The organism is Chachezhania antarctica, from assembly GCF_003646465.1.
GTDB classification, from domain to species: domain Bacteria; phylum Pseudomonadota; class Alphaproteobacteria; order Rhodobacterales; family Rhodobacteraceae; genus Chachezhania; species Chachezhania antarctica.
Genome location: NZ_QZEX01000008.1, coordinates 57,480 through 111,208, shown reverse-complemented (window position 1 = coordinate 111,208; position 53,729 = coordinate 57,480). Strand labels below are relative to the sequence as shown.

At 64.8% G+C, this 53,729-nt stretch carries 65 protein-coding genes, 1 tRNA gene and 1 pseudogene (2 of these 67 cut by a window edge); 29 read left to right on the top strand and 38 right to left on the bottom strand.

Annotated elements, in window-relative coordinates; genetic code table 11:
• The 5 genes from D4754_RS16500 to D4754_RS16480 form a co-directional block, all read left to right on the top strand.
• Positions 1-1,767: the 3' portion of a dipeptide/oligopeptide/nickel ABC transporter permease/ATP-binding protein gene (locus D4754_RS16500; protein ID WP_121065705.1), read on the top strand. It extends 99 nt beyond the left edge of the window; only the last 1,767 of its 1,866 coding nucleotides appear in the window; its start codon lies beyond the left edge, outside the window; the stop codon is at positions 1,765-1,767.
• Positions 1,767-2,723, top strand: a complete 957-nt coding sequence (locus tag D4754_RS16495) for an ABC transporter ATP-binding protein (protein ID WP_420837218.1) — start codon at positions 1,767-1,769, stop codon at positions 2,721-2,723. Before D4754_RS16500 ends, D4754_RS16495 begins: the two co-directional genes overlap by 1 nt.
• A gap of 25 nt (positions 2,724-2,748) precedes the next feature.
• Positions 2,749-3,456, top strand: a complete 708-nt coding sequence (locus D4754_RS16490; protein ID WP_240453918.1) for a FadR/GntR family transcriptional regulator — start codon at positions 2,749-2,751, stop codon at positions 3,454-3,456.
• Between the two features lie 159 nt (positions 3,457-3,615).
• Positions 3,616-5,106 carry a SulP family inorganic anion transporter gene (locus tag D4754_RS16485; protein WP_121065702.1) on the top strand — a complete coding sequence of 497 codons (1,491 nt, stop codon included), beginning with the start codon at positions 3,616-3,618 and terminating at the stop codon, positions 5,104-5,106.
• A gap of 16 nt (positions 5,107-5,122) precedes the next feature.
• A complete protein-coding gene (locus D4754_RS16480; RefSeq protein WP_121065699.1) occupies positions 5,123-5,977 on the top strand; it encodes a universal stress protein in 855 nt (284 codons plus the stop codon).
• An 8-nt stretch (positions 5,978-5,985) separates the two neighbouring features.
• Here the strand turns inward: D4754_RS16480 and D4754_RS16475 are convergent, their stop codons facing one another.
• On the bottom strand, positions 5,986-6,282 hold the full coding sequence (locus tag D4754_RS16475; protein WP_121065696.1) for a DUF2218 domain-containing protein: 297 nt from the start codon (positions 6,280-6,282) through the stop codon (positions 5,986-5,988).
• 453 nt (positions 6,283-6,735) lie between these two features.
• On the bottom strand, positions 6,736-7,455 hold the full coding sequence (locus D4754_RS16470) for a LysR substrate-binding domain-containing protein (RefSeq protein ID WP_240453917.1): 720 nt from the start codon (positions 7,453-7,455) through the stop codon (positions 6,736-6,738).
• A gap of 246 nt (positions 7,456-7,701) precedes the next feature.
• Here D4754_RS16470 and D4754_RS16465 point away from each other — a divergent pair, with 246 nt between their 5' ends.
• Positions 7,702-8,838, top strand: a complete 1,137-nt coding sequence (locus D4754_RS16465) for a TauD/TfdA family dioxygenase (RefSeq protein ID WP_121065693.1) — start codon at positions 7,702-7,704, stop codon at positions 8,836-8,838.
• A gap of 5 nt (positions 8,839-8,843) precedes the next feature.
• Positions 8,844-9,593 carry a class II aldolase/adducin family protein gene (locus D4754_RS16460; protein WP_420837217.1) on the top strand — a complete coding sequence of 250 codons (750 nt, stop codon included), beginning with the start codon at positions 8,844-8,846 and terminating at the stop codon, positions 9,591-9,593.
• 25 nt (positions 9,594-9,618) lie between these two features.
• Here D4754_RS16460 and D4754_RS16455 read toward each other — a convergent pair whose 3' ends face one another.
• Complete coding sequence (locus tag D4754_RS16455; RefSeq protein WP_121065687.1) at positions 9,619-10,155, bottom strand: MarR family winged helix-turn-helix transcriptional regulator; 537 nt, start codon at positions 10,153-10,155, stop codon at positions 9,619-9,621.
• Between the two features lie 89 nt (positions 10,156-10,244).
• Here D4754_RS16455 and D4754_RS16450 point away from each other — a divergent pair, with 89 nt between their 5' ends.
• The 3 genes from D4754_RS16450 (at position 10,245) to D4754_RS16440 (ending at position 12,505) form a co-directional block, all read left to right on the top strand.
• Positions 10,245-10,817 carry a cytochrome b gene (locus tag D4754_RS16450; protein WP_121065684.1) on the top strand — a complete coding sequence of 191 codons (573 nt, stop codon included), beginning with the start codon at positions 10,245-10,247 and terminating at the stop codon, positions 10,815-10,817.
• Positions 10,818-10,883: 66 nt separating this feature from the next.
• A complete protein-coding gene (locus D4754_RS16445; RefSeq protein WP_121065681.1) occupies positions 10,884-11,984 on the top strand; it encodes a DUF3500 domain-containing protein in 1,101 nt (366 codons plus the stop codon).
• A complete protein-coding gene (locus D4754_RS16440; protein ID WP_121065677.1) occupies positions 11,981-12,505 on the top strand; it encodes a hypothetical protein in 525 nt (174 codons plus the stop codon). Before D4754_RS16445 ends, D4754_RS16440 begins: the two co-directional genes overlap by 4 nt.
• A 238-nt stretch (positions 12,506-12,743) precedes the next feature.
• Here the strand turns inward: D4754_RS16440 and D4754_RS16435 are convergent.
• Together D4754_RS16435 and D4754_RS24580 are read right to left on the bottom strand one after the other, a co-directional pair.
• A pseudogene (locus tag D4754_RS16435) lies at positions 12,744-12,962 on the bottom strand (transposase); the annotation flags it as partial.
• Positions 12,956-13,090: an ATP-binding protein gene (locus tag D4754_RS24580; RefSeq protein ID WP_276208632.1), complete on the bottom strand. Its 135-nt coding sequence runs from the start codon at positions 13,088-13,090 to the stop codon at positions 12,956-12,958. The gene D4754_RS24580 and the pseudogene D4754_RS16435, both read right to left, overlap by 7 nt.
• A gap of 148 nt (positions 13,091-13,238) precedes the next feature.
• On the opposite strand from D4754_RS24580, the gene D4754_RS16430 reads away from it, so the two are divergent.
• Positions 13,239-14,270, top strand: a complete 1,032-nt coding sequence (locus tag D4754_RS16430; protein ID WP_121065674.1) for an SNF2-related protein — start codon at positions 13,239-13,241, stop codon at positions 14,268-14,270.
• Here D4754_RS16430 and D4754_RS16425 read toward each other — a convergent pair.
• The 15 genes from D4754_RS16425 to folK form a co-directional block, all read right to left on the bottom strand.
• Positions 14,219-14,548: a hypothetical protein gene (locus D4754_RS16425; RefSeq protein ID WP_163025945.1), complete on the bottom strand. Its 330-nt coding sequence runs from the start codon at positions 14,546-14,548 to the stop codon at positions 14,219-14,221. The genes D4754_RS16430 and D4754_RS16425 overlap by 52 nt on opposite strands.
• Positions 14,523-14,654: a hypothetical protein gene (locus tag D4754_RS24575; protein WP_276208631.1), complete on the bottom strand. Its 132-nt coding sequence runs from the start codon at positions 14,652-14,654 to the stop codon at positions 14,523-14,525. Before D4754_RS24575 ends, D4754_RS16425 begins: the two co-directional genes overlap by 26 nt.
• A 302-nt stretch (positions 14,655-14,956) precedes the next feature.
• Positions 14,957-15,032: transfer RNA gene (locus tag D4754_RS16420), tRNA-Thr, on the bottom strand.
• Between the two features lie 302 nt (positions 15,033-15,334).
• The gene (locus tag D4754_RS16415) at positions 15,335-15,664 is read right to left on the bottom strand and encodes a DUF1491 family protein (protein ID WP_121065668.1); all 330 of its coding nucleotides are present in this window, start codon (positions 15,662-15,664) and stop codon (positions 15,335-15,337) included.
• Positions 15,661-16,578: a GTPase Era gene (gene era / locus D4754_RS16410; protein ID WP_121065665.1), complete on the bottom strand. Its 918-nt coding sequence runs from the start codon at positions 16,576-16,578 to the stop codon at positions 15,661-15,663. The genes D4754_RS16415 and era overlap by 4 nt, the downstream gene beginning before the upstream one ends.
• On the bottom strand, positions 16,575-17,261 hold the full coding sequence (gene rnc, locus D4754_RS16405) for a ribonuclease III (RefSeq protein ID WP_121065662.1): 687 nt from the start codon (positions 17,259-17,261) through the stop codon (positions 16,575-16,577). Before rnc ends, era begins: the two co-directional genes overlap by 4 nt.
• Entirely contained in the window at positions 17,258-18,091 is an 834-nt protein-coding gene (gene lepB, locus D4754_RS16400) for a signal peptidase I (RefSeq protein ID WP_121065659.1), read from the bottom strand. The genes rnc and lepB overlap by 4 nt, the downstream gene beginning before the upstream one ends.
• A gap of 91 nt (positions 18,092-18,182) precedes the next feature.
• Positions 18,183-18,590 carry a holo-ACP synthase gene (gene acpS, locus D4754_RS16395; RefSeq protein WP_121065655.1) on the bottom strand — a complete coding sequence of 136 codons (408 nt, stop codon included), beginning with the start codon at positions 18,588-18,590 and terminating at the stop codon, positions 18,183-18,185.
• A gap of 10 nt (positions 18,591-18,600) precedes the next feature.
• Positions 18,601-19,044: a hypothetical protein gene (locus tag D4754_RS16390; protein WP_121065651.1), complete on the bottom strand. Its 444-nt coding sequence runs from the start codon at positions 19,042-19,044 to the stop codon at positions 18,601-18,603.
• Between the two features lie 113 nt (positions 19,045-19,157).
• Entirely contained in the window at positions 19,158-19,772 is a 615-nt protein-coding gene (locus D4754_RS16385; protein ID WP_121065648.1) for a LysE family translocator, read from the bottom strand.
• On the bottom strand, positions 19,769-20,527 hold the full coding sequence (locus tag D4754_RS16380; protein ID WP_121065645.1) for a pyridoxine 5'-phosphate synthase: 759 nt from the start codon (positions 20,525-20,527) through the stop codon (positions 19,769-19,771). Before D4754_RS16380 ends, D4754_RS16385 begins: the two co-directional genes overlap by 4 nt.
• Positions 20,524-21,126, bottom strand: coding sequence for a DUF2062 domain-containing protein (locus D4754_RS16375; protein ID WP_240453916.1), 603 nt, complete (start codon positions 21,124-21,126; stop codon positions 20,524-20,526). Before D4754_RS16375 ends, D4754_RS16380 begins: the two co-directional genes overlap by 4 nt.
• 67 nt (positions 21,127-21,193) lie before the next feature.
• On the bottom strand, positions 21,194-23,404 hold the full coding sequence (locus D4754_RS16370; RefSeq protein WP_420837216.1) for a RelA/SpoT family protein: 2,211 nt from the start codon (positions 23,402-23,404) through the stop codon (positions 21,194-21,196).
• Positions 23,405-23,418: 14 nt separating this feature from the next.
• Complete coding sequence (gene rpoZ / locus D4754_RS16365) at positions 23,419-23,772, bottom strand: DNA-directed RNA polymerase subunit omega (protein ID WP_121065639.1); 354 nt, start codon at positions 23,770-23,772, stop codon at positions 23,419-23,421.
• 220 nt (positions 23,773-23,992) lie between these two features.
• Complete coding sequence (gene folK, locus D4754_RS16360; RefSeq protein WP_121065636.1) at positions 23,993-24,562, bottom strand: 2-amino-4-hydroxy-6-hydroxymethyldihydropteridine diphosphokinase; 570 nt, start codon at positions 24,560-24,562, stop codon at positions 23,993-23,995.
• 135 nt (positions 24,563-24,697) lie between these two features.
• Between folK and D4754_RS16355 the strand changes: the two genes are divergently transcribed.
• From D4754_RS16355 to rnhA, 5 genes are all read left to right on the top strand, one after another.
• Positions 24,698-25,273, top strand: a complete 576-nt coding sequence (locus tag D4754_RS16355; RefSeq protein WP_121065633.1) for a LabA-like NYN domain-containing protein — start codon at positions 24,698-24,700, stop codon at positions 25,271-25,273.
• A 199-nt stretch (positions 25,274-25,472) separates the two neighbouring features.
• Positions 25,473-26,423, top strand: coding sequence for a 4-hydroxy-3-methylbut-2-enyl diphosphate reductase (ispH, locus tag D4754_RS16350; protein WP_121065630.1), 951 nt, complete (start codon positions 25,473-25,475; stop codon positions 26,421-26,423).
• 86 nt (positions 26,424-26,509) lie between these two features.
• Positions 26,510-27,145 (top strand): LysE family translocator, encoded by a 636-nt coding sequence (locus tag D4754_RS16345; RefSeq protein WP_121065628.1) that lies wholly within the window; start codon positions 26,510-26,512, stop codon positions 27,143-27,145.
• Positions 27,142-27,594: a DUF3429 domain-containing protein gene (locus tag D4754_RS16340; protein ID WP_121065625.1), complete on the top strand. Its 453-nt coding sequence runs from the start codon at positions 27,142-27,144 to the stop codon at positions 27,592-27,594. Before D4754_RS16345 ends, D4754_RS16340 begins: the two co-directional genes overlap by 4 nt.
• Before the next feature lie 151 nt (positions 27,595-27,745).
• Positions 27,746-28,198, top strand: coding sequence for a ribonuclease HI (rnhA, locus tag D4754_RS16335; protein ID WP_121065622.1), 453 nt, complete (start codon positions 27,746-27,748; stop codon positions 28,196-28,198).
• A 3-nt stretch (positions 28,199-28,201) separates the two neighbouring features.
• Here the strand turns inward: rnhA and D4754_RS16330 are convergent, their stop codons facing one another.
• The 6 genes from D4754_RS16330 to def (D4754_RS16305) are packed head-to-tail and all read right to left on the bottom strand — an operon-like array spanning position 28,202 to position 31,112.
• The gene (locus D4754_RS16330) at positions 28,202-28,444 is read right to left on the bottom strand and encodes a GlsB/YeaQ/YmgE family stress response membrane protein (protein WP_338031153.1); all 243 of its coding nucleotides are present in this window, start codon (positions 28,442-28,444) and stop codon (positions 28,202-28,204) included.
• 3 nt (positions 28,445-28,447) lie between these two features.
• Entirely contained in the window at positions 28,448-28,684 is a 237-nt protein-coding gene (locus D4754_RS16325) for a hypothetical protein (RefSeq protein WP_121065619.1), read from the bottom strand.
• 9 nt (positions 28,685-28,693) lie between these two features.
• Positions 28,694-29,599: a methionyl-tRNA formyltransferase gene (gene fmt / locus D4754_RS16320; protein ID WP_121065616.1), complete on the bottom strand. Its 906-nt coding sequence runs from the start codon at positions 29,597-29,599 to the stop codon at positions 28,694-28,696.
• Positions 29,599-30,096 carry a peptide deformylase gene (def, locus tag D4754_RS16315; protein ID WP_121065613.1) on the bottom strand — a complete coding sequence of 166 codons (498 nt, stop codon included), beginning with the start codon at positions 30,094-30,096 and terminating at the stop codon, positions 29,599-29,601. The genes fmt and def (D4754_RS16315) overlap by 1 nt, the downstream gene beginning before the upstream one ends.
• Positions 30,093-30,593 (bottom strand): peptide deformylase, encoded by a 501-nt coding sequence (gene def / locus D4754_RS16310; protein WP_121065610.1) that lies wholly within the window; start codon positions 30,591-30,593, stop codon positions 30,093-30,095. Before def (D4754_RS16310) ends, def (D4754_RS16315) begins: the two co-directional genes overlap by 4 nt.
• A complete protein-coding gene (def, locus tag D4754_RS16305; protein WP_121065607.1) occupies positions 30,594-31,112 on the bottom strand; it encodes a peptide deformylase in 519 nt (172 codons plus the stop codon). It lies immediately after the preceding gene.
• A gap of 131 nt (positions 31,113-31,243) precedes the next feature.
• Here def (D4754_RS16305) and D4754_RS16300 point away from each other — a divergent pair, with 131 nt between their 5' ends.
• Positions 31,244-32,419 (top strand): MalY/PatB family protein, encoded by a 1,176-nt coding sequence (locus D4754_RS16300; protein ID WP_121065604.1) that lies wholly within the window; start codon positions 31,244-31,246, stop codon positions 32,417-32,419.
• Between the two features lie 3 nt (positions 32,420-32,422).
• Here the strand turns inward: D4754_RS16300 and D4754_RS16295 are convergent, their stop codons facing one another.
• Entirely contained in the window at positions 32,423-32,770 is a 348-nt protein-coding gene (locus tag D4754_RS16295) for a hypothetical protein (protein WP_121065601.1), read from the bottom strand.
• A gap of 276 nt (positions 32,771-33,046) precedes the next feature.
• Between D4754_RS16295 and D4754_RS16290 the strand changes: the two genes are divergently transcribed.
• Positions 33,047-34,060, top strand: a complete 1,014-nt coding sequence (locus D4754_RS16290; RefSeq protein ID WP_121065598.1) for a glutathione S-transferase family protein — start codon at positions 33,047-33,049, stop codon at positions 34,058-34,060.
• Here D4754_RS16290 and D4754_RS16285 read toward each other — a convergent pair.
• The gene (locus tag D4754_RS16285) at positions 34,042-34,404 is read right to left on the bottom strand and encodes a response regulator transcription factor (RefSeq protein ID WP_121065595.1); all 363 of its coding nucleotides are present in this window, start codon (positions 34,402-34,404) and stop codon (positions 34,042-34,044) included. The two genes, D4754_RS16290 and D4754_RS16285, sit on opposite strands and share 19 nt — an antisense overlap.
• A 303-nt stretch (positions 34,405-34,707) precedes the next feature.
• Between D4754_RS16285 and D4754_RS16280 the strand changes: the two genes are divergently transcribed.
• The 6 genes from D4754_RS16280 to D4754_RS16255 all read left to right on the top strand — a co-directional run bounded on the left by D4754_RS16280 (position 34,708) and on the right by D4754_RS16255 (position 41,033).
• Positions 34,708-35,649: a threonine-phosphate decarboxylase gene (locus D4754_RS16280; RefSeq protein WP_121065592.1), complete on the top strand. Its 942-nt coding sequence runs from the start codon at positions 34,708-34,710 to the stop codon at positions 35,647-35,649.
• Positions 35,646-36,560 (top strand): adenosylcobinamide-phosphate synthase CbiB, encoded by a 915-nt coding sequence (gene cbiB, locus D4754_RS16275; RefSeq protein ID WP_121065589.1) that lies wholly within the window; start codon positions 35,646-35,648, stop codon positions 36,558-36,560. The genes D4754_RS16280 and cbiB overlap by 4 nt, the downstream gene beginning before the upstream one ends.
• Positions 36,561-36,609: 49 nt before the next feature.
• On the top strand, positions 36,610-37,788 hold the full coding sequence (locus D4754_RS16270) for a lytic murein transglycosylase (RefSeq protein ID WP_121065586.1): 1,179 nt from the start codon (positions 36,610-36,612) through the stop codon (positions 37,786-37,788).
• Positions 37,789-38,050: 262 nt separating this feature from the next.
• The gene (gene fahA / locus D4754_RS16265) at positions 38,051-39,307 is read left to right on the top strand and encodes a fumarylacetoacetase (protein ID WP_121065583.1); all 1,257 of its coding nucleotides are present in this window, start codon (positions 38,051-38,053) and stop codon (positions 39,305-39,307) included.
• 15 nt (positions 39,308-39,322) lie between these two features.
• Complete coding sequence (gene maiA, locus D4754_RS16260; protein WP_121065580.1) at positions 39,323-39,946, top strand: maleylacetoacetate isomerase; 624 nt, start codon at positions 39,323-39,325, stop codon at positions 39,944-39,946.
• 148 nt (positions 39,947-40,094) lie between these two features.
• Positions 40,095-41,033 carry a cyclase family protein gene (locus D4754_RS16255; RefSeq protein WP_121065577.1) on the top strand — a complete coding sequence of 313 codons (939 nt, stop codon included), beginning with the start codon at positions 40,095-40,097 and terminating at the stop codon, positions 41,031-41,033.
• A gap of 104 nt (positions 41,034-41,137) precedes the next feature.
• On the opposite strand, the gene D4754_RS16250 is transcribed toward D4754_RS16255, so the two are convergent.
• Positions 41,138-41,530: a RidA family protein gene (locus D4754_RS16250; RefSeq protein WP_121065940.1), complete on the bottom strand. Its 393-nt coding sequence runs from the start codon at positions 41,528-41,530 to the stop codon at positions 41,138-41,140.
• A gap of 142 nt (positions 41,531-41,672) precedes the next feature.
• On the opposite strand from D4754_RS16250, the gene D4754_RS16245 reads away from it, so the two are divergent.
• The 3 genes from D4754_RS16245 (at position 41,673) to D4754_RS16235 (ending at position 44,967) form a co-directional block, all read left to right on the top strand.
• A complete protein-coding gene (locus D4754_RS16245) occupies positions 41,673-42,371 on the top strand; it encodes a glutamine amidotransferase-related protein (RefSeq protein ID WP_121065573.1) in 699 nt (232 codons plus the stop codon).
• A 303-nt stretch (positions 42,372-42,674) separates the two neighbouring features.
• Complete coding sequence (locus tag D4754_RS16240; RefSeq protein WP_121065570.1) at positions 42,675-44,345, top strand: ABC transporter substrate-binding protein; 1,671 nt, start codon at positions 42,675-42,677, stop codon at positions 44,343-44,345.
• A gap of 130 nt (positions 44,346-44,475) precedes the next feature.
• Positions 44,476-44,967, top strand: coding sequence for a DUF2165 family protein (locus D4754_RS16235; protein WP_121065567.1), 492 nt, complete (start codon positions 44,476-44,478; stop codon positions 44,965-44,967).
• Positions 44,968-45,104: 137 nt separating this feature from the next.
• Here the strand turns inward: D4754_RS16235 and D4754_RS16230 are convergent, their stop codons facing one another.
• The gene (locus D4754_RS16230) at positions 45,105-45,839 is read right to left on the bottom strand and encodes a gamma-glutamylcyclotransferase (protein WP_121065564.1); all 735 of its coding nucleotides are present in this window, start codon (positions 45,837-45,839) and stop codon (positions 45,105-45,107) included.
• A gap of 142 nt (positions 45,840-45,981) precedes the next feature.
• Between D4754_RS16230 and D4754_RS16225 the strand changes: the two genes are divergently transcribed.
• The gene (locus D4754_RS16225) at positions 45,982-46,461 is read left to right on the top strand and encodes a VOC family protein (protein WP_121065561.1); all 480 of its coding nucleotides are present in this window, start codon (positions 45,982-45,984) and stop codon (positions 46,459-46,461) included.
• Positions 46,462-46,649: 188 nt separating this feature from the next.
• On the opposite strand, the gene rplT is transcribed toward D4754_RS16225, so the two are convergent.
• The 4 genes from rplT to pyk all read right to left on the bottom strand — a co-directional run bounded on the left by rplT (position 46,650) and on the right by pyk (position 49,207).
• Entirely contained in the window at positions 46,650-47,015 is a 366-nt protein-coding gene (gene rplT, locus D4754_RS16220) for a 50S ribosomal protein L20 (protein ID WP_121065558.1), read from the bottom strand.
• 15 nt (positions 47,016-47,030) lie between these two features.
• On the bottom strand, positions 47,031-47,231 hold the full coding sequence (rpmI, locus tag D4754_RS16215; protein WP_121065555.1) for a 50S ribosomal protein L35: 201 nt from the start codon (positions 47,229-47,231) through the stop codon (positions 47,031-47,033).
• 255 nt (positions 47,232-47,486) lie between these two features.
• Positions 47,487-47,759: a hypothetical protein gene (locus tag D4754_RS16210; RefSeq protein WP_121065552.1), complete on the bottom strand. Its 273-nt coding sequence runs from the start codon at positions 47,757-47,759 to the stop codon at positions 47,487-47,489.
• A complete protein-coding gene (gene pyk / locus D4754_RS16205; RefSeq protein ID WP_121065549.1) occupies positions 47,759-49,207 on the bottom strand; it encodes a pyruvate kinase in 1,449 nt (482 codons plus the stop codon). Before pyk ends, D4754_RS16210 begins: the two co-directional genes overlap by 1 nt.
• A 248-nt stretch (positions 49,208-49,455) precedes the next feature.
• On the opposite strand from pyk, the gene D4754_RS16200 reads away from it, so the two are divergent.
• Positions 49,456-49,788, top strand: coding sequence for a DUF1244 domain-containing protein (locus D4754_RS16200; protein WP_121065547.1), 333 nt, complete (start codon positions 49,456-49,458; stop codon positions 49,786-49,788).
• Positions 49,789-49,797: 9 nt separating this feature from the next.
• On the opposite strand, the gene D4754_RS16195 is transcribed toward D4754_RS16200, so the two are convergent.
• The 4 genes from D4754_RS16195 to dgcA all read right to left on the bottom strand — a co-directional run.
• Positions 49,798-50,757 (bottom strand): alpha/beta fold hydrolase, encoded by a 960-nt coding sequence (locus D4754_RS16195; protein ID WP_121065544.1) that lies wholly within the window; start codon positions 50,755-50,757, stop codon positions 49,798-49,800.
• A 75-nt stretch (positions 50,758-50,832) separates the two neighbouring features.
• Complete coding sequence (locus D4754_RS16190) at positions 50,833-52,095, bottom strand: NupC/NupG family nucleoside CNT transporter (RefSeq protein ID WP_121065541.1); 1,263 nt, start codon at positions 52,093-52,095, stop codon at positions 50,833-50,835.
• A 225-nt stretch (positions 52,096-52,320) separates the two neighbouring features.
• Positions 52,321-53,181 (bottom strand): D-amino-acid transaminase, encoded by an 861-nt coding sequence (locus D4754_RS16185; protein WP_121065538.1) that lies wholly within the window; start codon positions 53,179-53,181, stop codon positions 52,321-52,323.
• Positions 53,182-53,192: 11 nt separating this feature from the next.
• A protein-coding gene (gene dgcA / locus D4754_RS16180; protein ID WP_121065535.1) for an N-acetyl-D-Glu racemase DgcA crosses the window boundary here: on the bottom strand, positions 53,193-53,729 show its 3' portion. Its footprint extends 429 nt past the window's final position; only the last 537 of its 966 coding nucleotides appear in the window; its start codon lies off the right edge, out of view; the stop codon is at positions 53,193-53,195.

Genomic DNA, 53,729 nt, shown 5'->3' with positions numbered 1-53,729 from the left:
CTGCCCCTGCAAGATCCCTACACGACCGAGCTTGGCGCCCGTTTCAAGGGCCCGTTCGAGGACGGCCATATCCTTGGCACCGATCATCTGGGCCGGGATCAGCTGTCCCGCCTTCTGTGGGGCACGCAACTGTCGCTGATGGTGGGCTTCGCCGCCGCCCTGATGGCCGCGGCGATTGGCTCGACCATTGGCGTCATCGCCGGGTACTTCGGCGGACGGGTCGACAACGTCATCATGCGCGCCGTCGATATCGTGATGGCCTTTCCCTACATCCTACTGGCGCTGGCCATCGTCGCGGCCCTTGGCCCCGGCCTGCTGAATGCCCTGATCGCCATCGCCGCCGTCAACGTGCCGTTCTTCGCCCGGAACATCCGCGGGATCGTGGTGACGCTCGCGGGCCGCGAATTCGTCGATGCCGCGCGGCTTTCGGGGATGAGCAACACCCGCATAATCATCACGGAAATCGTCCCAAACGTGCTGCCTGTCATCGTCATCGCGATGTCGACGACCATCGGATGGATGATCCTTGAAACCGCCGGTCTGTCCTTCCTGGGTCTCGGCTCCCAACCGCCGCAGGCGGACCTGGGGTCGATGCTGGGCGAGGCACGGGCGGCGCTGATCACGCATCCGTTCACCTCGGTCGTGCCGGGGGTGATGATCTTCCTAATCGTGATGTCCATCAACCTGCTGGGCGACGGCGTCCGCGACGCGCTGGACCCACGCCTGAAATCGGGCGCGCTGTCGCGGCCCCTGCCCGTGACCACCGTGAAGCGCGACGGGCCCATCCCGGCGGAAACCGACGATCTGCTGGCGGTGCAGGACCTGCACACCCAGTTCCACGCCGGAAACCGCGTGTTCCGCGCCGTGGGCGGCGTCAGCCTGTCGGTCAGACCGGGCGAATGCCTTGGCGTGATCGGGGAGAGCGGCTCCGGCAAGTCCGTCACCGCCCTGTCGATCACGCGGCTGGTGGCCTCTCCCCCCGGTATCATCACCGGCGGCGCGGTGCGGTTCCAGGGCCGCGACATGATCGGCGCCTCCTATGAGGACCTGCGCCAGATCCGTGGCGACAAGGTGGCCTATATCTTCCAGGACCCGCTTTCCACGCTGCACCCGCTGTATCGCATCGGCGAACAACTGGCCGAGGCGATCCGCGTGCACCACAAGGTCGGCAAGGAGGACCTGCGCCAGCGGGCCATCGCTCTGTTGAAGGACGTGCGCATCCCCAATGCCGAAAGCCGGATCGACACCTATCCGCACGAAATGTCAGGCGGGATGCGCCAGCGCGTCGGCATCGCCATGGCGCTGGCCAACGAGCCCGAGGTCATCATCGCGGACGAGCCCACAACGGCGCTCGATGTGACGGTGCAGGCCCAGATCCTCGCCCTGCTGAACGATCTCAGGCAGGAAAAGGGGCTGGCCATCGTCTTCATCACCCATGATTTCGGCGTGGTGGCGCAGCTGTGTGACCGGGTGGCGGTGATGTATGCCGGGCGGATCGTGGAGACGGGGCCGACGGGCCAGATCCTCGACACACCGGCCCATCCCTATACCAAGCGCCTGATCGCCTGCGTGCCCGAACTGGGCCAGGGCAAGCGCGTGCTGGCGGCGATCCCGGGACTGCCCCCGGTGGTCGACGATCTGCCCCCCGGCTGCGCCTTCGCGCCCCGCTGCGACAAGGCGCAACCCGCGTGCAGCGAAAGGGATATCCCGCTGGCTGGCCAGGCCCCCCGCGCCGTCCGCTGCATCTACCCCGAGGAGGCCGTCTGATGGTCGCGCTTGATGTCGAGAACCTGTCGAAGACCTTCCCCCGCGCCCGCCCCCTGTTTGGCGCCGCGCCCCCGGGCGTGCGGGCCGTGCGGCCGATGTCCTTCGATGTCGAACATGGTGAAACGCTGGGCATCGTCGGCGAATCCGGTTGCGGCAAGTCCACGCTGGCGCGGATGCTGGTCGGGCTGCTGGCGCCTTCGGAAGGCGAAATCCAGATCGACGGGCAGAGCCCCGGCAAGGGGGACCCGGCGGAGTTCGGCAAGCTGATCCAGTACGTGTTTCAGGACCCCAACAGCTCGCTCAACCCCCGCAAGACGATCAAGCAGGTGATGGAGGCGCCGCTGAAGCATCTCTACCAGATGCCCAGTGCACAGCGCGACGACCGTATCCGCGAGATCTTTGCCACCGTCAGCTTGCGCGAAAGCTTCCTTGAACGGTATCCGCACGAATTTTCCGGCGGGCAGGCGCAGCGGATCGGGATCGCCCGCGCGCTGGCCGCAGATCCCCGGATCATCGTGCTGGACGAACCCGTCTCGGCGCTCGACGTGTCGGTGCAGGCGCAGGTGCTGAACCTGCTGGCGGATCTGAAAACGCGGCTGGGGCTGACCTACCTCTTCATCTCGCATGATCTGGCGGTGGTGGAGGCGGTGTCGGACCGGGTCATGGTGCTTTATTTCGGATCGGTCGTTGAAATCGGCCGGGCCGACAGTATCTTCGCCCATCCGCGCCACCCGTACACCAAGCTGCTGGCAGACAGCGCGCCGGTCGTGGGCCGCCCGCTGACGGCGCCGGAACAGAAGGGAACGGAACTGCCCGACCCGCTGGACCCGCCGCCGGGTTGCGCTTTTGCCGGGCGTTGCCCAAAAGCGACCGACATCTGCCGGACGGACGAGCCGGAATTGCGAGACATGGGAGAAGATCAGCGTGCCGCCTGCCATCACCCGATCGACCCGTGAAACGCGGCTAAGCCGACCGCAACGCGTGGCCGAAGAGATCAAGGACTGGGTGGTGGAACAGGGCCTGAGTGCCGGGGACCGCCTTCCGGGCGAGGCCGCGCTGATGTCGCGCTTCGGCATGGCCAAGGGCACCATTCGCGAGGCGATGCGCATCCTTGAAGCGCAAGGCCTGATCCGCACGCGCACCGGCCCAGGCGGCGGCAGCTTCGTGCACGAGGTCTCGTCGAAACGCGCGAAGGCGTTGCTGGGCAACTACTTCTACTTCAAGAACCTGACGATTGCCGACATCTACCAGCTGCGCCGCGCGCTGGAGCCGGAACTGGCCGCCACGCTTGCCGGCAAGGTGGACGCAAAGGCGCTGCGGGCGCTGGCCGGCCACATGGAGAGCTATGCCGCCCCGCCGGAAACACTGGAGGAAGAACGGCTCCACCACATCGCGTCGCTGAAGTTCCATTCGCTTCTGGCGGAACAGGCATCGAACCCGCTTCTGGGCTTCGTGATCGATTTCATGGCCGAGCTTCTGTCGGACATCACCGTCTATCGCCGCCTTTATGCCCCGCCGAACCTTGAGCTGTGGTCCGCCGGGCGCGACCACCAGCACCGCCTGCTGGCCGCGATCCGGGATGGCGACACAGACGCCGCCCGCGCCGTCATGGCCGACCACATGGAAGTGGCCCTGTCCCACATGCAGGGACAGGAAGCCGAACGGATGCGGCGGTTCATTTCCGAATAGGCCGACACCCCCTTCCCGCGACGCACCACCGCGCCCGCGCCATGGCCCGCATATTGGCTTTCTGCGCCGCAGCGTATAGAGCCGCAGGAAAGCCCGACCGACGGCGATGGCCGTGCCTGCAGCCACCGCGCGTCACCAGCGACACGAAACGAGAGCGTCATGATCACCTTAGATGCCTATCGCCGCCAATGGTTCAGCAACATACGCGGAGACGTGCTGTCAGGCATCGTCGTGGCACTGGCGCTGATCCCCGAGGCCATCGCCTTTTCCATCATCGCCGGGGTCGACCCGAAGGTGGGCCTCTACGCCAGCTTCTCGATCGCCGTGATCACGGCCTTCGTCGGCGGACGGCCCGGCATGATCTCGGCCGCGACGGCGGCAACGGCGGTTCTGATGATCACACTGGTGAAGGATCACGGTCTGCAATACCTGCTGGCGGCAACGGTTCTGGCCGGTCTTCTCCAGATCGGTGCCGGGATATTGAAGCTGGGCCAGCACATGCGCTTCGTGTCGAAATCGGTGATGACCGGCTTCGTCAACGCGCTGGCGATCCTTATTTTCCTTGCCCAGTTGCCCGAGCTCGACCCGTCGAGCGTGACGTGGATCACCTATCCCCTGGTCGCGGGCGCGCTGGCGATCATCTACCTGTTCCCGCGGCTGACGACGGCCATTCCGTCGCCGCTGGTCACCATCGTGGTGCTTACGGCGCTGGTCTGGTTCCTGAACCTTGACGTACGCACCGTGGGCGACATGGGCGAACTGCCGGCGACGCTGCCGGTCTTCCTGATCCCCGACATTCCGCTGAACCTCGACACGCTGATGATCATCCTGCCCTATTCGCTGGCCATCGCCGTGGTGGGGCTGCTGGAAAGCCTGATGACGCAGAACCTTGTCGACGACCTGACCGACACCACGTCGGACCGCAATCAGGAGTGCATCGGCCAGGGCGTCGCCAACACCGCCACCGCCTTCATCGGCGGGATGGCCGGCTGCGCCATGATCGGCCAGTCGATGATCAACGTGAAATCCGGCGGACGGGGGCGGATGTCGTCCTTCGTGGCCGGTGTCTTCCTTCTGATCCTTGTCGTGGGCCTGCAGGATATCGTCCGCGTGATCCCGATGCCCGCACTGGTGGCGGTGATGATCATGGTGTCGATCGGCACGTTCTCGTGGTCGTCCATCGGCAACCTGCGCACGCATCCCCGATCGTCCTCCATCGTGATGATCGCGACCGTCGTGACGGTGGTCTACACCCACAACCTGGCCATCGGCGTGCTGGTGGGTGTGCTGCTGTCGGGCATCTTCTTCGCCGCCAAGATCAGCCAGCTGTTCCGCGTGACATCCGACATCAGCGCCGATGGCCGCGTGCGGACCTATCGCGTGGAAGGGCAGCTGTTCTATGCCTCGGTCGAGGATTTCCAGAACGCCTTCGACTTCCGGGAGGCGCCGGAAAAGGTCATCCTCGACGTGTCCCGGGCGCATATCTGGGACATCTCGTCGGTGCAGGCCATCGACATGATGGTGCTGAAATTCCGCCGCGAAGGCGCCGAGGTCGAGATCGTGGGCATGAACCGGGCATCGGAAACGCTGGTCGATAGGCTTGCAATTCACGACAAACCGGGTGCCATGGACACGCTGAGCACGCACTGAGGGGGAGGCACGAGCCATGACCGACAAGATCATCGCGCTGGTGGACGGATCGAACTATTCGAAAAGCGTCTGCGAACACGCCGCATGGATCGCCACGCGCACCGGGTGCGGGGTGGAGCTTCTCCACATCCTCGGCCGTCGCGAGGGGGTCGAGAAGAAGGATTATTCCGGCTCGCTGGCCCTTGGCGCGCGCACGTCCCTGCTGAACGATCTCGCGGAGCTCGACGCACAGCGCGCCCAGCTTGTCACCCACCGCGGCCGCGCGATCCTCGAGGACGCGCAGAAGCTGGTGGAAGAGGCCGGGGCCGAGACCGTCACCACCCGCCTGCGCCATGGCGATATCGTGGATACCGTGACGGAGCAGGAAGCCGGTGCGGAATTCATCCTGATCGGAAAGCGCGGCGAGGCCGCGGATTTCGCGAAGGAGCATCTGGGCTCGAACCTCGAACGGGTCGTGCGCGCGTCGAAGAAACCGGTCTTCGCCGCCTCTCGCGCCTTCAAGCCGATCGACAAGGTGCTTGTCGCCTATGACGGCGGCACATCCTCGATGCGGGCGGTGGATCACATCGCGCGCTCCCCGCTTTATCGCGGGCTCGACGTGCACGTGGTGACCATCGGCACCGAGACGGACGAGGTCCGCCGGAGCCTGGAGAACGCCGGCGCAATGCTGAAAGCGGCCGGGATCGAGGCCACGACGGGCGTGATCGCCGGCAAGCCGGAAACCGCCCTGCCCGAATTCGTGGACCTGTCGGGTTATGACCTGCTGGTCATGGGCGCCTACGGGCACTCGCGGATCCGCACGCTGATCATCGGATCGACCACGACCGAGATGCTGCGCACCTGCAAGGTGCCCGTGGTGCTTGTCCGCTAGCCTCAGGCTCAGCGAACGGCGGCGTCCCGCCAGTCCATCGACGTGAATTCCTCGCGGAAGGCAAAGCGTTCGAGATGTCGGTCGATGACGCTCTTGGCCACCTCAAGCTCCTCTGCATCCTGCGCGACCACGTGGACCGAAAGCCCCGTCTCGTCGGCGTTCAGCGTTGCCGGGCCCGGCGTCAGCGCGCATTCTCCCGTGTGATCGTCGTACCTGACCTCGATCTTGTGCTCGAAGTGCTTGCAGAGCTGCTTGAGATATTTCGACCCGTTCGGGGTCTCGAACCGTCCGGTTGAAGAGAGCATGGGATAATTCCTGATCGTTTTAGTCATCATACGACAGGTGGCGTGGATCGGCGATCAAGTCAATCCGGACGGCCGAACATCGGCTGTGCGCCTTCCGCTCTGACCCCCGACGCTCATCCAACTGAAACCGGAGCCGGCGGGTTACTTTTGCCCGCTTGCGCGGAGGGAGCAATGGGCGATTGGCGGAACCTACCATTCGTTGCGTTCGTCACAGCGCCGCCGATGTGAGACACAGCGGGCTTTCATTCCGCGTCCCGTGCAAGTGTAGAATATTCATGCACGCGCTCGAGACTGCAGGATCCATATTCTCGGTCTGCTGCACTCGGTCACAGCAACGCAGAAATCCTGAGTAAGCGCAAAGTAGAACGACTTGGCCCTATCTGCTGTACGTGTGCTTGCCGGCTGCGTTCTTCCTCGCGCTCGGCTCCGGCCAGGTCATGCCGGGCAAGGTCATCACGCCACGGCGTTGCCGTTTCGATCGAAGTCTTCGCCGGCCTGGCTGACCCAGTCGAGAAAGCCGCTGACCAGCATATTCTGCGATCTGTTCCGCACCGCCGTCGCCCAGTAGGACGTTCCGAAGTCGTGGTCGCCATTCGGAAGCGCCGCGAGCCGGCTTTCGGCCAGCATGGCTTCGTGTATTGATCGCCAGCCAAGCATGATGCCATAGCCATCAAGTGCCGCTTGCGTCGCCTGGACATAGTTGTCGAAGGTCTGCCGTTGCCTGTCCGCCGCGCCGATGCCCTTCGCCTCGAGGTAGTCGCGCCATTCCGGCCAGTGGCTGGCCTTCGGCGTTGTCACATGAATCAGCGGGACCGACCGAAGCGTACCGAGCGCTCCTTCGAGCGTTGCGATCCGGTCTGGCCGGCCGACGGGGAACGCGCGCTCGTCGAAGAGCTTCACGGTTTCGCCGTCGTCCCAGGGCCTTGGTCCATAGCGCAGGGCGATGTCGATCCCGGCGGAAAAGGCGGGCATATCCGATGGCGGCGTCTGAACGCTGACCATTGCATCCGGGAAGCGCGCGTAGAATCCGGAAAGCCGCGGCATCAGCCAGTAGGTTGCCATCCCGATGGTGCAGGAAATCGTGACTTGGCGCTCGGCCGCACTGGCACTGGCACGGATATCCTCGATGGCGGAAGCTATCTGACCCAGTCCCGCTCGCGTTGCGCGTGCCAATCGATCCCCCGCCTCCGTCGGCCGGGCAGGCTTGGCGCTGCGGTCGAACAGGGATACGCCGATCTCCGCCTCCAGCGTCTTCAGCGCCTGGGTGCACGGTGTCGAACGTGGTCAGGAGGCGAAGCTGCGGCAGGCGCTCCATGTAAACTCCCAGCTTAACTTAGGGTCAGAGATATCCGCCTTTTTCCCAAGGTCCAAGAGGTTGATGGTCGAGCCGAATTCAACGACCTGCCACCGGAGCCTCCGATGAACGTGATGACCAAAACGACAGAAGCGGCAATTTCCTTGGGGGAGAAGGGCTTAACAGTGCCCATTTCGAACCGGAGTACCTATTTCAATTACTATTGGTTGCGGGACAACGACCCCACCAGCTTCAACGCCGACACGCGCGAGCGCAGCTTCGACATCTTCCACCTGGCAGAGGCCCCGGCGGCGAAGAGTGCCAGCGTCGAGGGTGATGCGCTCGTCATCGACTGGGCCAAAGAGGATCATATCACGCGGATGCCGCTGGCCTGGCTTGACGCCTATGCCGACGGGACGCGCCGCCCCGATCCTGCCGACCTGCCGCGCCGGCCGTGGTACGGCGACCACTATCCCGATGTGGCCCGCTTCACCCATACCCAGGTGACCTCGGATGCCGCCAAGCGACGCGAATGGCTCGAGGCGATGATCGTCGAAGGCGTGGCCGTCATTACTGACATGCCCGATAGCGACGAAGGCCTGACCGAACTGGCCCGGGTGATGGGACAGGTGAGGCCTACCTTCTTCGGCGATTATTTCGACGTGAAGACCCACATCAACCCGACGAACACTGCCTACACGGCCTCGGCGCTTGAGTTGCACACCGACACACCGGCCGAAGAACATGCCCCGGGCATCCAGCTTCTGCACATGCGTTCCAATACCGTGGAAGGGGGCCGAAATCTCTTTGGCGACGGCGTGGCGGCGGCCAATGATTTCCGTGAAATCGATCCCGAGGGTTTCCGCCTTCTGGCCGAGACCGACGTGCCGTTCTTCTGCGAGCATGACGATTACGATATGCGCTCGTGGCAGCGGATCATCGAACTGGACCAGCACGGCGAAGTGTCGGGCCTGACTTTCAGCCAGCACATGCTGGACATCATGGATCTGCCCCAGAAGTTCCTCGATCATTGGTATCCCGCCTTCTGCCGCTTTGGTAAGCGTCTTCAAGACGACAAGTACATCATGCGCTTCACCCTGCAGGCCGGCGAGTGCATCGTGTTCGACAATCACCGCATCGTACATGGCAGGGCGGGTTATACCGCTTCGAGCGGCGATCGCTACATCCGGGGTTGCTACACCGACCGCGCCGAAATGCGCTCCACCTACCGCGCCCTCGTGACCGAAGGACGGTTCAAGTGATGCACATGACCAATCGTCCCGAGCCCGTCACCAATCCTCCCGCTCTGCGGCAGGACCTCGCCGCGGCGTTCCGACTGTGCCACCGTTTCGGTTGGTCGGAATCCGTGGGCAACCATTTTAGCGCGGCCATCTCCGACGATGGTCGCCGCTTCCTGCTGAACCGCCGTTGGCAGCATTTCGCGACGATCAAACCAGGAGATCTGCTCGAACTGGACGTCGACGCGCCGCCGGACATGGACGGACCCGACGCGCCGGATCGGTCTGCCTGGGCCGTTCATGGCACGCTGCACCGCGAGGCGCCGCAGGCGCGTGTGGTGCTGCACTGTCATTCGCCCTACGCCACGGCGCTTGCGTGCCTCAAGAATCCGACCCTCCTTCCCATCGACAACAATACTGCGCGGTTCTTTGGGCGTGTGGGCTACGATCTGGAGTTTGGAGGCATCTCCGACAGCGAAGCGGAAGGTGCGCATCTGGTCAAGGCACTCGGTGACAAATCCGTTCTGGTCATGGGCAATCACGGAGTCACCATCACTGGCGAAAGCGTGGCGAATGCGTTCGAGGACCTCTACTTCTTCGAGAAGGCGGCACAGACCTTGATCCTGGCCCGTTCGACCGGGCAGCCGATTTCGATCCTGGACGATGCCATCGCCATGAACACTGCCGAAGGGTGGCGCGCCTACCGGGGCATGGGCGTGCGCCATTTCGATTACCTCAAATCGACGCTCGACCGGGAGGAGCCCGACTGGCGCGGATAGTATCGTGCCGCGCACGCGAGGCGGATCAGTCCGTCTCGTCCAGTCCGGCGACCTCGGCACTGAGCGCCAACGACACCAGCACGTCGGTTGGGCTGGCCCCTTCACCCAGAGCGTCGGCCATGGCGGTCATCATGGGGCGCTCGACGCGCTGCACGGCCGCCATCGCGCGCTCGACCAGGTCGGCGCCCAATGCGGTCAAGGCGACGGGCCGCGAGCGCCGGTCGCCGGTGCTGACCGGACGCGTGATCAGGTCGCGCTCCTCGAGCTTGCCAAGCACCTTCGTCAGCCCACCCGAGGAGATCAGCATCGCGTCATAAAGCGAAGAGGGCGTCAGACGGTGCGGCGGGGGCTGAGAGCGCAGCGCGCACAGCAGTTCGAACTCCGTCAGGCTCAGTTTGAATGGCCCCAGCCCCACATGCGCCGCACGCTCGAGCAATCGCGAAAGCCGTTGGACCGCTATGTTCACGCCCGCATGCTCCGCGGCCATGCCAGGCCAGTTCTCTCGCTGGAGCGCCAGCATCTCCGAGATCTTGTCTAAGGCATCCGTTTTCATGTCCGCCATGGTAGCGAGCAGAATTTATCTTGCAAGAAAGATATACAGCACCCATATATCTTTCCAGAAAGATAAAACTCTGTTAAGGATGCATACCAATGACCCTCACTTCCTCTCCGTCCCGCCGAAGAGCGCCCAGTTCCTACGGTTGCGTCTCCCGTTTCAACCATTGGCTCACTGCCACCCTGTTCATCGGCGCACTCGGCCTTGGCCTCGTCATGGCCTATGGTGGATTGCCGCGCGAAAGCGTCGGCGCGCTGATGGGCTGGCACAAGGCACTGGGCGTCGCGACCATCGCCTACGGCCTCTGGCGTGTCGGCTGGCGCATTGCGAAAGGCTTCCCGCCGCCCGCCTCGGAAACACACGCCTGGCAAATCGCCGCGTCGAAAGCGGTCCATGTTGGGCTGCTCGCCGCGATCCTCGCGATGCCGCTTTCGGGAATCCTGATGACCGTATCCGCGGGCCGAGCGCTGAGCATATGGGGCGTGACCCTGCTGCCATCGCTGGGCGAGATCGGCTGGCTCGAGACCGCCGCCGAAGCCGTTCACACGCAACTTCCCTTCGCGGTTTTGGCTATGCTGGCACTCCATATCGGAGCGGCGCTGAAGCACCATTTCATCGATCACGATGCCACGCTGGCCCGCATGACATCAGGCCGCATCCGCGCCTGATGCCTTGTTCTCATTGCGGACGGCACTCTGCCGCTCTACTTTCATACCGACATCCGGAAACCAGAAATGAACCGAAAACTGTATCTAACCGCTTCCGCCTTGGCCGGCGCACTGGCCATCTCGGCCGTGACCGCCAGCGCCCAGCCTATTGAACCACCCGCCGGCGAAACGGTCGCGCTGCCCCTGGCCGACGTGGCGGAGCTGGCATCTGCAAACGCCACCGCCGAGGCCATCGTGGCGGCCGCGCAGGATTTTCTGGACACGCTCGATGCGCACCAGCGAGAGTCGGTGATGTTCGCCTTCGACGACAACACCCAGCGCGCGCGCTGGTCGAACCTGCCAGACAGCCTTTCCCCGCGTGCGGGGTTGAGCCGAGAGGATATGAGCGAAGATCAACGCGCCGCTCTCGACTCTTTGTTGGCTCAGGTTCTGAGCGCCGACGGCGTCCGCAACGAGACATTGCAGCGCCACGCTGACGGCCAGCTGACCGACGGCGGCCCCATCGGCAACGGCGACACGCTCGAGTTTGGGGAAGACCTCTATTACGCATCGATCCTCGGGCAGCCCGAGACCAACGCGCCGTGGATGCTGCAATATGGCGGCCACCACCTCGCCATCAACGCGACCTTTGCAGGCGGCCAAGCTTCGTTTTCGCCCATGCTGACAGGCGGGCAGCCGTTGACCGTCGATTACGATGGCGAAACCGTCTACATCACTCGGGAGGAGGTCCAGGCGTCCCGGGATTTCCTCGCCACACTCGATGAGGACCAGCGCGCCTCCGCCATTGTGAGCGATCAGCCGGCCCAGCTCCTACTCGGCCCAGGAGCGCACGGGACCACCATCGCACCTGAAGGCATCTCGGGCGCGGACCTCTCCGATGCCCAGCAGGAGGCGCTTTTGGCCGTCATCGAGGCACGGATCGGCCAGCTCAACGACCGCGACGCCGGTGCCGTGATGGACAAAGTCCGCGAAACCTTGGACCAGACAACATTCGGGTGGTGGGGGCCTCAAGAGCCCTTCGGGGCCGCCTACCTTCGCGTGGTCGGCCCGACGATCGTGCTTGAATACTCCCCGCAGAGCATGGGGAGCGATGGGACCGAGCACACGCACAACATGTACCGTGACCCAACGAACGATTACGGCAGCGCGTGGGTCGGTGCCGAATGATGAGATGCCTCCTGATCACGGCAGCGCTTCTGCCGGGCCTCGCCGCCGCACATCCCCACGGGACCGTCGATCAGCAGCTCAACCTGTCGCTTGGTCGCGATAAGGCGGAACTGACCTGGACAATCGCGCCGCCTGCCGAGCAGGCCGGTCATATCCTCGCGCATCTTGATAGCGATGGAGACGGCATCGTGACGGTCCCGGAGACGGCAGCCTTCATGGACGCCCTTCTCGCCGCGACGAGGCTGACGGTGAACGGCGAAGCGGTTACCTTGGCGCAGGGCGACCTGACGGAGATGGCCCCCACGGGCTCCGCCGGATTGATCAAGCTGACCGCGATCGCGGACATGCCACAGTTCCCGACAACTCCGGCCGTCGTCTCGGTCGAGATAAGCTATACCGAGTTCGCGGAGGAATGGTTCATTCAGCCCTTCTATTTCGAAGACCTGTCCGAGGGCCCCAGTCCCCGGATCGAGCGGGCGCCCAACGCATTGAGCGTATCTCTCCCGCCGAAGACACGATGACCATTCGCGATGTCCAACTCGTCCGGGTGGCATGCCTGTCACGCGCCCGGGCGAATTGCCTGCTACAGAAAGGCCCGATGTACAGAAGATGGAATTCAGATAGCTGAAAGTCGGAATTGCTCGCGCGGATCGAGGCCATCCGGCCCAGCGTGATCCCTTTGCAGAGCATGGCCCGCGCGACCTGCTCCTGCAGCAGGAGGGCATCGCTTTCGCCGTAGGGTCAGGGCTCGTTCTCGCTTCATAGCCAGAACATGACGGTTGCGGCGAGGGCTATGGCGGAGAGGAAGACCTTCGGGTGCCTGTCGTATCGCGTTGTGACGCGTCGCCAGTCCTTCAGGCGGCCGAACATGATTTCGATCCGGTTGCGTCGTTTGTAGCGGCGCTTGTCGTGCTTGATGGGGTTGCCGCGAGACTTCCTTCCGGGGATGCAGGGCATGCTCCCCTTGTCTTTCAACGCTGTCCAGCGACATTCGGAACTGGCCTTCCTTTAGGTTGATACGTTTTTGGTTTGATGCGGCTGTCGCCCCGAACGGTGACGACGTGGCTGTAGTGGAGCAGGCGGTCAAGGATTGCGGTGGCGACCACGGCGTCGCCGAAGACGCTGCCCCGAGCTCGACGGGTGCTACAGCGGGGAAGGTCGCGGGCGCCGGTTCGACCTGGCGCGCTCCGCGGAGGCGCTCGGCAAGCGTCTCGACCCCGGGCAAATGTTGGGCAACGGCGCGGAGAGGCACCGATGCCCTACCAGAGCCGTGCCGCGGACCTGTTCCGGGCGACGGGGCGGCTCCTGCTTCTGGACGACGTGGGGCTCGGCAAGACTGTCTCGGCACTCGCCTCCATTTCGGACAGCTGGGGATTGCCCGCGGCCGTCGTCGTGCAGCCGCACCTGTCGGCGCAGTGGGTCGTTCAGTACATTGAGCGCTTCACGCATCTTCGCGCCGTCGAAATCAAGGACCGCAACGCCCGGGATCTTCCGGCTGCCGACATTTACGTCTTCCGGTATTCGAACATCGCGGCATGGGTCGACATGTTCGAACCGCTGGGCATCAAAACCGTCATATTCGACGAGGTCCAGGAGCTTCGCCACGGGCGGAACACGTCGAAAGGGGTCACCGCGCATTCGATCTGCGCCACAGTCGAGAACCGCCTCGGGCTCACCGCAACGCCGATCTACAATGACGGATCCGAGATCTGGAACGTGGTGGAAATCATCGCCCCAGGCGCGCTTGGAACATGGCATGAGTTCCTGACCAACTGGTGCGCCCCCCGAGCGCGCATACTGGGCGATCCTGGCCGACTCGATCAAGGCGCAAGCCGCGATGATGGCCGCAGGCTTCCTCGATACCGACGCGGCGTTCCTGCCGCACGTCGCCCTGCCGGATGGCCGGCGCGCGATCGACGCAATCACCGGCGGGGACAGGCCGATGCTGCCCCCGCCACCAAAGTCCACTTAGCCCGGGGGGGATCTACTATGTCAGACCAAGAAAAAATGGTGCGCGCGAAAGAGCGCTATGAACGTGCTGCTCATCGTGTCCAGACGGCGATTTGGGCCTTTCCTGAGCACGAGAACCGCACCCCGAAGCATCTTCGCATCGGTCTCGATATGTCGAAATCTGACATGGGCGGCCTCGCGCGACTGCTGATCGCCAAGGGCGTTTTCACCGAACTTGAATACATGGACGCAATGGCAGACGGCGCGGAGGGCGAGGCAGCGTCCTACGAAAACGAGCTGGCCGCGCGGTTCGGCATCAACATCACGACCGTCTGATCCGGCCAGGAGGCACCATGCAGGTCCTCGCCGGCGATGATCCGCAGAGCCTCGATTTCATCCGCTGTCGGCAGTCGAACACGTGGCGCCGAATCCTTCGGCCACTTCAGACCTTCCAAGGGATTGCGGGACAGAAGCCCCCATTCGAGCCGGGCCAACGTCAGGGCCGAACTGATCTGCACCACCTCGCGCCGCACCGATCCGGTTGTGATCTCCTGCAGCCGGCGGTCACGCCAGTCCGCGAAGTCTCCGTCAGATCCCCAAGGCAACGCTGCCAAGCCTGTCGCGCCTGATACGCTCCAGCCGGATGATCTCCGGCCGGGCGCCTTTCTTCTTCGACGACACCTCACGTCCGTACCGGTCCAACAGATCGTCGAACGACATGCGCGAATTGATCTCATCGGCATGATCGAGCTCATACTCGACGCGCGCCGCCTATCGCTTCGCTTCAGATTTGGAATCGCAGATTTTCGACTTTCGCTTGCCCGCGCGGTAGACTTGGTCGCGATACTTGCCGGTGTCGGTCTTCTGGATAGAGGCCATCGTGGGGAACGCCCCGGGGAGAATCTGGGGAACACTATGGCAAAACAGCGCCGAAAATGATGGGCACCTGTCACCGGATACCTAGAATATAACCGGGTTTGTCCTTATTCTACTGATATGGAGCGACAAATGACGAATTGGAATGGTGCCGGCAGGAGGACTTGAACCCCCGACCCCGAGATTACAAATCACGTGCTCTACCAGCTGAGCTATACCGGCAAACCCTGCACGCCACGGATCGTGGCCTGCATCTGGTGGGCGTCCCCGATGGCACCTGAAAGATGCCATGGCGAACGGGTGCAATCCCTAGCCGATCCGCAATCGGGGCGCAATCCGAGATCCCACAATGGCGCGGGATCGCGCAGGTTTTTCCTGTCCGGATCCGGGGGCTCTGCCCCCTAACCCCCGAGGTGTTTGAAGACCAAAGAAGTCCGGCGCGCGCGCGTCTTTCTTTCTTGGCAGAAATAGTCCGGGGGAGTCGCGCCGCAGGGCGCCGCGGGGACAGAGCCCCCGGCCCGGTCCTAGGACAGGCCCGGTTCGTCCAGAAGGTGGCGGCCCTTGCGGTCTTCCACCTCGATCACCCACAGATCGCGGTCGAATTCCCGCTGGCGGACGATGGAGGCGTCGACATCGCGTTCGTCACCGGCGGCGAGTTCGACCCACACCCGGTCTCCCGACGCAAGGTCGAAGCTGCGCTGGAAGGCCACGGCCTGACCGTCGAGCGTGTTGAGCTTCACCAGCACCGCACCGGCCGTGTCATCGCCGTGGGCCACGACGAAAGCCGGGATCTCCTGCAGGCGCAGCCGCGTCAGATAGGCCTGCACCCAAAATTCTGCCGTCAGTCGGCTCAAGAATTGCCGTCCTTGAAGTCGAGCCCCATCTGGTCGTAGCGCTCGGATTCCTCGAGCCAGTTGGGCCGCACCTTGACCTGCAGGAACAGGTGCACGCGGCGGCCCATTATCTCTTCCAGTTCCACCCGGGCGAGCTTGCCCACGGTCTTGATCGTCTCGCCCTTGTTGCCCAGCACGATGCCCTTGTGGCCGTCACGCATGACATAGACGATCTGGTCGATGCGGGCGGAGCCGTCCTTGCGTTCCTCCCAGGCTTCCGTCTCAACGGTCAGCTGGTAGGGCAGTTCCTGGTGGAGCCGGAGCGTCAGCTTCTCGCGCGTGATCTCGGCCGCGATCATGCGCATGGGAAGGTCGGCGATCTGGTCTTCGGGATAAAGCCAAGGGCCCTCGGGCAGCGTTCCTGCCAGCCATGCGCGCAGGTCGGCCACGCCGTAGCCCTTCTCGGCCGAGATCATGAAGGTCTCGGCGAAATCGAAGGCCGCGTTCAGTTCTTTCGTCAGGCCCAGCAGTGTCGGCGCCTCGACCCGGTCGATCTTGTTGATCGCCAGCGCAACGGGGCGGTGCGATCCGATCTCGGCCAGGGTCTTCAGAATGCGCTTCACGCCTTCGGTAACGCCGCGATGCGCTTCGATCATCAGGACGACCACGTCGGCATCCGATGCCCCGCCCCAGGCCGCGGCGACCATCGCACGGTCGAGCCTGCGGCGCGGCTGGAACAGGCCCGGCGTGTCGACGAAAACGATCTGCGCCTGCCCTTCCATCGCGACGCCCCGGATCCGGGCGCGGGTGGTCTGCACCTTGTGGGTGACGATGGAGACCTTGCTGCCCACCATGGCGTTCAGCAGCGTGGACTTGCCCGCGTTGGGCTCTCCGATCAGGGCGACGAAGCCGGCCCGTGTGGTAGCTTCGGTCATGTGCGTCCCTCCACGCGGGAGAGCAGAGCCCTCGCCGCCTCCTGTTCCGCCTGACGCTTGGTCGAGGCACTGGCTTCGGCAGCTTCGCCGTCTTCGAGACGCACCGCAATCGTGAACACGGGTGCATGGTCCGGCCCCGAGCGGGCCGTTTCGGTGTAACTTGGCGGTTTCTCGCCCCGCGCCTGCGCCCATTCCTGCAGCGCCGTCTTTGGATCGCGGGCATCTTCCGCCACGTTCGACACGCGATCGCCCCAGAGCCGCAGGATCATGTCCTTGGCGACATCGAGCCCCGCGTCCTCGTAGACGGCGGCGATCACCGCCTCCATCGCGTCGCCCAGCAGCGCCTGCTTGCGGCGCCCCCCGGACAGCATTTCCGACCGGCCCAGTTTCAGCACCGCGCCCAGGTCGATCTCGCGCGCGACTTCGGCGCAGGCTTCCTTGCGGACCAGCGCGTTGAAGCGCGGGGCCAGCTGGCCTTCGGCCGCGCCGGTGTCCTGCTCCAGCAGGGTTTCGGCCATCACGAGGCCCAGAACCCGGTCGCCCAGGAATTCCAGCCGCTGGTTGTCACCCCGCGCAGGCGTCGAGGCCGAGCCATGGGTGAGCGCGCGGAGCAGAAGCTCCGGACGGTCGAAATGATGCCCGATCCGTGCCTCGAAGGCCTTCACATCCGCCGAGATCTTCAATCGATCCTCTTGAAGTACCGATCCGACCGCCAGGTCCAGAAGAACAGGATAGACCGGCCCGCGGACGAGAACATGATCCGGTCGGCCCGCCCGACGAGGTTTTCATAGGGCACGAACCCGACCCCGCCCGAGATCTGCCGGAAGCGGCTGTCCGAGGAGTTGTCGCGGTTGTCGCCCATGAAGAAGAAATGGCCATCGGGCACAAGGAAGACCGGCGTGTTGTCCGAGGATTGCGGGCCGATTTCCAGGATCTCGTGGTCCACACCATTGGGCAGGGTTTCGATGAATTCCTGCTTGATGCAATCGCCGCCCGGAGGCACCGGCGCGTTCGAACAGCGCGGCGGGATGCCTTGCGGACCCTGCGGTTCGTTCACCTCGACATAGTCGCCCACGGGCTCCAGCTCGACCGGGGTGCCGTTGATCTGGAGCACACCGTCGATCACCTGCACCCGGTCGCCCGGTAGCCCGATCAGCCGCTTGATGAAATCGCGGCCCGACACGGGATGGCGGAAGACGACGACATCGCCGCGCTCGGGCTCGCCCCCGAACAGGCGGGTGTTGTCGCCCTGCAGGAAGCCGCACATGTCCTCGGCATCGACGGAAAGTCCGACGAAGGGGATCGTGACCGACGGGCACGACGCATAGGAGTAGCCGTAGGCCATCTTGTTGACGAACAGGAAATCGCCGATCAGCAGCGTGGGCTTCATCGAACCCGACGGGATCCAGAACGGCTGAAACAGGAAGGTCCGGAATATCCCCGCGATCAGAAGCGCATAGACGATGGTCTTGACCGTTTCCCAAATGGGATTGCGGGGGGCTTCTTCGTCCATCTGGGTCTCCGGGTCTGTCCAGCGTCGGGCCAGGACCGGCCCACGCCCGTACATGCGGGGGGGCGGGTTGGGTGTCAAGCCGTGGAGGGCGTCAACCGCCCGTCAAGGGACGCGCTTCGATCACCACGAAGGCCTGCGCCCAGGGGTGATCGTCGGTCAGGGTGACGTGGATGATGGCCTCGTGCCCCGCGGGCGTCATTTCCGCCAGGCGTTCGGCGGCCCAGCCGGTCACGTGCATCACAGGTTGCCCGGTGCGCAGGTTCGTGACCGCCATGTCCTTCCAGGCGATCCCCATGCGCAGGCCGGTGCCCAAGGCCTTGGAACACGCCTCCTTCGCGGCCCACCGCTTGGCGTAGGTTCCGGCGGTATCGTGCCGCCGTTCCGCCTTGCGCTGTTCGATATCGGTAAACACACGGTTGCGGAACCGGTCGCCAAACCGGTCGAGCGTGCCCTGAATGCGTTCGATATTGGCAAGGTCGGTGCCGATGCCAAGGATCATCGCCGGCCCGTCACTTGACCGTCACTTCCCCGGTGGACTGATTCACCAGAAGCTCCAGCGTCTCGGCCGTTTCCGACCCGCTGCCGTCGACATAGCGCTTCACCTTGAACGGGATCGTCAGACCGGTGGCCGCGTCATAGGTCGTCTTGCCGCCGAAACCGACCGACATCCAGCCTTCGGGGCCGATCCTGTCCGACACCAGCGTGCACAGCGAATACCCGTCCGTATCGGGGTGGATCACCGCGATATGCGCGGCGCAGCACGCGGGTTCGCCGCCGGTGTTCATCAGCACCACCCGGATCTGACCCTTGGCGTAGGTGCGCGTGTTGTTGCCCAGAGGCTCGGCAATCGCGCCCACCGATCCGGCGGCGCTGTCGGCGCATTGCGAAAGGCTGGCGGAAAGGGCGGGCGTCGCAAGAACACCGGCGGCGAGAATGGCTGCAAGAAGGCGCATGACGGGCATCCCTGTTTGGTTGCGTCCGGGCACGGGGCCCAGAGACGCGTGTCATGTCCTTCTACCGCGTCCGCACCGGCCTGAGAAGGCAGCGTGTCGCCCGGCAGCAGCGCCTAGCGGGTAATCACCGATCGTAGCAGCCCAAGGCCCAGCCCCGCGTAAAGCACCGCCACCGCGCCGTCGATCCAGGCCCGGAACCGGGTGTGCAGAGCCTGCGCCGGGGCGGTCGAGAACAGAACCGCCCAGCCCAGATAGTTCGCCAAGCCGATCAGCGCACACAGGCCGGTTGCCCCGAAAACCGCGCCCGGTCCCTGATCCGGGCCCAGCCCGACGGACAGGGCGGCCAGCCATGCAAGGACCGCCTTGGGATTGGACAGGTTCAGAAGCAGCCCCCGCCGGAACGCACGACCGGCCGCGACCGGAGCGGACGCCTTGGCCGCGGGACGGGCCGCGGACCTGGCCGAAAGCCATGCCAGGTAGAGCAGGCAGGACGCGCCCGCAATCTTCATCACGATCAGCGCGGATTGCGAAGCCGCCAGCAGCGCCCCCAGCCCGGTGGCCGCGCACAGCCCCCACAGGGCCAGCCCCAGCGACAGGCCGAACGCGAATCGCAACCCGGCCGCGCGCCCGTGCGCCATGGCGGTGGCCGCACAGGCAAGGTTGGCCGGACCGGGCGAAACCGCGACGATGAAGAACGCCGCCGCGATAGCCGCGAACTGACCGATCATGAGCGTGCACCCTCCATGAGGCGGCGCATTTCGGCGATGGCGGGGGCAAGGCCCATGAAGATCGCCTCGCCTATCAGGAAATGGCCGATGTTGAGTTCCCGCACCTCGGGCATGGCGGCGACCGGTGCGACGGTGTCGTAGGTCAGGCCGTGGCCGGCGTGGACCTCGAGCCCCAGCGCATGGGCATGGGCCGCCATGTCGCGAAGCGCGGCCAGTTCGCGGTCACGGTCGTCGACGCGGCCTTCGGCATGGGCATCGCAATAGGCGCCGGTATGAAGCTCGATCACCTCGGCCCCGGTCCGGTGGGCCGCGTCGATCTGGCGGCGGTCGGCGGCGATGAAGATCGACACCCGGCAACCCGCCTTGCGCAGGGGGGCGATGAAATGGGCCAGGCGGTTTTCGTCGCGCGCGACGTCGAGCCCGCCTTCGGTCGTCCGTTCCTCGCGCCGTTCGGGCACGATGCAAACGGCATGGGGCCTGTGACGCAGCGCGATGGCCTGCATCTCGTCGGTCGCGGCCATCTCGAAATTCAACGGCACGGTCAGCGCTGCGGCCAGCCCGTCGATATCGGCGTCGGAAATATGGCGTCGGTCTTCCCGCAGATGGGCGGTGATCCCGTCGGCGCCGGCCTCTTCCGCCATCTTCGCGGCGCGCAGAGGGTCCGGCGTGGCGCCGCCGCGCGCGTTCCGAACGGTGGCCACGTGGTCGATGTTCACGCCCAGCCGCAAACGCTGCGTATCGCTCGATGTCGTCATACTTGTTCCTTGCCACGATCCCCGCGCCGGCCCAACCCGCCGGGACCGGCGACCGATCCGATGGCGGCCCGCGCCTTGATCGCGTCGAATTTCGACCGGATGATCATCCGCCGGCGGTTCTGGTAGGCCCGCACCAGCGGTTCGGTGCAGAAATAGGCCAGTACACCGAAGAACAGGCCGGGAAGGATTCCGCCCACGAGGTAGGGCAGGAACACCTCGTGATAGAACTCGAGGAAACCGTGCCAGTCATACGTCCCGCCGGAAAACAGCGCCCAGATGTTTTCCTTCAGATCGTGCCACGCATCGACGAAGGAATGCATGAACGTGCGCTGCGCTTCCTTGTCGAACTTGGTGCCCATCAGAAGATGGCCCAGCTTCATGCACAGGAAACCGATGAACGGGAAGGTGATCGGGTTGCCCACGAAGGTCGCCGCAAGCCCGGCAAACACGTTGCCGCCCACGATCCGCGCAAGGATGAACGCCACCAGGAAATGCATGCCGTAGAACGGCGTGAAGGTCGCCATGACGCCCACCGCGATGCCGCGGGCGATCCTGTCGGAACTGTCGGGCAGGCGGCGCACCCGGTACTGCATGTACATGACCGCACGCTTCCAGCCACCGCGCGGGTACACGGCCTCACTCAGCCTTTGCGTAAACGTACGCTGCTCACGGCGTCTGAACACCAGCCTTTGCCCTCATCTTCCGGGACGGTTCCCCAGGTCCCGGTACGCCTGGCGATACACCACGAAGCCGGGCGATTGCCGCAACTTCGCTTTCAGCTTCCAGCATCACCATGAGTGAGTGCAGTTGCTCGATATCGCCGAGATCGACCCTAACAAGCAAACGGTAAAAATCCGGCTTCCTGTCGACAAACTCGAGGTCCGAGATATTCGCCTTCTTTTCGCCGATCAACGTGCAAATACGTCCCAGTACCCCGGCGTCATTCCCGATTGTCATGTCGAGCGTCACGCCATAGGCGGCTTCGTGCGTACCGGAATGCCAATGCAGGTCGACCCAGCGTTCGGGCTGGTCGTCGTAGTCGATCAGGGTGTCGCAGTTGATCGCATGCACGATCACCCCCTGCCCGCGCGAGGTGATGCCCACGATCCGTTCCCCCGGCAGGGGTTCGCAGCAGGCGGCCCGGGTAAAGCTTTGTCCCTGCTCCAGCCCGATCACGGCCCGGCGGTAGGGGACGACCTCTCCCTGCTTCTTCTGCAGCTCCGGGTAGACGGCCTGCACAAGGTCGCGCGCCGTGATCTCGGCCATGCCCAGATTGGCCAGCACATCGTCGCCGTTTTCAAGGCCAAGGTTTCGCGCCGCGGTATCCAGCACCTTGTCGGTCGATTTCCGGCCCACATGTTCGAACGCCGCCCGCGCCAGTTCGCGGCCCAGCTTGATGAACCGTTCACGGTCGGCCTCGCGCAACGCGCGCCGGATCGCGGCGCGGGCCCGGCCCGTCTGCACGATATCGACCCAGGTCGCCTGCGGCTCCTGGCCTTCGGCGGTTATGATCTCGATCGACTGGCCGTTCTTCAGCCGCGTCCACAGGGGCACCCGCACGCCATCGACCCGCGCCGATACGCAGCGGCTGCCGATGCGGGTGTGGATCGCGTAGCCGAAATCGATGGGCGTGGCCCCCTTGGGCAGCTTGATCACGTCGCCCTTGGGCGTGAAGCAGAACACCTGGTCGGAATACATTTCCAGCTTCACGGCATCGAGGAATTCCTCGTGGTTCTCCTCGCTCTCGAACGTGTCCTGAAGCGTGGCGATCCATTCGGTGGGGGCGACGGCGAACTTGTTCTCGTACCGGATCCCGTCGCGATAGGACCAGTGCGCCGCAACGCCCCGTTCGGCCACGTCGTGCATTTCGCTGGTGCGGATCTGCACTTCCACGCGCTTGCCATCGCGGCCCGACACGGTGGTGTGGATCGACCGGTAGCCGTTCGACTTGGGCTGGCTGATGTAATCCTTGAACCGCCCCGGCACGGCGCGCCAGCGCTGGTGGATGGCGCCAAGCGCGCGGTAGCAATCCTCTTCATCCGCCGCGATCACGCGGAAACCATAGATGTCGGACAGGCGCGAGAAGCCCTGCTTCTTCTCCTCCATCTTCCGCCAGATGGAATAGGGTTTCTTGGCGCGGCCATAGACCTCGGCCTGCAGCCCGGCCTTGCGCACGACCGTGCGCATGTCCTTCATGATCCGCTCGATCACGTCGCCGGTTTCGCGCTGCAGCTTGATGAACCGCACCATGATCGATTTGCGCGCTTCGGGGTTCAGGACGCGGAAGGCAAGGTCTTCCAGTTCTTCCCGCATCCATTGCATGCCCATGCGGCCGGCCAGCGGCGCATAGATATCCATCGTCTCGCGCGCCTTCTGGTGCTGCTTGTCGCGGCGCATGCTTTCGATGGTGCGCATGTTGTGCAGCCGGTCCGACATCTTGACGACGATGACGCGCACGTCCTTCGTCATCGCCATGAACAGCTTGCGGAAGTTCTCGGCCTGCTTGGTCTCGAGGCTGGACAGCTGCAGGTTTGTCAGTTTGGTGACACCGTCCACCAGCATCGCGACCTCGGTACCGAAGCGTTCCGAAATTTCGGAATAGGACGCCTTGGTGTCCTCGATCGTGTCGTGCAGCAGCGCGGTGATGATCGTGTCGTCGTCAAGCCGCTGCTCGGCCAGGATCCGGGCGACGGCGACGGGATGGCAGAAATACGGCTCGCCCGACTGGCGGAATTGGCCATCGTGCATCGCCACGCCATAGGCATAGGCCGCCCGAAGACGGTCGCCGTTGGATTTCGGGTTGTAGCTGGCGACCAGGGCCACCAGCTCTTCAACGTCGGGAATGGGGATCGCGCCGGGCGCGTTCTGGCCAGGCATGGGTCAAGAGGGCCTCAGCCCTGACCCTGCGCCTCCATCAGAGCGCGCAGGAGCTTTTCTTCCGACATGTCGTCTTCTGCCGGCTTGTCGCTCTCGGCGCCCATCAGGACAGCCATGGAATCCTCTTCCGGTTCGTCGATCTCGTTCTGGCTCTGATTGCTTTCAATCAGGCGTTCACGCAGCAGATCGGCGCTCTGGGTTTCCTCGGCGATCTCGCGGAGCGAGACAACGGGGTTCTTGTCGTTGTCGCGATCGACCGTAACTTCCGACCCGGCCGCGATCTCGCGCGCACGGTGCGCGGCGAGCATCACCAGTTCGAACCGGTTCGGAACTTTATCGACGCAATCTTCGACCGTCACGCGAGCCATGGCGCACTCCAATTGATATGGCTTTGCAGGAGACAGACCTTCTACCTGCGAATCTCCCGCTTGACAAGCGGCCCCTTCATTGTTCCTCGAACCCGCCCGCTGCGACGCGCTCGAAGCAGAGCGCCGGTCCGCGCCCGTGGCGGCAAGGCGGATGCGGAACGCATCCGCCGGCGGGTGGGCGGGCGGGCCGCCGCGGGCGCGGACCGGCGCGTCCGGCGGTCTACAGCGCCACCACCTCCAGGCGGTCGGCCGCGGGCAACGCCGCCAGCATCTCGGCGGCGCTCCGGCCAAGCACGGGATGCACCCAGCCCGCGGCGATATCCGCCATCGGCACCAGCACGAAGGCCCGGTCCTGCAACCGCGGATGCGGCAAAACCATCCGGTCCGGCGTCCGTGTCTTCTGTGCTTCCAGATCCAGCGCCATCCAGTCGGCCAGCACCGTCCGGTCCGGCGCCACGAGATCGCCAGCCGTCAACAGGTCCAGATCCAGTTTCCGCGCGGCCCAGCGTTCCTTGCGCTCCCGACCGAACTCCGCCTCGATCCGGTGCAGCGCGGCCAGAACATCCTGGGGCCCCATCACCGACCGGACCTCCGCCACCGCGTTGACGAAATCCGGGCCTTCACCAATTGGAAAGCACGGCGTGCGATAGAATCGGCTCAAAGCCGCCAGTTCCAGCCCGGCGCCGGCAAGGGCTTGCACAGACGCGGCCAGTGTTTCGGCCGGATTTCCCGCCTGGCTCTCCAGATTCGCGCCAAGCGCCACTAAGTACTTCGTCCGGGGTTCGGTCATATCTGTCCTCTTCCCCGAAACGCTATTCCCTTGCGACGGGGGAAACACGCTCTACGTTGTATATACAGTTCCGCCATCAAAGCCACTCACGCGAATATCCCCTTGGCGGAACGCATTTGTCGGAAGGATAATTTGATGTTCTACAAGGACGAACGGCTTGCGCTGTTCATCGATGGGTCGAATCTCTACGCTGCCGCCAAGGCGCTGGGGTTCGACATCGACTACAAGCTTCTGCGGCAGGAATTCATGCGCCGCGGCAAGCTCCTGCGTGCCTTCTACTACACGGCCCTGCTCGAAAATGACGAATATTCCCCGATCAGGCCGTTGGTCGACTGGTTGCATTACAACGGGTTCACCATGGTGACGAAGCCCGCGAAAGAGTACACAGACAGCATGGGCCGCCGGAAGGTGAAGGGCAACATGGATATCGAACTGACCGTCGATGCCATGGAACTCGCTCCCCGTGTCGATCACATCGTGCTCTTCTCGGGCGATGGCGATTTCCGTCCGCTGGTCGAAAGCCTCCAGCGCCAGGGCGTGCGCGTGTCGGTCGTGTCCACGATCCGCAGCCAGCCGCCCATGATCTCGGACGATCTGCGTCGGCAGGCCGATAATTTCATTGAGCTCGACGACCTGAAGGACGTGATCGGCCGCCCGCCCCGGGAGCAACCCCAGGACGAACAGGCGCCCCGCGCCGCCGCCGCACGCTAAGGCCGGAACGCCCTTGCGGGAGCCAACCGTGGCCCCCGCAAGCCCCCGCGCAGGCGGGTCGACCTGCCCTGCCTCTGGACGTTGCGGCCCTCACCGCCTAGATGAAGGGTGACCGTTCCCGTTCCGGGCCGGTCAGGGCGGACCCCGCCCGCGCTGCCCGGACAGCCCGGCCCGACGCCACCGGAAAGGCCCGCGCCCGATGACCAAACCGCCCCTCACGCTCCATCTCGCCGCGCCCCGCGGTTTCTGCGCCGGTGTGGACCGCGCCATCAAGATCGTGGAAATGGCGCTCCAGAAATGGGGCGCGCCCGTCTATGTCCGTCACGAGATCGTGCACAACAAGTACGTGGTCGATGGCCTGACCGCCAAGGGCGCCGTCTTTGTCGAGGAGCTGGACGAAGCCCCCGACGACCGGCCGGTGATCTTCTCGGCCCACGGCGTGCCCAAATCCATCCCGGCCGAAGCCGCCCGGCGCGAGATGATCTATGTCGATGCCACCTGCCCGCTTGTCTCCAAGGTTCATATCGAGGCCCAGCGTCACGCGGAAAACGGGCTCCAGATGATCATGATCGGCCATGACGGCCATCCGGAGACCATAGGCACCATGGGCCAGCTCCCCGAAGGAGAGGTCCTGCTGGTGGAAACCGTCGACGACGTGGCCAAGGTCGAGGTCCGCGATCCGTCGAAGCTCGCCTATGTCACCCAGACCACCCTGTCGGTCGACGACACGGCAGGCATCGTCGCGGCCCTTCTGGAGCGGTTCCCGCAGATCATCGGCCCCCACAAGGAAGACATCTGCTACGCCACGACCAACCGGCAGGCCGCGGTGAAGGCGATCGCCCCCAAGGTCGACGCGATCCTCGTGGTCGGCGCACCCAATTCCTCGAACTCCCGCCGCCTTGTGGAAGTCGGCGCGCGGGCGGGCTGCGCCTATTCCCAGTTGGTCCAACGCGCCGGCGACATCGACTGGCGCGCACTCGAAGGCGTGCGCAGCATCGGTGTCACTGCCGGCGCCTCGGCCCCCGAAACGCTGGTGGAGGAGGTTATCGACGCCTTCCGTGCCCGACACGACGTGACGGTCGAACTGGTGGAAACCGCCGTGGAAAACGTCGAATTCAAGGTCCCCCGGGTCCTGCGCACCGCAGAGTGACGGCCCGAACACGCGTGCCCCGCGACTTGCCAGCAATGCGCTGACATGGCAGGAAAAATCAGGCCAGTGAATTCGGGGAGGCGTTTATGCCCGCAGATACGGTACTTTGGGTCGAGTTTCTTGCCACAGCGTTGATCGTTTGCGTGGCGCCGGGGATCGGTGTCATCTACACGTTGTCGACGACGCTGGGCGGGGGTCTCAGGCGCGGGCTCTGGGCCGCACTTGGCTGCACGCTGGTGACGGCGGTGCACCTGACCGCGGCACTGGCGGGGCTGGCGGCGCTGCTCCATGCCTCGGCCGTGCTCTTCCAGATCGTAAAATATGCCGGTGCGCTGGTGCTTCTGTGGATGGCCTGGACAACGCTCCGCGGCAGCGGATCGCTCAATGTCTCGGCGGACGAGACCGCACGGCAGGTCACCCCCGGCACGCTGGTCTGGCGCGGTATCCTCTTGAACCTCTTGAACCCCAAGCTGCCGTTGTTTTTCCTGGCCTTCCTGCCCCAGTTCATCCCGGCCGGCATCGCGCAGCCGTCGCTTGTGATGGCGCAGCTGGGCCTTGCCTTCGTGGCGATGACGGGCCTCGTGATGGCGGGCTACGCGATCCTTGCCGGCGCCGCGCGCAAGTGGGTGATCGAACGGACCTCGGTCATGACATGGCTGCGCCGCGCCTTCGCCGCCTCCTTCGCGGCGCTGGCCGCCCGGCTGGCCCTTGAACGCGCATGACCCGCATGCCGCCCATCGTCGCGATCCTGAGCTACATCGCGCTGATCCCCTTCCTCTGGGGGGCGGCGAGCTACCTGCTCGACCCGCTGGCGCGGTTCGGATCGAACCTCCTGGGACCTCGCTTCGTCGGGCCCTATGTCCAGCTTTTCTATGGCGCGGTGCTGCTGTCGTTCCAGTCGGGCGTGCTCTGGTCCTTTTGCCTGAAACAGCGCGAAGGCGTGCCGGGGATCGCCTATGTCATCGCGATGATCCCCGCGCTCTGGGCCTTCCTGATGACGGGGAACGGGCCGGTCAGCGCGTCGCTCAACCTGCTGATCGGCTTTGCCGGACTGCTGGTGCTCGACATCGCCTTCACCGCCTGGGACCTCGCGCCGCGCTGGTGGATGCGCCTGCGCCTGCCGGTGGTCCTGATCACCTGCGCCTGTCTTGCGGTGTCGGCCTTCCTGTGAAATTGACCACGCGCGCCCTGACGCCGGAGCGCGCCCGCGCCGGCAAGGTCGGAAACCGCAGGTTTCCGGCCGGGGGCTGGGCGGGCGGGCCGGCGCGGGCGCGATCCGGCCGCAACGCTGCCGTGCCATTCACGAACCGGGACCGACGACAATGACCGCACTCTATGCCTTCACCGATGGCGCCTGTTCCGGCAATCCCGGTCCCGGGGGCTGGGGCGCCCTGCTTCAGGCGAAGGACGGCGACACCGTCGTCAAGGAACGCACCCTGAACGGCGGAGAGGCCCAGACCACCAACAACCGCATGGAGCTTCTGGCCGCCATCGCGGCGCTCGAAGCGCTCGAACGTCCCTCCACCATCACCGTCGTGACCGACAGCGCCTACGTGAAGAACGGCGTCACCGGCTGGATCCACGGCTGGAAGCGGAATGGCTGGAAGACGGCGGCGAAGAAGCCGGTGAAGAACGTCGAACTCTGGCAGCGGCTGGACGAGGCGCAGGCCCGCCACAAGGTCACGTGGCAATGGGTCAAGGGCCATGCCGGCCACCCCGAAAACGAACGCGCCGACGAACTGGCGCGGGCGGGCATGAAGCCGTTCAAGAGCTGACGCTCAGGTCCTTCCGGCGATCATCTGCCATAGCCAGATCAGCAGCACCGCGCCCAGAACGGCGCCGATGATCCCGGCAAATATGCCCAAAGCCGCGAGAACCAGCCGCAGCAGGAACCCGCCCACCAGCGCGCCGCCGATGCCGATAGCAATTGTCGCCACCGGACCGGTCTCGAGATCCAGCAGACGCGTCGCGACATAACCCGCCACGCCGCCCACGATGATCCACCACAAAAGCCACATCATGGCCTACCTCCTCCAATGGGTCGGAACGATAACAAGCGCGCCCACCGACGAGATCAGCGCGTTCAGCCCGGGCGACCCGAAACCGATACCGAACATCACCCGCAGGAAGAAGAACAGGAACGCGCCGCCGATACAGATAATGATCGACGGGATGATTCCATTATGGGTGAAGCCGGTCTTTTCCGCGGCATAGCCCACGATCCCGGCGATCACGACCGTGCCCATCAAGGTGAAGTACATACCGGCCCCTTACAGACGCGTGCCCGCAGGCACCGGATGGCCGCGGAGAAACACATCCCTATCCTGCGCAGCCTTGCCCGACCGCTGCAAGCGCGTCAGTTCCACCGCCCCGCTTCCGCACGCGACGGTGAGAGCATCGTCCAGAACCTCGCCCGGCGCGCCTTCGCCCCGGCCCGGTCGCGCGCCCAGCACCTTCACACGGTCGCCCGCGATCTCGGTCCAGGCGCCGGGAAAGGGTGACAGGCCGCGGATCTGGCGGTCGATCTCTTCCGCGGGCCGGGTCCAGTCGATCCGGGCCTCGGCCTTGTCGATCTTCGCGGCATAGGTCACGCCGTCCTCCGGCTGCGGCTCGGCCACCAGCTGGGGCAACTGCGCCAGCGCTTCAATGATCGCCTTCGCGCCCAACGCCGACAGACGGTCGTGCAGTTCCGCGGTCGTCTCCTCGGCCCCGATCTCGACCTTCCGGCGCTGCAGCACCGGCCCGGTATCGAGGCCCGCTTCCATCTGCATGATGCAGATGCCGGTTTCGGCATCTCCCGCCATGATCGCCCGATGGATCGGCGCGGCGCCGCGCCAGCGTGGCAGCAGGCTGGCGTGAATGTTCAGGCACCCCTGCGCCGGCGCATCGAGCACCGCCTGCGGCAGCAGCAGCCCATAGGCCACCACGACAGCGACGTCCGCCTTCAACGCGGCAAACTCTGCCTGTTCCTCCGTCCCTTTCAGCGACACCGGGTGACGCACCTCCAGCCCCAGCGCTTCGGCCTTCGCCTGCACCGGGGACGGGCGGGGTTTCTTCCCCCGCCCTGCGGGCCGGGGCGGCTGGCAATAGACGGCGGCGATCTCGTGACCGGCACCCTCCAGCGCCTCCAGCACGGGGACCGAGAAATCGGGCGTGCCCATGAACACGACGCGCATCAGACGCCACCTTTCCGTGCCTTCTTAAGCAGCATGTTCCGCTTCAGCTTCGACAGGTTGTCGAAATACATCCTGCCGTTCAGGTGATCGATCTGGTGCTGCACGCTTGTCGCCTCGATCCCGATGAAATCGCGCCGGTTCACGGTGCCCGTCTCGTCAAGATAGCGAACCGTCACCGCGCGTGGCCGTTCGATCTTGGCGGACACACCGGGCAGGTTCGGGCTGGCTTCCTCGTGCGGGCGAAGCTCGATCGAGGCATGCAGGATCTCGGGGTTGGCCAGCCGAACGGCCCGGCCCCTCTCCTGCGATCCGTCGACGACGGCCAGTCGCAGCATCACGCCGATCTGCGGGGCGGCAAGGCCCACGCCGGGCATCGCTTCCATCGTGTCGATCATGTCGTCCCAGATCGCGCGGATCTCGTCCGTGATCTCCTCGACCTTCTCGGCGGGCGTGCGCAGACGCTTGTCGGGCCACGGGATGCAGGTGCGTACGGTCATCCGCGGGACGCGGTGTAGGCTTGTTCCGCCGCCATGCGCGCAGAGGGCGGGATGCGGTCGAAGATCACGATGCCGTCGAGGTGGTCATGTTCGTGCTGGGCGCAGACCGCATCGAAGCCGGTCAGGCGTTCAGCGTGATCGCGGCCTTCGGTGTCGGTCCACGTCATGTCGATCCATTCGGACCGGGGAACGGACATGTCGACACCCGGGATCGACAGGCAGGCTTCGGTTCCTTCCGCGACGCTGTCCGACCGGTCGACGATCCGCGGGTTCACGCAGATGACGGGCGACCGCTCGCCCTCCTTCCACGTCGTGTCCATCACGAAGATCCGCAGCATCTGCCCCACCTGCGGCCCGGCCAGCCCGCGCCCGGGGGCGACGTACATCGTGTCCAGCATGTCCTGCGCCAGCCCGGCCAGCGCAACCGGATCCGGGACCCTTGCACAGGGCCGCGTCAGGCGCGGATCGGGCCACTTGAGGATGTCCAGCAGGGCCATTCAGTCGCGCGCCTTTTCCCGCTTCAGCTTGACCATCCGGCGGGTGATCATCTGGCGTTTCATGGGCTTCAGGTAATCGATGAACAGCTTGCCGTTCAGGTGGTCGATCTCGTGCTGCACACAGGTGGCCCAGAGGCCGGAAAAGACCTCCTGCTGCGTATTGCCGTCCCGGTCGATCCACGTGACCTCGGCCTCGGCCGGGCGGGTCACTTCGGCGTATTGATCGGGGATCGACAGGCAGCCTTCCTCGTAGACGCTGGTCTCGTCCGATTGCGCCACGATTTCGGGGTTGAACATGATCAGGGGGCGCGGTTCGGCGCCTTCTTCCTTCACGCAATCCAGCACGATCAGCCGGTCCAGCACGCCGATCTGCGGCGCGGCCAGCCCGATACCGGGGGCGTCATACATGGTTTCCAGCATGTCATCGGCCAGCGCGCGCCGTTCATCCGACAAATCGGATACGGCGGCTGCCACCTTTTTCAGGCGCGGATCGGGATGGATCAGGATCGGGCGTTTCATGGCAGGGGATTTAGGACATCCCTCGCCCCGCTGCAATCGCCCGGAGGACGCGGGGGAATTACGCACGCGATATTGCAGCCGCCGGCAAACTCCCTAACGTGGCGCCGGATGGACCAACCGGAGCGCCCTTCATGACCCATGACTTCGACGAACTCTTCGACCGCCGCGGCACCTACAGCTCGAAATGGGACCGCATGGAGACGTTCTGCGGGGTCTCGCCCGATGATGGCCTGCCGATGTGGGTCGCCGACACCGATTTCCGCCCGCCCAAGGTGGTGCGCGACCGGCTGGAGGAAATGGCCCGCGAAGGCCAGTTCGGCTATTCCTGCATCGATGACGATTACAAGGCCGCGATCTGTTGGTGGATGGAACACCGTCACGGCTGGACGGTCGATCCGGAATGGATCTTCACCACCACGGGAATCGTCAACGCCGTGGGCCTGTGCATGGACGCCTTCACCAAGCCGGGCGACGGGATCGTGACCTTCAACCCGGTCTACCACGCCTTCGCCAAGGTCATCGGCAACGCGAAGCGCCGTGTCGTCGAATGCCCGCTGGTCAACGACAATGGCCGCTACACGATGGATTTCGACGCCTATGACGCGATCCTCGACGGCTCGGAAACCATGCTGATCCTGTGTTCGCCCCACAATCCTGGCGGGCGCGTCTGGACGCGGGAGGAACTGGAAAGCGTCGTGGCCTTCGCGAAGAAACACGACCTTCTGATCGTGTCGGACGAGATTCACCACGATCTGGTCTTTCCCGGGCAGAAACACGTTCCCATGGCCCTGATCGAAGAGGCGCAGGACCGGCTGGTGATGCTGTCGGCACCGTCGAAGACGTTCAACCTTGCCGGCCTGCATACCGGCAACACGATCATCCCCGACCCGGCCCTGCGCGAACGCTTCGCCGAACGGATGGGCGCGATCTACATCGCCGGCAACTCGGCCGGACAGATGGCGGCGATGACGGCCTATTCGCCCGAAGGCGCGGCATGGGTCGATGCGCAGATGGCGTACCTGGACACCAACCGGAAGATCTTCGATGCGGGCGTGAACGCGATCCCGGGCGTGGCGTCGATGGCACTGGAAGGCACGTACCTGGCCTGGGTCGATTTCACGGGCACCGGCATGACGCAGGAGGAAGTTTTGGCCCGCGTGCAGGAAGACGCGAAGATCGCCGTGAACCAGGGCCCGGCCTTCGGACTGGGCGGCGAGAAGTTCCTGCGCTTCAACCTGGGCACCCAGAAGGCGCGCGTAGAAGAGGCGGTCACCCGCCTGCAACGTGCCTTCGCCGATCTGCAGTAGGCCCTATTCCGGCAGCAGCGCCACTGGCGCGCCCGGATCGCGATAGAAGTCCAGCGGCGCATCCTTCGCGGGCGCCGTCGACAGCTTGTATTCGTAACGGACGATGCCATCGTCTTCCGATGACAAGACGATCAGCGCATGGCGCAGGTGGTTCGTGCCATCGTACAGATCGACCAGCCCGCGCAGCGGCGGGACGGTGGCGGCATCGACGGAAAACCCGTCTTCCCACATCTTCAGCACCGGATAGGCGGGTTCGCCCACGCCGACACGGAGCCGGCTGGATTTCCTGAGCGCGGCTTTCCGGGCCGCTTCCAGCCCTTCCTGCACTTCCCGGGACATGTAGGTCGTCATTTCAGCAATCCCCGAAGGCCGATTCCGGACCGGCCCGAATTTCCAATCGTTAACTAATGATCCTACCGCAACCATGTTAAGATCAAGCGACGAAATCATGGATGGGTCACAAGATAGTGGCACCGTTGCATCCGTGGCGCGACCCGCCGGGGGATCCGGCGGTCCTGTTCCATCCCGGGGTGTGCATGACCGCAGAGTCCTTGCGCAAGCGCGACCCCTTCGCAGCAAGGGTCCGGGGGCTTAGCTTGGTCACAACCACAGGATTGGAGAGCCCCGATGGGACAGATTGTAGACGGTGAATGGCAGGTCGAGACGCTGGAAAAACTTTCCTCGGGCGGTTCCTTCGAACGGGAGGAATCCAACTTCCGGAACTGGGTCACCGCCGATGGAAGCGCCGGCCCCTCGGGCGACGGCGGCTTCAAGGCCGAATCGGGGCGGTATCACCTGTACGTCAGCTACGCCTGCCCCTGGGCGCACCGGACTTTGATCTTCCGCGCTCTGAAAGGCCTTGAAGACCTGATCCCCGTCTCGGTCGTGCATCCCGAGATGCTGGACAAGGGGTGGAGCTTCTCGACCGACTTTCCCGGCGCCACGGGCGATCCGCTGCTGGGCAAGGACTACCTGCACGAGGTCTATATCGAGGCCGAGCCCAACGTGACGGCCCGCGCCGTGGTGCCCGTGTTGTGGGACAAGCAGAAGGGCACCATCGTCTCCAACGAAAGCTCGGAGATCATACGGATGTTCAACTCGGCCTTCGACGGGCTGACGGGCAACACCGACGATTACTGGCCAGAAGAACTGCACGACGAGATCGCGCCGGTGAACGACCGGATCTACAACACGCTGAACAACGGCGTCTACAAGTCGGGTTTTGCCACCACGCAGGAGGCCTATGACGAGGCAGTCCATCCGCTCTTCGACACGCTGGACTGGCTGGAGGAACGGCTGGGCGCGCATCGTTACCTGATGGGCGACCGCATCACCGAAGCCGACTGGCGCTTGTTCGTGACGCTGATCCGGTTCGACCCGGTTTATCACACGCACTTCAAGTGCAATCGCCGGCGGATCGTGGATTACCCGAACCTCTTGGCCTATACGCGCGAACTGTACCAGTGGCCGGGCGTGTCGGACACGGTCCATCTGGACCATATCGTACGCCACTATCACTACAGCCACGAGAGCATTAACCCGCACCGCATCATCCCGATCAACCCTGTGATCGACTATGATGAGCCGCACGGCCGCGACCGGATGTTCGGTCAGGATTTACGTCAGGCCGCGCCGGCGTAATGTTCGACCATCGCCGCCAGGTCTCCTGGCGGCGTTTCCGACCGCACGAAGGCGCAGGCGTTCGAACAATGGGCGAAGATCGACCCGTCCGAGAAGAAGCTGGTATTGGTGACGAAGATGACCTTTGCCGCAGGCCTGCGGTAGCTTGCAAAGTCGGCCACGGCCAAGGCGCTGCCTTCATCCAGCACAAGGTCGACGACAAGGATCTCGAAATCCGACCGGCACAGGGCCATAGTCGCTTCTTCCTGACTATGGACCAAGGTCACATCCGCGTTCTGCCGCTGCAGGTGGCGGCTCCAGACCCGTCCCAGGTCCTCGTTACTCTCGACTATGAGAACTTTCATCAGAGTGCGATCCCAGATTCGCCCTTAGGTAGAAGAAGTTCAGGCGTCAAAACTATAGCAGTTGCAAGGCAGTCAGAAAACGAAAAGCTCATTCGTTATGGTACAAACCAGCGATAGTTTCAACGTGAAGTAACCGCTGGTGTCCTTCATGCTTGTGTCCCTCTCCGGTTAACAAAGCCTTAAATAATCATACCGGATGCATCAATTAATCGGTTTGTTAACGATGACGCTGGCGCATAAGGGTAGAGTTGCCCTTGTTTCCGAGGGTTTTGCTCAATTTTTACGCAAATCGAGAACGTCAGAATGTTAACCAAACAGGACCACGGCGGAGGACTCGATGCGGCCATCGCGACCTTCGGCGGGGCGCGCGATGGCTGGCTGGACCTGTCCACCGGAATCAATCCAACGCCTTATCCGATAGGCGCTTTTTCGCCACGCAACTGGAACGAGCTTCCAGACCACGCCGCGCAACAGTCCCTTGTCGCCGCCGCGCGCCGATTCTGGCAGGTCCCTGATGGCGCCGCGATTCTTGCCGCACCGGGCCTGTCGAGCGTGATCGCCCGCCTACCGGCCCTGTCCCGATCCGCAGGCCGGGTCCGGATTCCGGCCCCCACCTACAACGAACACGCCGCCGCGTTCGACGCCCACGGGTGGGAAGTCGTTCAGGACGCACCGGCCGACGCCTGCGTTCTTGTCCACCCCAACAATCCGGACGGCAGGCTCTGGGACCCGTCCGATGCGGACGCACCGTTTCAGGTGATCGATGAAAGCTTCTGCGACACCTGCCCCGACCGTAGCCTGGTCGCGCTGGCCGACCGCCCCGGCACCGTGGTGCTGAAGAGCTTCGGCAAGTTCTGGGGGCTTGCCGGCCTGCGCCTGGGCTTCGCCATCTCCCGGCCCGATACCATCGAACGGCTGGCCACGATGCTGGGGCCATGGCCCGTCTCCGGCCCCGCGCTGGCCGTCGGGACGCGCGCCCTTTCGGATCCCGGCTGGGCCGTCCGCACCCGCGCGCAATTGCAACAGGACAGCGCCCGACTGGACCGAATTGTCACCGCACGGGGCGCCGAGATCGTGGGCCGCACCGATCTTTTCCGCCTGTACGAGGTCGACGACGCGCAGGCGTGGCAGGACCGGCTTGCCCGGCATCACATCTGGTCGCGGATCTTTCCCTATTCCGGCACCTGGCTGCGCCTTGGCCTGCCCCCCGCCGACGCATGGGACCGGCTGGAGGCCGCCCTGTGACCCACGCCGCGGCCCTTGTCGTGGCGCTTCTGCTGGACGCCGGGATGGGCGGGCGGGCCCTCTCGTGGGGTCGTCTGCCGCATCCGGTAGTGGCGATGGGCAACGGGGTCGCGTGGCTCGACCAGCGGCTGAACAACGGGCGCCGCGCCAACGGGGTGGCGGCGGTGCTGATCCTTGTCGCCGTGGCCGGCACGGTCGGGGCCGTGCTGGGCCTTGTCCATCCGGTCGTCGATATCGTCGTGGCCACCGTCTTCCTTGCCCAGCGGTCGCTGGTCGATCACGTTCGCGCCGTGGCAACCGGTCTGCAGTCCGGTCTGGCCGAAGGGCGGGATGCCGTCGCCATGATCGTCTCCCGCGATACCGCGCAGATGGCGCGCCCGGCCATCGCCCGCAGCGCCATCGAAAGCGCGGCCGAAAACCTGTCGGACGGCGTGATCGCGCCCGCCTTCTGGTTTCTGGTGGCCGGCCTGCCGGGGATCCTGATCTACAAGGCGGTCAACACCGCCGACAGCATGATCGGCTACCGGACCGAAAAGTACGAATCCTTCGGCTGGGCCGCCGCGCGGCTTGACGATCTTCTGAACCTGATCCCCGCGCGCCTGACCGCCCTGATGATCGCGGCCGTCACCGGCTCGCTGCGCGCATGGCCCGCCATCGCACACGATGCCCGCCAGCACAGGTCGCCCAATGCGGGCTGGCCCGAAGCCGCGATGGCCCGCGCCCTTGGCGTCGCCCTGGCCGGGCCGCGCAGCTATGACGGAGAGATGCGCGATCTGGCCTGGGTCAACGGTGCGGGTCGACGCGAAACCGGGGCCTATGACATCAGGGCCGCCATCGGCGTGCTCTGGCAGACGTGGGCGCTGGCCACGGGGCTTACCCTTGCAATCGCCGTGCTCGCATGGCTCACCTAGGTCCAGCAGGCGGCTTCCGGGCCGTCGCCCCAAACCGACAGGACCCCAGATGCGCCTTCTTGCCAATCTCGCCGCCTCCCTCGTCCTCGCCTCCGCGCTTCCCGGAATTGCCATTGCCCAGTGCGGCGGTGACTTCGGCAGTTTCGTGTCCGGCCTGAAGGCCGAAGCGCGGCAGAAGGGCTACGACGCCGGCACCGTCGATGCCTTCTTCCAGTCCGTCCGGCGCGATCCCAAGGTGATCAACGCCGACCGCGCGCAGGGCGTGTTCCAGAAGCCCTTCGTCGAATTCTCGCGCCGCCTGATCAGCCAGAACCGGATCAACAGGGGCCAGCAGATGTCGCGCCAGTACGACAGCACCTTCGACCGGATCGAACAGACCTACGGCGTGCCGCGCGGCGTGCTTCTCGCCTTCTGGGCGTTCGAGACCGACTACGGCGCGTTCCAGGGGGATTTCAACACGCTGAACGCGCTGGTCACCCTGTCCCACGATTGCCGCCGGCCCGAACTGTTCCGCCCGCAGATCTTTTCGGCGCTGGAGCTTTACACACACGGCGATTTCTCCCCCACCGGCACGACCGGCGCCTGGGCGGGGGAGGTCGGCATGGTCCAGATGCTGCCCGGCGACATCATCGAATACGGCATCGACGGCGATGGCGACGGCCACGTGAACCTGAAGGGCTCGGCCCCCGATGCGCTGCTGTCCGGCGGCAACATGCTGCACGGGATGGGCTGGCAGCCGGGCCAGCCGTGGCTGCAGGAGGTCACGGTGCCCGCCAATCTCGACTGGTCGCTGACCGGCACCGGCAAGAAGCGGGCCGTGTCCGATTGGGCGGCCATGGGCGTGCAACCGCGCTCCGGCAGCCTCGACACGGGGCTTCTGGCGTCCCTCTTGCTCCCGCAGGGCCGCGGCGGACCGGCCTTCCTCGCCTATCCGAATTTCGACGTCTATTTCGAATGGAACCAGAGCTACGTCTACGTCCTGACCGCCGCTTACTTCGCGACGCGCCTGTCCGGTGCGCCGGTCTATGACGCGGGCACCAACGATCCCGGCCTGTCGGACAGCCAGATGAGGGCACTGCAACAGAAGCTGGTCGCGCGGGGCTATGACGTCGGCAAGGTCGACGGCATCCTTGGCGCCAATACCCGCGACGCGGTCCAGCAGGTACAGCAACAGCTGGGACTGCCCGCCGATGCGTGGCCCACAACCGACCTTCTCAACCGCCTCTGACGGTCACGCCCTGTGCGCCGGATCGCGCCCGGTCCGTACGGTGGTGCCCGCAGGGTACCGCCGGGTTGGACGGGCGGGCCGGACCGGGCGCGATCCGGCCCCGACGCGTTTGGCCGCTCCCATAAATCTCACCGCAGAAATCCGTCAAAACCATTGCAATTGCGATGATCTCCCGCTCTACAGTAACGCAGCATCGCGTCCGGCTGTTATCGAAAGCCCGCGCGCCACCTGTTGATCCGCCACGACCATCAAAGGATTTGCCATGCCGCTGACCAAAAGCTGGGTTACCGCCGCCAACGACCCCGATGGCCCCTTCCCGCTCGACAACCTGCCCTATGGTGTCTTTTCCACCGATACGCTCGACCCGCGCCCCGGAGTCGCCATCGGGGATCAGATCCTCGACATGGCAACCGCCGAATCCACCGGCCTGGTCCAGCTGACCGAACTGCCGCTTTTCGATGCGCCCTACTGGAACGAGCTGATGGAGGAAGGCCCCGCCGTCTGGGCCGCGTTGCGCGACCGGCTGACATCGCTGCTGAAGGACGGCGCGCCCGAGCGCGCGAAGGTAGAACCGCTGCTGGTGCCCATGGCCGAGGCAGAACTGCACATGCCTTTCATGGTCTGCGAATACACCGATTTCTATGCTGGCCGGCACCACGCCACCAATGTCGGCACCATCTTCCGCGGCGCCGATAACGCGCTGCCGCCGAACTGGCTTCACATTCCCATCGGCTACAATGGCCGCGCGTCCACCGTCGTGGTCAGCGGCACCGACATCACCCGCCCTCTTGGCCAGACCAAGGCGCCCGATGCCGAAAGCCCGTCCTTCGGTCCCTGCCGCAGGCTCGACATCGAGCTGGAGCTGGGCGCCATCGTCGGGACCGGAAACGAGATGGGAGAGCCCATCACGCTCGACCAGGCCGACGCGATGATCTTCGGCTACGTGCTGCTGAACGACTGGTCGGCGCGCGACATACAGGCGTGGGAATACCAGCCGCTGGGGCCGTTCCAGGCCAAGGCGTTCGCCACGTCGATCTCCCCTTGGATCGTGACGAAAGCCGCGCTGGAGCCCTTCCGCGTGAACGCCCCCGAACGGCTGAAGCCCCTCCTGCCCTACCTGCAGGACACCGGGCCGATGTGCTACAACATTGCGCTGGAGGTCGAGATGGCCCCGCCGGACGGCGAGGCCCAGACCATCGCCCGCACCAACGCGCGCGAGCTTTATTATTCTTCGGCTCAGCAGTTGACCCATCACGCGCTCTGCGGATGCGAGATGAACACGGGCGACCTGCTGGGCTCCGGCACCATTTCCGGCCCCGAAAAGGACCAGCGCGGGTCGCTGCTGGAGCTGACATGGTCCGGGAAGGAACCGCTGCATCTCTCCGACGGCACCGCGCGCAGTTTCATCGAGGATGGCGACACGCTGACCCTGAAGGGCTGGGCGCAAGGGGACGGCTACAAGATCGGCTTCGGCGACTGTACCGGGACGATCCTGCCCGCGCCCACGATGCCCAAGTAGAGAAAGGCGCTGGCCATGTCCAAAGCTGTGCTGTTCGACTTCCCCAATTCATCGGCCAGCTACCGCGTTCGGATCGCGCTGAACCTTGCCGGGATCGCCTACGAGAAGGTCTTTGTTGACCTCGAGACAGGCCAGCAGAAGGCGCCCCGGCATCTGGCGCGCAACCCGCAAGGGTTCGTGCCGGTTCTGGAGATCGACGGGCTTCGGATGACGCAATCGCTGGCCATCCTCACCTATCTCGACACGACCCGCGATCTGGGGCTGCTGCCGAAGGATCCCGCGATGCGCGCGAAGGTCGAAGCTCTGGCCCATGCCATCGCCGTCGACATCCACCCCATATGCAACCTGCAGGTCGCAAAACACGTGACCGAACTGACCGGCGATCCCGACACCCGACCGGCATGGTCCCGCCACTTCATGCGCCCCGGCATGCAGGCGTTCGAGGCGATGTTGGCCGAATTCGGCGGCCCGTTCTGCTGTGGCGACGCGCCGATGCTGCCCGACATCTGCCTGATGCCGCAGGTCTACAACTGCCGCCGCTGGGGGGCCGAGATCGACGACCTGCCCCGCACGCTGGAAGCTGTCGCCGCCTGCGAGGCGCTGCCCGCGTTCCGGGATGCGCACCCGGACATGGGCTGACACGCACCCGCATGTCGCGAACGCCCTCCCCGTCAACTCTCGTGTAACTCTTGACCTGACAACCCTCAGGAATGTTACCTTCCACGTGCCGCCGCACCGCACCGGATCAAGACAGCCGGGCGGGCGGCGCGCGTTAGGGAGGAAGACAATGACCAAGACCTTAATCGCGGGCCTGGCCTGCGCGATGTCCATCTGTGCCGGCACGGCTTGGGCGCAGGACTGCGAGCCGTCGCCATGGGGCGCGGATGACCAGCTCGGCTCCGCCAACCTGGTGACGCCCGAACGGACGCTGGAGGCGCTGAAGCTCGTCAAGCAGGGCAAGTCGGTGCCGCTGGGCATCACCATCGATCCGTCCACCCCGGCCTTTCCGCCGCGGTCGCTGTCCCTGCAGATCGTCCAGCCGGGCCAGCAGGGCGGCCAGCGCGTGTTCGGCGACGGCGTCTACAATGACGACATCCTGCAGACATGGATCGGCATCGGCAGCCAGATCGACGGGCTGGGCCATGTCGGCGAAGGCGGCATGTATTACAACTGCAACGACGAGAAGGAGTTCGCACAGCTGACCGGCCTGACGAAACTGGGCACCCACGCGATCCCGCCGCTGGTTGGGCGGGCCGTGATACTCGACATGGCAAAACAAGCCGGGAAAACAACACTGGACGCCGGTGAAAGCTTTGGCGAGGCCGAGATCAAGGCCGCCGCCGATGCGCAGGGGGTCACCTTTGCCGAAGGCGACATCATCCTGTTCTACACCGGCTGGACCGATGCCAAGCTGGACAGCGACCCGGCCGCCTGGGGCAGTGCCGAACCCGGGATCAACAACGAAGGCGCGCGCTATGTCGCGTCGCTCAAACCCATGGCCGTGGGCGCCGATACATGGGGGGTGGAGCCCGTGCCGCCCGCGGAGGGCGACGGGCTGTTCTACGGCCACACGATCTTCCTGAAGCAGAACGGCGTCTACCTGCTGGAAAACATGAACACCGGCCCGATCCTTCAGGACGGCGTGAACGAGTTCATGTTCGTCCTGGGCCAGCCGCGGATCCGCGGCACGGTGCAGGCGATGATCAACCCGGTCGCCCTTTACTGATGGACCGGTAACACCAGGCCCCGGACCGGACGGCATCCCATGCGCCGTCCCGAATCCGGGCGCAGCAAGGCCCTTGCTTCAGGGGCCTTGCACCTCAGGGTGGCTCAGGGCGCGGCGGCCCAGACCTCAACCTCGACCAGGAATTCCGGCCGGGTGAAACCCGACACGATCAGCAGGGTCGATGACGGCAACTCCGGCCCCGCGTCGGCCAGGAACCGGTCGCGCGCGGCCATGTAGGCCTGCATGTGCTCGCGTCCCGTGACGTAGGCCGAGACGTGGAACACGTCGCCCGGCCCCATCCCGGCCTCGGCCAGCACCGCGCGGATCGTGGCGAAACAGATCTCCGCCTGGTCTTCGGCGCTCTTCGGTGTCGTACCGTCTGTCGCCAGCCCGAGTTGACCGGATGTCCGGACGATCCGGTGCCCGGCCGGAACCTCGACCCCATGAGCATACCGCGCGAAAGGCGGCGCGACGGACGGCGGCGACAAGGAACGCATCGACATAACTCCGTTTCTGGCTAGGTTGGCGCACAGATTGTGCCAGCCAGTTGGTTTAGCCAAGCCGATCTATGCAGTTTCGACCAGGCTTTACCTAGTGTAAGGCGGGACTGGTCGCAAAACGCTTCGCTTGGAGAAACGCATGAAACGCCGTGTCCTTCTTGTTCGCCATGATGATGGGCCGAACGACGACCGGATCACAACCTATTGCCGGCATCGCGGATTTATCGCCGACATCCGCCGGCCGTTTCTGAACGATTCCCTTGGGACGCTGTCCGAGGACCTCGCCGCCGTCGTCTTCTATGGCGGCAAGTACAACGCCTATGACACCGACGTGCACCCCTTCCTGAACGCGGAATACGAGATGATGGGCAAGGCGCTGGATGCCGGCCTGCCCGTGCTGGGGATCTGCCAGGGCGCGCAGATGCTGGCGTGGCATCAGGGCGCGTGGGCCGGCGCGCCGGATCACGGCCAGCACGAATTCGGCTTGTATGAAATCACGCCCACGGACGAGGCCGGCGATTTCCTGACCGGGCCGCTCTACGTGACGCAATCCCACTACCACACCTTCGAGCTACCCGAAGGCGCCGTGCACCTTGCCCGGTCCGAGTATTTCGAGAACCAGGCCTTCCGGCTGGGCGACAAGACATACGGGCTCCAGTTCCACCCGGAACAGATCGCCGCCGGGCTGCGGCGCTGGCAGAAGGCAGATATCGGCCTGGCCGGCAAACCCGGCGCCCAGTCAATCGACGAACAGAACGAATTGCTGGCACAGCACGAAGCGGATCAGGCCCGCTGGTTCCTGCGTTTTCTCGACCGTTTCTTCGCGCCCACAGCCTGAACTCTACCGCAACGTGATCGCCCTTGTCCGACTGGTTGCTGGACAGGCTGGCGCCCGCAGACTACCCTTGCGCTTGTCACTGATAACAAGGGAATGGGCATTCGGAACCAGCCGTCAGGTTTGCACATATCCCTTTCGCGGCCAACGGCCCGGACCTCCGGCGCGCCCTGTCAGCCTCCCGTTTCCAATCGACGATGCGATGTCAACCCGCTTGGGTTGACTCGTCCCGGAACCGCCGGGCACAAATTCGCCACGATGCGAAAGCACAAGAAAACAGAAAAACAACCGACAGAGAGGACACCCATGACCTTCAAGACCCGTACCGGCAAACCGTTGCCCGAGGTCATCGTCGAATCCGGCCGCAAGATCGGCCCGGATGCCGACCCGATGACCCGCCGCGAATTCATTGCCACGGCCTGCACCTTCGGCGCCACCGCCGCCACCGCCTACGCGATGCTTGGCCTGCCCGCACCGGCGCACGCCCAGAACACGTCCGACTACAAGCAGGGCGGCACCGCCCGGCTTGAAATGCAGATCTTCGCCATGAAGGACCCGCGCACCTACGACTGGAGCCAGCTGGCCAACGTCTCTCGCGGGTGGATGGAATATTTCGTCACCTACGAAAACGACGGCTCGTTCCAGCCGCAGCTTATCGAAAGCTGGGAGATCAATGACGACGCGACCGAGTACACGCTGAAGGTTCGCCAAGGCGTGACGTGGAACAACGGCGATCCGTTCACGGCCGACGACGTCGTCCGCGTGATCACCGACTGGTGCGACAAGAGCGTCGAGGGGAACTCGATGGCCGCGCGCTTCGCCTCGCTGATCGGCCCCGATGACAAGCTGATCGACGGCGCCATCACCAAGGTCGACGACCACACAGTGATGCTGAAATCGCCCGTGTCCGATATCACGCTGATCGCCGGCATGGCCGACTATCCGGCGGCCGTCTATCACAAGGACTACGACCCGTCGAAAGCGGTCGAGAACCCGCTGGGCACCGGGCCCTACATCCCGGAATCGATCTCGGCCGGTCAAAGCGCCGTGCTGGTCAAGAACACCGATCACAAGTGGTGGAACGAAGGCAACGGCGCCTGGCTCGACCGGATCGAGTATACCGACTATGGCACCGATCCGTCGGCCTGGGTGGCCGCCGCGGAGGGCGACGAGGTCGACATGCTGTATTCCGTCGATGGCGACTTCATCGACATCATGGCCGTGCAGGACGGCTGGACCGAGCATGACATCGCCACCGCCTCGACCGTCGTCATCCGCCCCAACCAGCTGGCGGAAGTGGACGGCAAGAAGGTCTATGCCGACAAGCGCGTGCGCCAGGCGATCCAGATGGCCGTGGACAATGACGTGATCCTTGAACTGGGCTACGGCAACCGCGGCCAGAAGGCCGAAAACCACCATGTCGGCCCGATGCATCCGGAATACTACCCGCTGCCGCCGCAGAAGGTGGACAAGGCCGGTGCGCTGAAGCTGATGCAGGAAGCCGGCATGGCCGATTTCGAACACGAGCTGATCTCGATCGACGACGGCTACCGCAAGGACACCACCGACGCCGTGGCAGCCCAGCTGCGCGACGCCGGCATCAAGGTGAAGCGGACCGTCCTGCCCGGTTCGACCTTCTGGAACGACTGGACGAAATACCCGTTCTCGTCGACCAACTGGAACCACCGTCCGCTGGGCGTCCAGATCCATGCGCTGGCCTACAAGTCGGGCGAGGCGTGGAACGAATTCGGCTGGTCCAACGCCGAATTCGACAAGCTGCTGGAGCAGGCCCTGGCCACGGCCGACGTCGACAAACGGCGCGAGATCATGGCCAAGACCGAAGCGCTGATCCAGGAAGAAGGCGTGACGATCCAGCCCTACTGGCGGTCGCTCTACAACTTTACCAAGTACAACCTTGCCGGCGGTGCGCACCACATCGCCTTCGAGGTCCGTCCGGCCGAACTGGCCTGGACCTGATCTGATCCAGAGGGGGCCGCCGCAAGGTGGCCCCTTTTCCGTCCGCCCCGCTGGTCCGCTCCCGATGGTCGCAAAGCGCCTGACCGGCCCGGCGGATTGCCCCCTTCACGAACCGGCCTGAGCCCATCAGATGCCCGACCCCCTGATCCTTCTGGCCCAGTGCTTTGCCGTGTCCGCCCTTGCGGGCTGGATGCTGACCGGTCTGTGGGACAACCTTGCCCATCCCCGCATCAATGCCGATCTGGTGGACGAGGTCCTGACGCTCGCGCGTCTCAAGACCGACTACCCCGATGCCTATGCCCGCCTGAAACATCGCGAGGTCCGGTCGCCCGCCTTTCGCCGGACGGTCTTCGGTCTGGCCATCGCGCTGGAAAGCGCCGCGGTATTGGGACTGGCCTGCGGCAGTGTCCTGTTGTTTCTGGCCATGCTGGGCATCGTGCCAGCCACGCTCGCCCGCTCCGCGGCGCTGATCGGGACGGTGCTCTTCTCATCCGTCTGGGCGGGGTTCGTGATCGCGGGGAACTACTTCTGCTACTGGTGCGGCCACGAAGGCGCCCAGAACACGCATTTCCAGCTGCTGCTCTGCGGTCTGGGCACGATGATCCTTCTGATCCTGCCCTGAACACCCGCCGTCTGTCACGGCCGTCCGGGCCCGGATCGCGCCCGATGCAGGTCGGTGGATGCGGCACGCATCCGCCGGGGTGGGTGGGCGGGCCGGCGAGGGCGCGATCCGGGGCCGGACCTTCGCGCAAGGGCTGATTACTCCGCCGCGAGCCCGTCCCGATAGGCCTGCGCGGCGGACAGCAGCGCCGAGACATCGGGATCGTCGATCCCCATGGCGGTGAAATGGCCTGCAAGGTTGGCGACGTAATCGAAACTCGATCCACGCCGCCCAACACCCGTCGCGCAGCATTGAACCTGATCTTCCCAGCAAAGGTCGGGATGGATGTTGTCGGCCTCGTGATTGGCCACGAAGGTCACGGCCTCGAGCGTTCCGATATCGGTTTCCACCGGGATCGCGGTCTCGATATAGGCCGGCCCGATCCGTTCGCGCTTCCACAGGATGATCGTTTCTTCCTCGATGATCTCCTTCGGGATCCGGAAGATCAGCCCGTCGCAGCCCTCCCCTTCGTCCAGCGCGGCCATAACACCCGGACGCCCGGGCGACCCGCGGGCGCCGAAATTGTCCTTCAGGATGAAACGACGCACATGGTTGGGGGCATGGGCACGGCGCACCTCGGAAAAGCGGATCGCGGGGTCCCACATGAGCGAGCCATAGGCGAAGATCCACAGATCCTCGTCCCGCCGCCCTTCCAGCAGCTGGCAGCGCAGTGCCTCCCGCTGGGCATCGGGCTGGCGCCAGTCGGGCGGGATGTTGTTGGCCTTCATGACCTCGTCGAACTCCGAAGGCTCGAAAGTGCGGAAATAAGATTCCAACGGATCGTGGATCAGGGCACGCAGTTCGGGATGATGCTGGAACGGATCAGGGGTCATGCTGTCTCGCTGTTCGGGGCCAGATGCGATCCTATCCTGTCAGGCATCGTCAGGAAACCTTCACTGGCGCACAGGCGCCATGCTGGATTTTGACCTTCGTCATGTCTATTGCCGGCAATGTGCAACAACGGGAGAACCCCGCATGGACCCTTCAAACAAGGCACCCAAGGTCAAGACCTGCCTGTGGTTCGACGGCACCGGAGAGGAAGCCGCGCGCTTCTACGTCTCGCTTCTGCCGGACAGTTCCCTGAATGTCGTCAGCAAGCCCGATCCGGATGCGCCCGCGCTGATCATCGAATTCACGCTGGCGAGCGTGCCGTACCAGATCCTGAACGGCGGTCCGACCTACACGCTGACGCCCGCCACGTCGATCTCGGTCCTGACCGACGACCAGGCCGAGACGGACCGGTTGTGGGCGGCGCTGGTGACGGATGGCGGGGCCGAGGGCATGTGCGGCTGGTTGGTCGACCGGTTCGGCCTGTCCTGGCAGATCGTGCCAAGGGGGCTTCTCGCCTATCTGGGAGCCGAGGATCGGGAGGCCGCGGGGCGCGCGCATGCGGCGATGATGCAGATGAGCAAGATCGACCTGCCCGCGCTGGACGCTGCCTTCAACGCCGGATGATGCGTCCCGCCACGGATCGCGCGCCGGTCGCCCCACCCACCTCCCCCGGGGCCTGCGCGATCCGCGTAGCCCCCGTCGCGCCCGCCGCGCGATCCGTGGCGGGCCGGGCGGCAGGGTGGGAACCGGGCAAAAAAAACCCGGCCTTTTGAGGGGCCGGGTCCGGTCTTGTCCAGAATGGTCTGCGGCACTTATGCCGGCAGCGCACCTTTCGCCTGCTCGACGATCGCGGTGAACGCTTCGGGCTCGTGCACGGCCAGATCGGCCAGCACCTTGCGGTCCACTTCGATGCCGGCCAGCGACAGGCCGTTGATGAAGCGCGAATAGGTCAGCGATTCATCGTGCGAACGGACGGCCGCGTTGATCCGCTGGATCCACAGGGCGCGGAAATTCCGCTTGCGGTTCTTGCGGTCACGGGTGGCGTACTGGTTCGCCTTGTCGACGGCCTGCTTGGCCACCTTGAAGGTATTCTTGCGACGGCCGTAATAGCCTTTCGCCGCCTTTACGACCTTCTTGTGACGGGCGTGGGTGACGGTTCCGCTTTTGACTCGAGACATCTGAAATCCTCCTGATCAGCGGTCGTAGGGCATGAAGCCCTTGACGATCTTGGCATCGGGGGCGGACAGCGTGCTGGTGCCCCGCGCGTTGCGGATGAATTTCTTGGTCTTGTTGATCATGCCGTGGCGCTTGCCGGCTTGTCCCGACAGGACCTTGCCGGTCGCCGTCACCTTGAAGCGCTTCTTGGCGCTCGACTTCGTCTTCATCTTGGGCATTTCAGGTCTCCTGACGTGTTGGAGGACGATGAAGCGCGACTCGGCATGCCACTCCGGCCGGCCGCGCACGGGTTGAGAGCGCGCACATACGCAACCCTTCCCCCCGACGCAAGCCCAAATCCCCTGACCGACCGCCATTACAGGCGCGGATCGCCTTCGGACGGGCGGTGCCTGCCGCAGGCAGGCACCGGGGTGGGCGGGCGGGCCCGGCCGAAGGCGATCCGCCTCCCGGAACCGGGAACTGCCCTCTGCTGCCTAGAAAGGCACCAGCGGCGCGATGACGCGATAGAAGATGTCGGGGATCTCGGCCAGTGTGTACGACTGCCGCACCACCGCCGAGCCTACAAGGATCGCCCCGGACACCCCGATGATCCAGGCTGTCCAGGGCGTCCGCCGCTCGGCCAGGGCGGCCAGACGCGACGGGATGTAAAGGCACAGGAAGAAGAGCCCCAGGATCAGGGAAACGTCCGGCGTCAGCGGAACAAGATCCGCTAGGCGCCGCAGGAAACCCCACCCGGATCGGTCCATCAGCCGGGTTCCGAGCTGTAGATCAGCCGCTCGTCACAGGGCGCCACGCGCAGGATGTTCGTCGTGCCCGGCATGTTGAAGGGCACGCCCGCGGTCACGACGATCTGGTCATCGTTCCCGGCAAACCCGCCCGCGCGCGCCGCGCGCACCGCGTTGACCACCGCCTGCTTGAACCGCGAAAGCTCGGCCGTCATCACGCATTGGCACCCCCAGCTCAGCGCAAGACGCCGGGCCGTGCCGCGATAGTGGGTCATCGCCACGATCGGCACGCCGGGGCGTTCCCGCGCGGTCAGCAGCGCCGTCGTGCCCGATTGCGTGAAGCAGCAGATCGCCTTGATCTCGGTCGTCTCGGCGATCTCCCGCGCGGCGGCCACGATGGCCTCGGCCACGCCGCCGCCCCGATGTTCCCCGCGCGAGGCGCGGATGATCTGGGCATAGTTCGGGTCCGCTTCGATCTCGGTCGCGATCTGGTCCATCATCGTCACCGCCTCGACCGGATACTGCCCGGCCGCGGATTCGGCACTCAGCATGATCGCGTCGGTGCCTTCGTAGATCGCCGTCGCCACGTCCGACACCTCGGCCCGGGTGGGCAGGGGGCTGGCCGTCATGCTTTCCAGCATTTGCGTGGCCACGATCACCGGCTTGGCCGCCGCCCGGCAAAGCCGGATCATCTTCTTCTGCAGCGGCGGCACGGCGTGCACGGGCATTTCCACGCCCAGATCGCCACGGGCCACCATGATCCCGTCACACGAGTCTAGAATGGCTTCGAAGTTTTCCATCGCCGCGGGCTTTTCGACCTTCACCATGATCGCCGCGCGTCCATCGACCAGGGCGCGGGCTTCGTGCACGTCCTCGGGCCTTTGCACGAAGCTGAGCGCCAGCCAGTCGACCCCCAGCTTGCAGATGAATTCCAGGTCCTCGCGGTCCTTTTCCGTCAGCGCGGCCAGCGGCAGGATCACGTCGGGCACGTTCACGCCCTTGCGGTTGGAAATCGTGCCGCCGGCGATCACCCGGGTTTCCGCGAAATCGGGGCCGCAGTTTTCGACCCGCAGGCGGATCTTGCCGTCGTTCACCAGGAGGTTCGCACCCGGTTTCAGGGCGGCGAAGATCTCGGGATGGGGCAGGTACACGCGGGTCGCGTCCCCGTCCGCATCGTCCAGGTCGAACCGGAACGTCGCCCCGATCTCCAGCTCTTCCGCTTCATTCGCGAAAGTGCCCACCCGCAGCTTCGGCCCCTGAAGATCGCCCAGGATCGCGATGGGGCGGTCCACGTCGCGTTCGACTTCGCGGATGATCCGGTGCTTTTCGCGGATCTCCTCGTGGGTGCCGTGGCTCATGTTCAGCCGGAACACGTCGGTTCCCGCTTCGTGGAGCGCACGAATCATGTCGTAAGTTTCAGACGCGGGCCCGAGCGTGGCCACGATCTTGACGTTTCTATTGCGGCGCAAATGCCTGTCCTCCAATAAAGACGCCGCCCCCTCCCTATCGGCGCAGCGCACGAAGGCCGAACGGCCCCCGCGTTGATCGGGGTTATTTCAGACGACGTTAACGCAAACAATTGCGCGCGAAGCCGCGGGGGCAATTCGGTCTGCGAGTGTGGGACCGCTGCCGCGCCTTTCGATCCCCGGCGTCCGACCCTATGTTGAAGGCAACACGGTCAGGCCGTTCAGGCCGGCCCGACGAGAGGAGACCCGAGATGTCCGAACTGTCCAGCACCGACCCGACCGAGATCGAGCTTCAGGCCGCCGCCTTCCGCCGGCTGCGCCAGCACCTGATGGAAGACCGCCCCGACGTGCAGAACATCGACATGATGAACCTGGCCGGGTTCTGCCGCAATTGTCTGAGCCGCTGGTACCAGGAAGCCGCCGCCGAACGCGGGATCGAGATCGGCAAGAACGAAGCACGCGAGATGTTCTACGGCATGACCATGGACGAATGGAAAGCCCGGCATCAGACCGAGGCGACCGACACCCAGAAAGACGCGTTCAAGACCGCCTTCGCCGAGAACGTCGGCACCGACAAGGCCTAGGCCCTGCCGTCAGGCCGTCTTCGCTGCCATGCGCCGGATGAAATCGGCGCAGGCCTCGGGCGCGGTGATCGGGATCATGTGGCCGCGGTCGGGCAGGGTTTCGAACTCCAGCCCATGGGCCTGCATGTTCGCACCATGCTTTTCGGGCGCCAGCAGCGCGTCTTCGGCGCCAAACAGCACCCCGCCCGGCGCCTTCAGGTCGGCGCCGTAGCGCGCTTCCTGCGCGGCGATGGTCTTGTGGCTCATCACGTAGTCCGCAGATGTGGCGACGATGCTTTGCGGGCGCATGCCCAGCACGCCGCCCGCGCGGATCACGAAGTCTTCCGGCCACGGCTCGGGCGCGAAGACCATATTCAGCGTCTCCGCCCCCTTTTTCTGCGCCATCGGCACCGCGACCGTGGTCGCCAGCAGCCGCCGCATGAAGGGGGACGGGATGTTGATGCCTTTGAAAGCCTCGATCTCGCCGTCCTCGTAGGCCGTCAGCGGACAGATCAGAGCAAGGCTCGCCACCAATTTCGGCCGGTCGAGCGCAAGCGCCAGCGACACCGCGCCGCCCAGCGAATGGCCGACCACGGTGGCGCGCTTGATGCCCAGAGCGTCCAGCGCCTCGCCAATCATGCGCGCCTGTTCGGGCAGCGCGGCCAGATCGTCGCTGCTGCGCTGTGAATACCCGCAGCCGGGGCGGTCGATCACGATGACGCGGTAATCGGCCTCCATCAGCCCGGAGACGGCATAGGTGAAGTGCTGAAGATAGCCCCCCAGCCCGTGGATCATGACCAGCACCGGCGCATCCCGCGGCCCGCGATCAACGTAATGGATGGCCCCGCCGCGCACCTTCACGATCTGCCCCACCTGCGGCACGGCGTTTTCCGCCGCCCGGGCCAGCGCGCGGGTCTTCATCATCTGCCCGCCGATCAGGACGACCGCAATCAGCGGGATGAGTGCCAGTACCAGACCCAGAATTTCCATCACCGTCCCCTTTTACGACGTAACCTTGGCCCGACCTTAGGACGGACAGTGCCACCCGAACAGTGAGACCTTTCGTCAGCCGAACGACATCGCCCCGATCACCGCGCCCGTCATCAACGTGGTCAGCGTGCCCGAGACAAGCGCCTTCATACCCAGTTCCACGATCTCCGGGCGCCGTTCCGGCACGATGGCCGACATGCCCCCGATCATGATCCCGACCGATCCGAAATTGGCGAAGCCCGCCAGCGCGTAGGTCATGATCAGCCGGGTGCGTTCCGACAGCGTGGTGTCCTGACCCAGTTCGGCGAAGGCCACGAATTCGTTTACGGCCGTCTTGATCCCCAAAAGGCTGCCGGCCTTGCTGGCTTCCTCCCACGGGACACCGATCAGCCACGCCACGGGCGCGAAGAGCCAGCCGAAGATCTTCTCAAGCGACAAGTCCCAGCTTCCCGACGCGGCCCCAAGGATCTGGTCGATGATCGTGACGATGGCTACAAAGACGATCAGCGTCGACACCACGCCCGCCAGCAGCAAAACCCCGTTCTGCGTCCCCTTCGTCAGCGCGTCGATGGAGCTTGTCGCTTGATCCTCCGGCGCGTCCTCGGGCAGTTCCTCGATATCGCCCGGGGTCGTCGGCACCATGAGCTGCGCCAGCATCAAGGCGGCAGGGGCCGAGATCACCGAGGCCACGATCAGGTGCCCCGCCGCATCCGGCACGACGCCCTGGATGATCGAGGCATAAAGAACCAGCACCGTGCCCGCGATGGTGGCGAGCCCCACCGTCATCACGGCGAACAGCGCCCCGCGATCCATGACCCGCATGTAGGGTTTGATGAAAAGCGGCGCCTCGATCATCCCCATGAAGATATTGGCGGCCGCAGACGTCGCGATGGGCCCCGACACGCCCATCGAGCGCTGCAGGACCACCGCAAATCCCTTCACCACTTTCTGCAGGATGCCCCAGTAGAACAGCAGGCTCGTCAGGGCCGAGACGAGCAGGATCAGTGGAAACGCCTGAAAGGCCGGCAGGAAGGCATTGGCCGGGTTCGTCACGTCGAAGGGCGGGGGCCCGCCGCCCAGATAGCCGAAGACCAGCTGCACGCCCTTGCCCGTCGCGGCCTGCAGCGCCGTGACGCCACGGCTAACGCCGGCGAAGGCGGCCTCGATCGCCGGGACGTTCAGCATCAGCGCGGCGATGATCAACTGCATCCCTATGCCCACCGCGACGATCCGCGCGGCATGCTTCATATCAAGCGGTTGCGACCGGTCCCGTATCGCCCAGGCAAAAACCGGGATGACGATCAGGCCGATGACACTCTGCAATTGTACCGGGAACATGGGCGCTCCATCCTGCTTGAAACGCGCCTTCGGATGGCAACGCGTCACGACCGTGCACAATACAGTCGAGACACTGTCAGAAATCAAGCGCGCGGTGCCGTGGCATCGTACACGCGATTGCGACGGCCCAAGGCTCTTCAAGGTGCCTTGGGACGTGCTTTATCAAAGCACTTCCGAAAACCGTTTTCAAACGGCTTGCCCCGGACAGACGGTTTCCGGGCCGACCTAGATCGCTGCCTTCAGGCTTTCTTCCAGGTAGATCTCGCGCAGGCGCGCGGCCACCGGGCCCGGTTCTCCGGCGCCCACCGCGGCGCCGTCGATCTCGACCACCGGCATCACGAAGCTGGAAGCAGAGGTCACGAAGGCCTCGTCCGCCGCCTTGGCCTCGTCCACCGTGAAGGGACGTTCTTCCACCACCATCTGCGCTTCCTTGGCAAAGCGCAGAACGGCGGCGCGAGTGATCCCGTGCAGGATGTCGTTCGACGTCTGCCGCGTGATGATCTTGCCGTCCTTCACGATATAGGCGTTGTTCGACGTCCCTTCGGTCACGTGCCCGTCTTCAACCAGCCAGGCATCATCGGCGCCCGCGGCCTTGGCCATCATCTTGCCCATGGACGGGTACAGAAGCTGCACCGTCTTGATGTCGCGCCGTGCCCAGCGCTGATCCTCGATGGTGATGATCTTCCAGCCCACTTTCGCGGCCGGCGCATGCGCCAGCCCCGGCTTCGACTGGGTGAACAGCACGATCGTGGGCTTGGTTGTTTCCGGATCCGGGTAGACGAAATCCCGGTCCCCGGCCGACCCGCGCGTGACCTGCAGGTAGACCATGCCTTCGACGATCTCGTTCTTCGCAACCAGTTCGCGGTGAACCTCCAGCAGCTCCTCCCGCGTGGTGGGGTTGTTCATGTCCAATTCGCCCAGCGACCGTTCCAGCCGGGCGTAATGGCCGTCGAAATCGATCAGCTTGCCATCGAGGACGCTCGTCACCTCGTAGACGCCATCCGCCATCAGGAAGCCCCGGTCGAAGATCGAAATCTTCGCCTCGTCCTCCGGCAGGTATTCTCCGTTCACATAGACCGTACGCATGGGCCTTACTCCTATCCCCAAAGCGACGCATCCGACGGATGCACGCCTTTTTCATCATAAAACAGCGGCTTTTCGCGATCTTCAGCCAAAAGCAAGGGCCCGTCCAGATCCACCACCTCGGTGCCCTGCGCCACCAGCACCGCCGGCGCCATCGCCAGCGACGACCCCACCATGCAGCCGACCATGACCTGGAAACCTTCGGCCCGCGCTGCATCGCGCAGCGCCAGCGCCTCGGTCAGACCGCCGGTCTTGTCGAGCTTTATGTTCACCATGTCGTACTTGCCGATCAGCTTCGGCAGATCCGCCCGGTCGTGGCAGCTTTCATCGGCGCAGACAGGCACCGGCCGGTCGATACCAAGAAGCGAATCGTCATCGCCCGCGGGCAGCGGCTGTTCCACCATCGCCACGCCAAGGCGCAGAAGATGCGGCGCCAGATCGGCATAGATCTCGGCCGACCAGCCTTCGTTCGCGTCCACGATGATCTTCGATTTGGGTGCACCGGCGCGCACCGCTTCCAGCCGTGGCATGTCATCGGGCGTGCCAAGCTT

Bases quoted from the DNA above. Each gene is read 5' to 3' on its own strand.
- D4754_RS16240 (WP_121065570.1), top strand. From the start codon at position 42,675: ATGACCTTCAAGACCCGTACCGGCAAACCGTTGCCCGAGGTCATCGTC.
- D4754_RS16440 (WP_121065677.1), top strand. From the start codon at position 11,981: ATGATGAGATGCCTCCTGATCACGGCAGCGCTTCTGCCGGGCCTCGCC.
- D4754_RS16380 (WP_121065645.1), bottom strand. From the start codon at position 20,527: ATGACGACATCGAGCGATACGCAGCGTTTGCGGCTGGGCGTGAACATC.
- D4754_RS16225 (WP_121065561.1), top strand. From the start codon at position 45,982: ATGGACCCTTCAAACAAGGCACCCAAGGTCAAGACCTGCCTGTGGTTC.
- maiA (WP_121065580.1), top strand. From the start codon at position 39,323: ATGTCCAAAGCTGTGCTGTTCGACTTCCCCAATTCATCGGCCAGCTAC.
- D4754_RS16300 (WP_121065604.1), top strand. From the start codon at position 31,244: ATGACCCATGACTTCGACGAACTCTTCGACCGCCGCGGCACCTACAGC.
- D4754_RS16445 (WP_121065681.1), top strand. From the start codon at position 10,884: ATGAACCGAAAACTGTATCTAACCGCTTCCGCCTTGGCCGGCGCACTG.
- D4754_RS16235 (WP_121065567.1), top strand. From the start codon at position 44,476: ATGCCCGACCCCCTGATCCTTCTGGCCCAGTGCTTTGCCGTGTCCGCC.
- D4754_RS16270 (WP_121065586.1), top strand. From the start codon at position 36,610: ATGCGCCTTCTTGCCAATCTCGCCGCCTCCCTCGTCCTCGCCTCCGCG.
- acpS (WP_121065655.1), bottom strand. From the start codon at position 18,590: ATGATCCTTGGCATCGGCACCGACCTTGCCAATATCGAACGCATTCAG.
- folK (WP_121065636.1), bottom strand. From the start codon at position 24,562: ATGACCGAACCCCGGACGAAGTACTTAGTGGCGCTTGGCGCGAATCTG.
- def (WP_121065607.1), bottom strand. From the start codon at position 31,112: ATGAAACGCCCGATCCTGATCCATCCCGATCCGCGCCTGAAAAAGGTG.
- D4754_RS16460 (WP_420837217.1), top strand. From the start codon at position 8,844: ATGACCAATCGTCCCGAGCCCGTCACCAATCCTCCCGCTCTGCGGCAG.
- def (WP_121065610.1), bottom strand. From the start codon at position 30,593: ATGGCCCTGCTGGACATCCTCAAGTGGCCCGATCCGCGCCTGACGCGG.
- D4754_RS16280 (WP_121065592.1), top strand. From the start codon at position 34,708: ATGTTAACCAAACAGGACCACGGCGGAGGACTCGATGCGGCCATCGCG.
- fmt (WP_121065616.1), bottom strand. From the start codon at position 29,599: ATGCGCGTCGTGTTCATGGGCACGCCCGATTTCTCGGTCCCCGTGCTG.
- D4754_RS16480 (WP_121065699.1), top strand. From the start codon at position 5,123: ATGACCGACAAGATCATCGCGCTGGTGGACGGATCGAACTATTCGAAA.
- D4754_RS16430 (WP_121065674.1), top strand. From the start codon at position 13,239: ATGCCCTACCAGAGCCGTGCCGCGGACCTGTTCCGGGCGACGGGGCGG.
- D4754_RS16455 (WP_121065687.1), bottom strand. From the start codon at position 10,155: ATGGCGGACATGAAAACGGATGCCTTAGACAAGATCTCGGAGATGCTG.
- D4754_RS16295 (WP_121065601.1), bottom strand. From the start codon at position 32,770: ATGACGACCTACATGTCCCGGGAAGTGCAGGAAGGGCTGGAAGCGGCC.
- lepB (WP_121065659.1), bottom strand. From the start codon at position 18,091: ATGGACGAAGAAGCCCCCCGCAATCCCATTTGGGAAACGGTCAAGACC.
- D4754_RS16245 (WP_121065573.1), top strand. From the start codon at position 41,673: ATGAAACGCCGTGTCCTTCTTGTTCGCCATGATGATGGGCCGAACGAC.
- D4754_RS16345 (WP_121065628.1), top strand. From the start codon at position 26,510: ATGCCCGCAGATACGGTACTTTGGGTCGAGTTTCTTGCCACAGCGTTG.
- D4754_RS16495 (WP_420837218.1), top strand. From the start codon at position 1,767: ATGGTCGCGCTTGATGTCGAGAACCTGTCGAAGACCTTCCCCCGCGCC.
- D4754_RS16375 (WP_240453916.1), bottom strand. From the start codon at position 21,126: ATGTACATGCAGTACCGGGTGCGCCGCCTGCCCGACAGTTCCGACAGG.
- D4754_RS16200 (WP_121065547.1), top strand. From the start codon at position 49,456: ATGTCCGAACTGTCCAGCACCGACCCGACCGAGATCGAGCTTCAGGCC.
- D4754_RS16450 (WP_121065684.1), top strand. From the start codon at position 10,245: ATGACCCTCACTTCCTCTCCGTCCCGCCGAAGAGCGCCCAGTTCCTAC.
- D4754_RS16230 (WP_121065564.1), bottom strand. From the start codon at position 45,839: ATGACCCCTGATCCGTTCCAGCATCATCCCGAACTGCGTGCCCTGATC.
- D4754_RS16195 (WP_121065544.1), bottom strand. From the start codon at position 50,757: ATGGAAATTCTGGGTCTGGTACTGGCACTCATCCCGCTGATTGCGGTC.
- D4754_RS16465 (WP_121065693.1), top strand. From the start codon at position 7,702: ATGAACGTGATGACCAAAACGACAGAAGCGGCAATTTCCTTGGGGGAG.
- rpmI (WP_121065555.1), bottom strand. From the start codon at position 47,231: ATGCCCAAGATGAAGACGAAGTCGAGCGCCAAGAAGCGCTTCAAGGTG.
- ispH (WP_121065630.1), top strand. From the start codon at position 25,473: ATGACCAAACCGCCCCTCACGCTCCATCTCGCCGCGCCCCGCGGTTTC.
- D4754_RS16330 (WP_338031153.1), bottom strand. From the start codon at position 28,444: ATGATGTGGCTTTTGTGGTGGATCATCGTGGGCGGCGTGGCGGGTTAT.
- D4754_RS16340 (WP_121065625.1), top strand. From the start codon at position 27,142: ATGACCCGCATGCCGCCCATCGTCGCGATCCTGAGCTACATCGCGCTG.
- def (WP_121065613.1), bottom strand. From the start codon at position 30,096: ATGACCGTACGCACCTGCATCCCGTGGCCCGACAAGCGTCTGCGCACG.
- D4754_RS24575 (WP_276208631.1), bottom strand. From the start codon at position 14,654: ATGTCGTTCGACGATCTGTTGGACCGGTACGGACGTGAGGTGTCGTCG.
- rnhA (WP_121065622.1), top strand. From the start codon at position 27,746: ATGACCGCACTCTATGCCTTCACCGATGGCGCCTGTTCCGGCAATCCC.
- D4754_RS16190 (WP_121065541.1), bottom strand. From the start codon at position 52,095: ATGTTCCCGGTACAATTGCAGAGTGTCATCGGCCTGATCGTCATCCCG.
- fahA (WP_121065583.1), top strand. From the start codon at position 38,051: ATGCCGCTGACCAAAAGCTGGGTTACCGCCGCCAACGACCCCGATGGC.
- D4754_RS16485 (WP_121065702.1), top strand. From the start codon at position 3,616: ATGATCACCTTAGATGCCTATCGCCGCCAATGGTTCAGCAACATACGC.
- D4754_RS16290 (WP_121065598.1), top strand. From the start codon at position 33,047: ATGGGACAGATTGTAGACGGTGAATGGCAGGTCGAGACGCTGGAAAAA.
- D4754_RS16370 (WP_420837216.1), bottom strand. From the start codon at position 23,404: ATGCCTGGCCAGAACGCGCCCGGCGCGATCCCCATTCCCGACGTTGAA.
- D4754_RS16255 (WP_121065577.1), top strand. From the start codon at position 40,095: ATGACCAAGACCTTAATCGCGGGCCTGGCCTGCGCGATGTCCATCTGT.
- rpoZ (WP_121065639.1), bottom strand. From the start codon at position 23,772: ATGGCTCGCGTGACGGTCGAAGATTGCGTCGATAAAGTTCCGAACCGG.
- D4754_RS16355 (WP_121065633.1), top strand. From the start codon at position 24,698: ATGTTCTACAAGGACGAACGGCTTGCGCTGTTCATCGATGGGTCGAAT.
- D4754_RS16285 (WP_121065595.1), bottom strand. From the start codon at position 34,404: ATGAAAGTTCTCATAGTCGAGAGTAACGAGGACCTGGGACGGGTCTGG.
- era (WP_121065665.1), bottom strand. From the start codon at position 16,578: ATGACCGAAGCTACCACACGGGCCGGCTTCGTCGCCCTGATCGGAGAG.
- D4754_RS16250 (WP_121065940.1), bottom strand. From the start codon at position 41,530: ATGCGTTCCTTGTCGCCGCCGTCCGTCGCGCCGCCTTTCGCGCGGTAT.
- D4754_RS16185 (WP_121065538.1), bottom strand. From the start codon at position 53,181: ATGCGTACGGTCTATGTGAACGGAGAATACCTGCCGGAGGACGAGGCG.
- D4754_RS16385 (WP_121065648.1), bottom strand. From the start codon at position 19,772: ATGATCGGTCAGTTCGCGGCTATCGCGGCGGCGTTCTTCATCGTCGCG.
- D4754_RS16390 (WP_121065651.1), bottom strand. From the start codon at position 19,044: ATGCGCCTTCTTGCAGCCATTCTCGCCGCCGGTGTTCTTGCGACGCCC.
- rplT (WP_121065558.1), bottom strand. From the start codon at position 47,015: ATGTCTCGAGTCAAAAGCGGAACCGTCACCCACGCCCGTCACAAGAAG.
- D4754_RS16325 (WP_121065619.1), bottom strand. From the start codon at position 28,684: ATGTACTTCACCTTGATGGGCACGGTCGTGATCGCCGGGATCGTGGGC.
- D4754_RS16475 (WP_121065696.1), bottom strand. From the start codon at position 6,282: ATGCTCTCTTCAACCGGACGGTTCGAGACCCCGAACGGGTCGAAATAT.
- D4754_RS16210 (WP_121065552.1), bottom strand. From the start codon at position 47,759: ATGGACCGATCCGGGTGGGGTTTCCTGCGGCGCCTAGCGGATCTTGTT.